The 55,669-nt window shown below is 63.8% G+C and carries 53 protein-coding genes (1 of these 53 cut by a window edge); 35 read left to right on the top strand and 18 right to left on the bottom strand.

Annotated elements, in window-relative coordinates; all coding sequences use genetic code 11:
• Positions 1–42, top strand: the final stretch of a protein-coding gene (locus tag E5162_RS10265) for a BolA family protein (RefSeq protein ID WP_135945174.1). It extends 243 nt beyond the left edge of the window; the window shows 42 of its 285 coding nt (coding positions 244–285); its start codon lies beyond the left edge, outside the window; it ends in the stop codon at positions 40–42.
• Here E5162_RS10265 and E5162_RS10260 read toward each other — a convergent pair.
• From E5162_RS10260 to E5162_RS10250, 3 genes are read right to left on the bottom strand one after another with little or no spacing between them, the layout of a single operon-like run.
• A complete protein-coding gene (locus E5162_RS10260) occupies positions 39–1,322 on the bottom strand; it encodes an HlyC/CorC family transporter (protein ID WP_135945173.1) in 1,284 nt (427 codons plus the stop codon). The two genes, E5162_RS10265 and E5162_RS10260, sit on opposite strands and share 4 nt — an antisense overlap.
• A complete protein-coding gene (gene aroB / locus E5162_RS10255; protein ID WP_135945172.1) occupies positions 1,312–2,421 on the bottom strand; it encodes a 3-dehydroquinate synthase in 1,110 nt (369 codons plus the stop codon). The genes E5162_RS10260 and aroB overlap by 11 nt, the downstream gene beginning before the upstream one ends.
• Positions 2,418–2,987: a shikimate kinase gene (locus E5162_RS10250; RefSeq protein WP_135945171.1), complete on the bottom strand. Its 570-nt coding sequence runs from the start codon at positions 2,985–2,987 to the stop codon at positions 2,418–2,420. Before E5162_RS10250 ends, aroB begins: the two co-directional genes overlap by 4 nt.
• Before the next feature lie 138 nt (positions 2,988–3,125).
• On the opposite strand from E5162_RS10250, the gene E5162_RS14760 reads away from it, so the two are divergent.
• From E5162_RS14760 to E5162_RS10245, 3 genes are read left to right on the top strand one after another with little or no spacing between them, the layout of a single operon-like run.
• Complete coding sequence (locus tag E5162_RS14760; protein ID WP_158291275.1) at positions 3,126–3,266, top strand: hypothetical protein; 141 nt, start codon at positions 3,126–3,128, stop codon at positions 3,264–3,266.
• A complete protein-coding gene (locus tag E5162_RS14950; RefSeq protein WP_206751098.1) occupies positions 3,259–4,926 on the top strand; it encodes a hypothetical protein in 1,668 nt (555 codons plus the stop codon). The genes E5162_RS14760 and E5162_RS14950 overlap by 8 nt, the downstream gene beginning before the upstream one ends.
• Entirely contained in the window at positions 4,923–5,846 is a 924-nt protein-coding gene (locus E5162_RS10245; RefSeq protein WP_206751097.1) for a site-specific tyrosine recombinase XerD, read from the top strand. Before E5162_RS14950 ends, E5162_RS10245 begins: the two co-directional genes overlap by 4 nt.
• Positions 5,847–5,911: 65 nt before the next feature.
• Here E5162_RS10245 and E5162_RS10240 read toward each other — a convergent pair whose 3' ends face one another.
• The 3 genes from E5162_RS10240 to E5162_RS10230 are packed head-to-tail and all read right to left on the bottom strand — an operon-like array spanning position 5,912 to position 9,396.
• Positions 5,912–6,112, bottom strand: a complete 201-nt coding sequence (locus E5162_RS10240; protein WP_135945169.1) for a hypothetical protein — start codon at positions 6,110–6,112, stop codon at positions 5,912–5,914.
• Positions 6,109–7,257, bottom strand: a complete 1,149-nt coding sequence (locus E5162_RS10235; RefSeq protein ID WP_135945168.1) for a PepSY-associated TM helix domain-containing protein — start codon at positions 7,255–7,257, stop codon at positions 6,109–6,111. The genes E5162_RS10240 and E5162_RS10235 overlap by 4 nt, the downstream gene beginning before the upstream one ends.
• Positions 7,258–7,299: 42 nt before the next feature.
• On the bottom strand, positions 7,300–9,396 hold the full coding sequence (locus E5162_RS10230) for a TonB-dependent receptor (protein WP_135945167.1): 2,097 nt from the start codon (positions 9,394–9,396) through the stop codon (positions 7,300–7,302).
• Positions 9,397–9,704: 308 nt separating this feature from the next.
• Between E5162_RS10230 and E5162_RS10225 the strand changes: the two genes are divergently transcribed.
• Positions 9,705–10,688 carry an acetyl-CoA carboxylase carboxyltransferase subunit alpha gene (locus tag E5162_RS10225; protein WP_135945166.1) on the top strand — a complete coding sequence of 328 codons (984 nt, stop codon included), beginning with the start codon at positions 9,705–9,707 and terminating at the stop codon, positions 10,686–10,688.
• Here the strand turns inward: E5162_RS10225 and E5162_RS10220 are convergent.
• Positions 10,685–11,851 carry a hypothetical protein gene (locus tag E5162_RS10220; protein ID WP_135945165.1) on the bottom strand — a complete coding sequence of 389 codons (1,167 nt, stop codon included), beginning with the start codon at positions 11,849–11,851 and terminating at the stop codon, positions 10,685–10,687. The two genes, E5162_RS10225 and E5162_RS10220, sit on opposite strands and share 4 nt — an antisense overlap.
• Positions 11,852–11,968: 117 nt before the next feature.
• A complete protein-coding gene (gene secA, locus E5162_RS10215) occupies positions 11,969–14,752 on the bottom strand; it encodes a preprotein translocase subunit SecA (protein WP_135945164.1) in 2,784 nt (927 codons plus the stop codon).
• A gap of 200 nt (positions 14,753–14,952) precedes the next feature.
• Here secA and E5162_RS10210 point away from each other — a divergent pair, with 200 nt between their 5' ends.
• Genes E5162_RS10210 through E5162_RS10200 form a run of 3 tightly spaced genes read left to right on the top strand, consistent with a single transcriptional unit; the run spans position 14,953 to position 16,580 of the window.
• Positions 14,953–15,942, top strand: coding sequence for a peptidylprolyl isomerase (locus E5162_RS10210; RefSeq protein WP_135945163.1), 990 nt, complete (start codon positions 14,953–14,955; stop codon positions 15,940–15,942).
• A gap of 51 nt (positions 15,943–15,993) precedes the next feature.
• Positions 15,994–16,431, top strand: coding sequence for a (deoxy)nucleoside triphosphate pyrophosphohydrolase (locus E5162_RS10205; RefSeq protein ID WP_135945162.1), 438 nt, complete (start codon positions 15,994–15,996; stop codon positions 16,429–16,431).
• On the top strand, positions 16,431–16,580 hold the full coding sequence (locus E5162_RS10200) for a Flp family type IVb pilin (RefSeq protein ID WP_135945161.1): 150 nt from the start codon (positions 16,431–16,433) through the stop codon (positions 16,578–16,580). Before E5162_RS10205 ends, E5162_RS10200 begins: the two co-directional genes overlap by 1 nt.
• Here the strand turns inward: E5162_RS10200 and E5162_RS10195 are convergent.
• Positions 16,577–17,545, bottom strand: a complete 969-nt coding sequence (locus E5162_RS10195; RefSeq protein ID WP_135945160.1) for a methyltransferase domain-containing protein — start codon at positions 17,543–17,545, stop codon at positions 16,577–16,579. The two genes, E5162_RS10200 and E5162_RS10195, sit on opposite strands and share 4 nt — an antisense overlap.
• A gap of 302 nt (positions 17,546–17,847) precedes the next feature.
• Here E5162_RS10195 and E5162_RS10190 point away from each other — a divergent pair, with 302 nt between their 5' ends.
• From E5162_RS10190 to E5162_RS10175, 4 genes are all read left to right on the top strand, one after another.
• The gene (locus tag E5162_RS10190; protein ID WP_233342203.1) at positions 17,848–18,318 is read left to right on the top strand and encodes a ComF family protein; all 471 of its coding nucleotides are present in this window, start codon (positions 17,848–17,850) and stop codon (positions 18,316–18,318) included.
• Positions 18,319–18,392: 74 nt separating this feature from the next.
• Entirely contained in the window at positions 18,393–18,659 is a 267-nt protein-coding gene (grxC, locus tag E5162_RS10185) for a glutaredoxin 3 (RefSeq protein WP_135945159.1), read from the top strand.
• Entirely contained in the window at positions 18,659–19,495 is an 837-nt protein-coding gene (locus tag E5162_RS10180; protein WP_135945158.1) for a carbon-nitrogen hydrolase family protein, read from the top strand. Before grxC ends, E5162_RS10180 begins: the two co-directional genes overlap by 1 nt.
• Positions 19,492–19,938, top strand: a complete 447-nt coding sequence (locus E5162_RS10175) for a DUF1178 family protein (protein WP_135945157.1) — start codon at positions 19,492–19,494, stop codon at positions 19,936–19,938. Before E5162_RS10180 ends, E5162_RS10175 begins: the two co-directional genes overlap by 4 nt.
• Here E5162_RS10175 and ubiG read toward each other — a convergent pair.
• Positions 19,935–20,705, bottom strand: coding sequence for a bifunctional 2-polyprenyl-6-hydroxyphenol methylase/3-demethylubiquinol 3-O-methyltransferase UbiG (ubiG, locus tag E5162_RS10170; RefSeq protein ID WP_135945156.1), 771 nt, complete (start codon positions 20,703–20,705; stop codon positions 19,935–19,937). The genes E5162_RS10175 and ubiG overlap by 4 nt on opposite strands.
• A gap of 161 nt (positions 20,706–20,866) precedes the next feature.
• On the opposite strand from ubiG, the gene E5162_RS10165 reads away from it, so the two are divergent.
• From E5162_RS10165 to clpB, 12 genes are all read left to right on the top strand, one after another.
• On the top strand, positions 20,867–22,105 hold the full coding sequence (locus E5162_RS10165; RefSeq protein ID WP_135945155.1) for an aspartate kinase: 1,239 nt from the start codon (positions 20,867–20,869) through the stop codon (positions 22,103–22,105).
• Positions 22,106–22,237: 132 nt separating this feature from the next.
• Entirely contained in the window at positions 22,238–24,490 is a 2,253-nt protein-coding gene (ptsP, locus tag E5162_RS10160; protein ID WP_135945154.1) for a phosphoenolpyruvate--protein phosphotransferase, read from the top strand.
• 101 nt (positions 24,491–24,591) lie between these two features.
• Positions 24,592–25,449, top strand: coding sequence for a helix-turn-helix domain-containing protein (locus tag E5162_RS10155; protein ID WP_233342204.1), 858 nt, complete (start codon positions 24,592–24,594; stop codon positions 25,447–25,449).
• Between the two features lie 81 nt (positions 25,450–25,530).
• Positions 25,531–26,676: a flavodoxin-dependent (E)-4-hydroxy-3-methylbut-2-enyl-diphosphate synthase gene (ispG, locus tag E5162_RS10150; RefSeq protein WP_135945152.1), complete on the top strand. Its 1,146-nt coding sequence runs from the start codon at positions 25,531–25,533 to the stop codon at positions 26,674–26,676.
• Between the two features lie 101 nt (positions 26,677–26,777).
• On the top strand, positions 26,778–27,197 hold the full coding sequence (locus tag E5162_RS10145; protein WP_135945151.1) for a hypothetical protein: 420 nt from the start codon (positions 26,778–26,780) through the stop codon (positions 27,195–27,197).
• 142 nt (positions 27,198–27,339) lie between these two features.
• Positions 27,340–27,759, top strand: a complete 420-nt coding sequence (locus E5162_RS10140; RefSeq protein WP_135945150.1) for an MAPEG family protein — start codon at positions 27,340–27,342, stop codon at positions 27,757–27,759.
• 19 nt (positions 27,760–27,778) lie between these two features.
• Entirely contained in the window at positions 27,779–28,132 is a 354-nt protein-coding gene (locus E5162_RS10135; protein ID WP_206751096.1) for an ArsC/Spx/MgsR family protein, read from the top strand.
• A 226-nt stretch (positions 28,133–28,358) separates the two neighbouring features.
• Entirely contained in the window at positions 28,359–28,940 is a 582-nt protein-coding gene (locus E5162_RS10130) for an LOG family protein (protein WP_135945688.1), read from the top strand.
• A gap of 67 nt (positions 28,941–29,007) precedes the next feature.
• A complete protein-coding gene (gene prfA / locus E5162_RS10125; protein ID WP_135945149.1) occupies positions 29,008–30,081 on the top strand; it encodes a peptide chain release factor 1 in 1,074 nt (357 codons plus the stop codon).
• Positions 30,082–30,084: 3 nt separating this feature from the next.
• A complete protein-coding gene (gene prmC / locus E5162_RS10120; protein WP_135945148.1) occupies positions 30,085–30,930 on the top strand; it encodes a peptide chain release factor N(5)-glutamine methyltransferase in 846 nt (281 codons plus the stop codon).
• 281 nt (positions 30,931–31,211) lie between these two features.
• Positions 31,212–31,955, top strand: a complete 744-nt coding sequence (locus E5162_RS10115) for a DUF4167 domain-containing protein (protein WP_135945147.1) — start codon at positions 31,212–31,214, stop codon at positions 31,953–31,955.
• A 230-nt stretch (positions 31,956–32,185) separates the two neighbouring features.
• Entirely contained in the window at positions 32,186–34,810 is a 2,625-nt protein-coding gene (gene clpB / locus E5162_RS10110; RefSeq protein ID WP_135945146.1) for an ATP-dependent chaperone ClpB, read from the top strand.
• Positions 34,811–34,863: 53 nt separating this feature from the next.
• Here the strand turns inward: clpB and E5162_RS10105 are convergent, their stop codons facing one another.
• From E5162_RS10105 to E5162_RS10095, 3 genes are all read right to left on the bottom strand, one after another.
• Positions 34,864–35,301 (bottom strand): glyoxalase superfamily protein, encoded by a 438-nt coding sequence (locus E5162_RS10105; RefSeq protein WP_135945145.1) that lies wholly within the window; start codon positions 35,299–35,301, stop codon positions 34,864–34,866.
• A 204-nt stretch (positions 35,302–35,505) separates the two neighbouring features.
• Positions 35,506–36,498, bottom strand: a complete 993-nt coding sequence (locus E5162_RS10100) for an aldo/keto reductase (RefSeq protein ID WP_135945144.1) — start codon at positions 36,496–36,498, stop codon at positions 35,506–35,508.
• A gap of 120 nt (positions 36,499–36,618) precedes the next feature.
• Positions 36,619–38,070 (bottom strand): M23 family metallopeptidase, encoded by a 1,452-nt coding sequence (locus tag E5162_RS10095; RefSeq protein WP_135945143.1) that lies wholly within the window; start codon positions 38,068–38,070, stop codon positions 36,619–36,621.
• Positions 38,071–38,327: 257 nt separating this feature from the next.
• Between E5162_RS10095 and E5162_RS10090 the strand changes: the two genes are divergently transcribed.
• The 7 genes from E5162_RS10090 (at position 38,328) to E5162_RS10060 (ending at position 44,911) form a co-directional block, all read left to right on the top strand.
• Positions 38,328–38,552: a hypothetical protein gene (locus tag E5162_RS10090; RefSeq protein WP_135945142.1), complete on the top strand. Its 225-nt coding sequence runs from the start codon at positions 38,328–38,330 to the stop codon at positions 38,550–38,552.
• Between the two features lie 56 nt (positions 38,553–38,608).
• On the top strand, positions 38,609–39,274 hold the full coding sequence (gene chpT, locus E5162_RS10085; RefSeq protein ID WP_135945141.1) for a histidine phosphotransferase ChpT: 666 nt from the start codon (positions 38,609–38,611) through the stop codon (positions 39,272–39,274).
• Between the two features lie 103 nt (positions 39,275–39,377).
• The gene (locus E5162_RS10080) at positions 39,378–42,143 is read left to right on the top strand and encodes a chemotaxis protein CheA (protein WP_135945140.1); all 2,766 of its coding nucleotides are present in this window, start codon (positions 39,378–39,380) and stop codon (positions 42,141–42,143) included.
• Between the two features lie 11 nt (positions 42,144–42,154).
• Positions 42,155–42,607: a chemotaxis protein CheW gene (locus E5162_RS10075; protein WP_135945139.1), complete on the top strand. Its 453-nt coding sequence runs from the start codon at positions 42,155–42,157 to the stop codon at positions 42,605–42,607.
• A gap of 13 nt (positions 42,608–42,620) precedes the next feature.
• A complete protein-coding gene (locus E5162_RS10070) occupies positions 42,621–42,986 on the top strand; it encodes a response regulator (RefSeq protein WP_135945138.1) in 366 nt (121 codons plus the stop codon).
• Between the two features lie 39 nt (positions 42,987–43,025).
• Positions 43,026–44,090, top strand: a complete 1,065-nt coding sequence (locus E5162_RS10065; RefSeq protein ID WP_135945687.1) for a protein-glutamate methylesterase/protein-glutamine glutaminase — start codon at positions 43,026–43,028, stop codon at positions 44,088–44,090.
• Positions 44,090–44,911: a CheR family methyltransferase gene (locus E5162_RS10060; protein ID WP_135945137.1), complete on the top strand. Its 822-nt coding sequence runs from the start codon at positions 44,090–44,092 to the stop codon at positions 44,909–44,911. The genes E5162_RS10065 and E5162_RS10060 overlap by 1 nt, the downstream gene beginning before the upstream one ends.
• 261 nt (positions 44,912–45,172) lie before the next feature.
• Here the strand turns inward: E5162_RS10060 and ctrA are convergent, their stop codons facing one another.
• Both ctrA and E5162_RS10050 read right to left on the bottom strand, forming a co-directional pair.
• Positions 45,173–45,874: a response regulator transcription factor CtrA gene (ctrA, locus tag E5162_RS10055; protein ID WP_135945136.1), complete on the bottom strand. Its 702-nt coding sequence runs from the start codon at positions 45,872–45,874 to the stop codon at positions 45,173–45,175.
• 426 nt (positions 45,875–46,300) lie between these two features.
• Positions 46,301–47,746, bottom strand: coding sequence for a KamA family radical SAM protein (locus tag E5162_RS10050; protein ID WP_135945135.1), 1,446 nt, complete (start codon positions 47,744–47,746; stop codon positions 46,301–46,303).
• A 325-nt stretch (positions 47,747–48,071) separates the two neighbouring features.
• Here E5162_RS10050 and fliI point away from each other — a divergent pair, with 325 nt between their 5' ends.
• The 3 genes from fliI to E5162_RS10035 all read left to right on the top strand — a co-directional run bounded on the left by fliI (position 48,072) and on the right by E5162_RS10035 (position 50,562).
• Positions 48,072–49,391, top strand: a complete 1,320-nt coding sequence (gene fliI / locus E5162_RS10045) for a flagellar protein export ATPase FliI (protein ID WP_135945134.1) — start codon at positions 48,072–48,074, stop codon at positions 49,389–49,391.
• A gap of 3 nt (positions 49,392–49,394) precedes the next feature.
• The gene (locus tag E5162_RS10040; protein ID WP_135945133.1) at positions 49,395–49,814 is read left to right on the top strand and encodes a flagellar FliJ family protein; all 420 of its coding nucleotides are present in this window, start codon (positions 49,395–49,397) and stop codon (positions 49,812–49,814) included.
• A gap of 109 nt (positions 49,815–49,923) precedes the next feature.
• Entirely contained in the window at positions 49,924–50,562 is a 639-nt protein-coding gene (locus E5162_RS10035) for a hypothetical protein (RefSeq protein ID WP_135945132.1), read from the top strand.
• Positions 50,563–50,602: 40 nt separating this feature from the next.
• Here the strand turns inward: E5162_RS10035 and E5162_RS10030 are convergent, their stop codons facing one another.
• Complete coding sequence (locus tag E5162_RS10030; RefSeq protein WP_233342207.1) at positions 50,603–52,720, bottom strand: TonB-dependent receptor domain-containing protein; 2,118 nt, start codon at positions 52,718–52,720, stop codon at positions 50,603–50,605.
• A 172-nt stretch (positions 52,721–52,892) separates the two neighbouring features.
• Here E5162_RS10030 and E5162_RS10025 point away from each other — a divergent pair, with 172 nt between their 5' ends.
• Positions 52,893–53,906: a DUF6607 family protein gene (locus tag E5162_RS10025; protein WP_135945131.1), complete on the top strand. Its 1,014-nt coding sequence runs from the start codon at positions 52,893–52,895 to the stop codon at positions 53,904–53,906.
• A gap of 70 nt (positions 53,907–53,976) precedes the next feature.
• Here the strand turns inward: E5162_RS10025 and E5162_RS10020 are convergent, their stop codons facing one another.
• Both E5162_RS10020 and E5162_RS10015 read right to left on the bottom strand, forming a co-directional pair.
• The gene (locus E5162_RS10020; protein WP_135945130.1) at positions 53,977–54,303 is read right to left on the bottom strand and encodes a hypothetical protein; all 327 of its coding nucleotides are present in this window, start codon (positions 54,301–54,303) and stop codon (positions 53,977–53,979) included.
• 568 nt (positions 54,304–54,871) lie between these two features.
• Positions 54,872–55,246, bottom strand: a complete 375-nt coding sequence (locus E5162_RS10015; RefSeq protein WP_135945129.1) for a GFA family protein — start codon at positions 55,244–55,246, stop codon at positions 54,872–54,874.
• Between the last annotated feature and the right edge of the window lie 423 nt (positions 55,247–55,669).

Raw genomic sequence — 55,669 nt, 5'->3', positions numbered from 1 at the left:
GCCATCAAGGCGAGCGCACCGGACGAACCGGCCTCCCCCTAGACCTCGATCTCCGGCTCCTCGCGAATGCGCATTTTCTGGATCTGGTTGCGGCGGCGCTCCAGGATTTCAAACTGCACGCCGTGAAACCGGAAGACCTGACCGGCCTCGGGAATGGTCTGCGCCTCGTGGATCACCAGGCCGGCCACCGTCACCGCCTCCTCGTCGGGCAGATCCCAGTCGAGCGCCCGGTTGATGTCGCGAATCGGCACCGTGCCGTCCACGATCACCGATCCGTCCGGCTGGGTGGTCACGCCCTCGATGGTGATATCGTGCTCGTCCTCGATCTCGCCGACAATCTCCTCGATGATGTCTTCCAGCGTGATGATGCCGCGCAGCGCGCCATACTCGTCCACCACCAGGGCGAAGTGCTCGCGTTTTTCGCGGAAGGCCGAGAGCTGGTCGAGCAGCTCGGTCGTTTCCGGGATGAACCACGGCTCGCGCTTGATCGCCCCGATATCGACCTTGCTGGCGTCGCCATCGGCTTCGTACAGGGCCCGCGCCAGATCGCGTGCGTGCAGGATGCCGACGATATTCTCGCTGTCGCCGCGATAGAGGGGCAGGCGCGTATGCGGACTGTTGAGCGCGTCACGCATCAGGACTTCCGGGCTGTCCTCGATATCCAGCATGATCAGTGATTTGCGGTGAACCATGACGTCGTCGACCGTCAGCTCGCGCAGGTCCAGCACCCCGCCCAGCATGTCGCGGTCTTCCTTCACCACGCCGCCTTCTTCGTGGTGCAGGTCGATCTGGCCGCGGATTTCCTCGTGCGCAGACAGCACCGGGCCTTCCACATTCGCACCCAGCAGGCGCAGCACGCCGCGCACGATGGTCTGCACGCCGGCGACGACCGGTGAGAACACGATCACGACGATGCGGATCGGCAGGCTCACGGCGAGCGCCATCCGGTCGGGATTGGAAATCGCATAGGTCTTTGGCATGACCTCGGAGAAGATCAGCACGAGCGCTGTCATCACCAGCGTGGCGATGGGCACCCCGGCCTCCCCGAACATGGCCAGAAAGACCGCCGCGGCGATGGACGAGGCCAGGATATTGACCAGGTTATTGCCCAGCAGGATCGCCCCGATCAGGCTTTCCTTGTCCTCGATCAGGTAGAGCACGCGGCCCGCACGCCGGTTCTTGTCGCGGTCGAGCGTGAGCATGCGCGCCTTCGATGTCGCCGTCAGGGCCGTTTCCGACCCGGAAAAGAAGGCGGACAGGGCGAGCAATATCAGGACGCCGAGCGCAGCCCAGCCCATCCACATCTCGAACTCAACGGTCATGAAGCTCCTCTCGAAGGAAGGCGGTCAGGTCGTCCCGGTCCGCGCCGGGGCGTATATACGCTTCGCCCAGCCCGCGCGATAGGATCAGCGTGATGGCGCCGCCGCTATTCTTCTTGTCGCCGTCCATGCGCTCGACCAGGCGTTCGGCCGAATAGGGCCCGCCGGGCAGGGCGCGGGGCCCCGTGGGCAGGCCGGCCTCGCGAAGATGACGGGCCACGCGCGCCGCGCTCCCCTCCGGTGCGGTTCCGATACGTTCCGAATAGCGCAGCGCCAGCACCATGCCGGCCGCCACCGCCTCGCCATGGACCAGCGTGCCCGGCACTGCCTCGGCCTCGAAGGCATGGCCGAAGGTATGACCCAGATTGAGCAGCGCGCGCCGTCCCGCCTCGCGCTCGTCCTCGGCCACGATATCGGCCTTGAACTGCACCGAGGCGGCAATGAAACCGGTCAGGTAGGGCAGCGACAGCGCCTGGCTTCCGGCCTCTTCCAGGCGTTCGTACAGGGCGTGGTCCCCGATCAGGCCTGCCTTGACGATTTCCGCATAGCCGGCCGCCAGCTCCCGGCGCGGCAGGCTCAACAGGAAGCCGGTATCGGCGATGACCAGGGCCGGCTGATGGAAGGCGCCGGCGAGATTCTTGCCCTGCGCCGTGTTGATGCCGGTCTTGCCCCCGACGCTGGAATCGACCTGGGCCAGCAGTGTGGTCGGGATCTGGATGAAGCGCGTCCCGCGCTTGACGATGGCCGCGGCAAATCCGGCCAGATCCCCGATCGTGCCGCCGCCGAAGGCGATGACCGGTTCGTTGCGCTCGATATTGTGCTCCAGCAGGGCCTCGGTGACCTGCTGCAGCCGGGTCCAGTTCTTCGCGCCTTCTCCGCCTTCGATTTCGATGATTTCGGGCCGGACCTGCGCGGCCTCCAGCGTCGCCATCAGCCGGTCGCGGTGATGGGCGAGCGCGATCCGGTCCGCGATCAGGAAGGCGCGCCCGTTCGGGCACAGCCCGGCCAGGTGCAGCGCGGCCGATTCCAGCGCGCCTTCCCCGACCATGACGTCATAGCTGCGCGCGCCGAGTTCGACGCGGACCGTCTGTCTCGCGCTCAAGAGGACGTCTCCTGTGTCAGATGATGCGCCAGGGCGTCGATGATAGCGATAACCGTGCGTCCATGCGATCCGTCGCCGGTATCCACCGCCAGATCGGCTTCGCTGTAGAAGGCGGCGCGTTCCTGCATCAGCCGCTCCATCACCGCACGCGGGTTCTCGGTCTTCAGGAGCGGGCGCGTATTGCGCCGCGAGACCCGCTCCATCAGCGTGTCGAGGTCGGCGCGCAGCCAGACCGACAGGGCATTCGCCTTGACCACCTCGCGGGTCTCTTCGGACACGAAGGCCCCGCCGCCAAGCGCCAGCACCATCGGCTCTCCGGTTTCCAGCAGACGCGCAATGACCTTGCGTTCGCCGTCGCGAAAGGCGGTCTCGCCGAAGTCTGCAAAGATCTCGGAGACGCTGCGTCCTGCCGAGGCCTCGATCTCGTGGTCGGCGTCGCGGAAGGGCCAGCCGAGACGGCGGGCCAGACGGCGCCCCACGGTGGTCTTGCCCACGCCCATCAGGCCGACCAGAACGATCGGGCGGTCAAAGCGTTGAACGGGTACGGGAAGATCGATCGAGGACATGTCATCTCATGGTATAGGCAAGCCTGGCAGGTGCGGCAATCGCCGCGCGGGTTTCCGGCAGTGGCGCACGTCTGGAAATCGCCTTATTCAAACGGTTAGACTGGCCCCATATTTCTCCTGACTCTCAAGGACTCTCGCATGCGCGGATTTGTTATCGGTTTTGGTGTCCTGGCCCTGCTCGTGCTGGGCGGTTTCGGCATTCTCCTGCTGATGGCCGACGGGATGGCCCCGGAAACCGGAGAGGTCCGGATCGAGGTGACCGATGCGCTCGATGATTAGACCGGCTCTTGCCGCGGTCCTGCTGGCCGGTGCGCCCGCAGCCCTGGCCCAGGAAGGTGCGTCGCGCGGCCCCGGTATCGAGGTGCGCGAGCTGGGCATGGTCGACCCGTTCCAGGTCGGGACCAGCCAGGCCCTGTCCGACCAGGCATGGGTCTCCGGCGATGCTGGGACGACGCGCGCGCTTCTGAACGCGCTTCCGGCTGCCGACAGTCAGGGCTGGCAATCTGGACTGGCCAGCCGGCTTGCCGCGCGCGCCCTGCTTTCCGCAGGCCCGCCGCCGCGCGGTGCCGATAATTCCTTTGCCCTGGCTGCGATCCGCGCCGACCGGGCCCTGGCCGCGGCCGGTGCGCGGGAAGCGTTCGCCCTGCTCGAACGCACGCCGCGCCTGAGCCAGTCGGCGGCGCTGTCGCGCATTCACGCCGAGGCTGCCTTTGCGCTGGGCGAAACTACCGCTGCCTGCCGGACCGCCGACCAGCTCCTGCAGGGCCGCGACCAGGCCTACTGGCTGCGCGCCCGCGCCGTCTGCTCGGCGCTGGGCGGCAATACGGCTGCGGCCGAGCTGACGGCGGAGCTCGCCCGTTCTGTCGAAGACGCTCCGGCATTCGATGCGCTGCTCGATGCCTATACGTTGAACCGCGACCTGCCGGGCGATGCGCGCCCGACCACAGGAATCGAGCTTGCCCTCGCGCACGAAGTGGCGCCGCAGGCCAGCCTTCAGGTCGCCGAGGGCGCGCCGCTCTGGCTGGCCGAAGCCGCGCAGAGCTACGGCCCGCCCATCGATCTGCCCCAGCTTCCTGCCGATGCGCTGGACGTGGCGCGCGGCCTTGAAGGAACCGAGCGCAATGCGGCTCTCGGCGCGCTGGCCGGACAGGATGTGGATCGCGGCGTCGCGGCCGAGGCGTTGGCCCTGCGCCTCTCGGAAGCTGCGGCCAATGATCGTTTCGTGGAGGTCGCGCGCGCTTACGGCAACGAGGTCGAAACCCTGCCGATCACCGCCGAGACCCTGGCCTGGGGCAAGGGCTTCGTCCTCGCCGCCCTGCTCAATGGCGATCTGGAAACGGCGCGCATCTGGCGCGAAGCGCTGATGGACGGCCCGCCGCGCATGAGAATGGACGATCCGTTCGGCGGCGCGGCTGGCGGCCCGGGGACGGGAAGCGCGTCCGGCGCGGCCGGGCTGGTCCCGCCGCAAAATGCCGGGCTTCCCGCCTACGAACCTGAATGGACCCGTCCGCCCGCCGAAACCATGGTCGTGCTCGATTACGCGCTTGCCATTGCCGAAGACCGGCTCTCCGGTCCGGGCTTCGAGGCGATCCTGGCCGCCCGCGTCGAGGCTGGCACGCCCTCGCGCCTGGCCGAGGCGGCAGGCCTTGCCGCCTTGAACGTCCCGGTGCCTGCCAGCGTGCGCGCGGCCCTGCTTCCCCAGCCGCAAGAGACGGGCGAGCCGGGCGCCATGCCTGCGACCGGCTTCCTGCCGGCCGGGCTGATGGCCGCCCGCATGCAGGCCCTGGCCGAGACCCAGCTGACTGCGGCCCGGATGGTGGAGGCTGGCGGTATCACGCCGGCGGCCCTTTACGGCGCGGCGGCGATTCTCGAAGAGGCCGGTCTGCGCCGCGAGGCCCGCCGTCTGGTGCTGGAGGCGGTCGCCGAGGGGGCGATGTGAGCGCGCGCTCCATCGCGCTTTTCCTCGACATGATGGCCGCCGAGCGCGGCGCCGCCTACAATACGCTGGAGGCCTACCGGCGCGATCTCGACGACATCGAGACGCGCCTCGGCGCCACGGGACGGTCGCTGGACGAGGCGCGCACCGAGGACCTGGAATCGGCTTTTTCCGGCCTGGCCCGCGACGGCCTGTCGGCGAGCACCAGTGCGCGGCGCCTGTCGGCCGCCAAGCGCTTCTACCGCTTCCTCCTGAAGGAGGGCGTGCGCAGCGACGATCCCGCCGCAGGCATGACGGGGCCGAAAAAAGCCCGGCCCTTGCCGAAAACCCTCAGCGAAGCGGATGTGGAGCGCCTGTTCGAGGCGGCCGAGCGCATGGAGGGCCCGGCCGGCCTGCGCACGCTGGCCTTGCTCGAGCTTCTCTATGCCGGCGGGCTGCGGGTCAGCGAGCTGGTCTCCCTGCCGCTATCGGCCTTTGCCCGCGCGGAGCGCTGCATCCTCGTGACCGGCAAGGGCGGGCGCGACCGGCTGGTCCCGCTCACAGACAGCGCCATTCAGGCCGTCTCCGACTACAAGCAGGTGCGTGAGGCGCACCTGCCCCGGCGCGACCACACCGCCTTCCGCCGGGCCTCGGCCTTCCTGTTTCCGTCGTCCACGGCGAAGGCCGGTCACCTCACGCGCGAGCGCTTCGCCCAGATCCTCGCCGATCTCTCCGTGTCGGCCGGTCTCGATCCGAAGAAGATCAGCCCGCACGTGCTGCGCCACGCCTTCGCGACGCATTTGCTCTCCAATGGCGCGGATCTGCGTACCGTGCAGACCCTGCTCGGCCATGCCGACGTCTCCACGACCGAGATCTACACGCATGTCCTCGAAGAGCGGCTCAAATCGCTGGTCAACGACGTGCACCCGCTGGCACGGAAATAACCCGGAGCATTTTCAGCGAAAGTGGGCACCGGTTTCGCGGTTCGAAAATGCGACCAGGCAAGACCTTAGCGCCGGCGCGTCATCCACGCCCAGACCCCGGCGGCGACCGGGACGAGGAGGGCGAGCGCCCCCAGCACGTCATACCCGCCATGGCCGATCAGCGCGGCGATCAGCCCGAACAGCGACACCGCCGCGATGACCGTCGGCCAGGCGAAGACCTCTATCGCCGTTCTCTTGCGCGACTGGCGGGACTCGTATGCCCTCATTGCGCCGGCTCCTGCGCGGCCAGCGTGGTCTCGGACAAATGGCGCGGCTTGGGGCGTCTGACCCGCGCCGCCCAGAGATAGAGTCCGGTGGCCAGAACCCCGATGGCGGCGAGATCCAGGATCGCCCAGAGCAGCTTGAGCGCCAGCCCGCCATAGTCGCCGAAGTGCAGCGGCTTCGAGAGCGAGAGCGCCTGGGTGTACCAGGGCATTTCACGCATGCCCGCGAACGCGCCGGTTTCGGCATCGATGAGCGCCGGCGTGATCAGATGCTCGGTCAGCGCGGTGTCGCCATGCAGGAAGACGGCGTAATGGAAGTCAGTAGAGAAATCGCCTCCGGGAAAGGCAACGAACTGGAGAGTCATGTCGGGAGCGGCGTCAACGGCCTGCGCCACGGCTTGATCTAATGAGCTCATAGCAGCCGGTAGTGGCACGTTCCGGTGGGGATAAGGTGCGGTCAGATCGGCGAGTGCTTCGGCTTTCCAGAGGTCGAAAATCGGTGTCGCCAGCGTGTTGATGACGCCCGTGGCACCGACAACAATCACCCAGGCCAGCGTCACGATGCCGAGAAGGTTGTGATAATCCAGCCACTTGATGCGCCGGGTCCGGTTCACGCGCAACGTGCCGAACGCCTGCTTGCGCATGAAGGGCAGGTAGAGCACGACGCCGGACACGATCGCGGCCAGGAACATCATCCCCATCGCGCCCAGGAACAGCATTCCCGGTAGCCCCAGGAACATGTCGGTGTGCAATTGCAGGAGGAAATCCATCACCCCACCGGCATCGGCACGCGGCGGGACCAGCTCGCCGCTGGTCCGGTCGAAGGAGGCGAAATGCATTTGCGGACCAGGGGCATCCGGGGTCGGCCCGGTCGTCACATTGACCACGGGCCGGTCGGTATCGAAGCTCATGAAGAGGGGGACTTCCCCGGGCCGGTTCTCCAGCGCAACTCCCAGGATCGCATCCAGGCTCAACATGGGACCGTCCGGATTCGCCGCCTGCCAAGCATCCGGGTTCAGCGCGTCCTCGAATTCGTCGTGAAAGATCAGGGGAAGCCCTGTCACACACAGCATCAGCAGGAAAAGCGTGCACACCAGGCTCGTCCAGGTGTGCACAACCGACCAGGCTTTCAAACTGCGTGACGTCATGCGCGGCCGGGCCGGGTCATCGCCCGGCCCGCTCCTTCAGGGTCAGAAGTCCACCGAAGCGGAGAGCTTCACGGTACGCGGCTCGCCCTGGACCAGATAATTGGCGCCGGGATAGCCGCCGGTGGACGCCCAATACTTCTCATCGAAGAGGTTTTCCACCCGAGCCCTGAGCGCCACGTCGCGCTCCTGCACGGTCACGGTGTAGCGCAGACCGGCATCGAAGCGTGTCCAGTCTGTGAGCTCTACTGTATTGCTTTCATTGACATATTGGCTGCCGGTGTGGATCACGCGGGCGTCCAGCGTCAGGCCGGAAACGGCGCGCACGTCCCATTCCACGTTCGCATTGAACTGGACTTCCGGGATGCCGATGGGCGTGTTGCCCTCGTTCGTTCCGCCCTGCGTGCGCGACAGCTCCGCATCGAGCAAGGTCGCTCCGCCGATCAGGCGCAGGCCTTCGACCGGCTCGCCGAACACGGTCAGCTCCACCCCGCGCACCTGCTGTTCACCCCCGTCGGTGAAGCGCTGGTCGACCACGATGGCACTTGGCTTGTTGAGTTCGAAGACGGCAAACGTCGCGCCGAAATCGCCACCGTCATACTTCACACCGGCTTCGATCTGCTCTCCCCGGAACGGGTCCAGGATCTCGCCTGCATTCAGGATCGGCACGCCGCCCGATGTCGCGGGGGCAACCTGGCTGGGCTGCAGGCTCTCGGCGTAGTTGGCGTAGAGCGAAATCTGTTCGCTGGCGCGATAGACCAGGCCAACGGCCGGCGTGAATGCATCGTCGCTATAGGTGGATATCTGCGCGCCGGAATTATAGTCGAAGGAGCGTGTCTCGATGTCCTGGAAGCGCACGCCGAGCGTGGTCAGAAGGCGCCCATCAAAGAACGAAATCATGTCGGCCAGCGCGAAGCTGGAATTGCTGACTTCCTCGGTGACCAGCGGATCGTCGAGATCACCCCCGACGAAGAAGTCTGCCGCCGGAGGGGTGACGGCAAACGGCTCGTACAGGTTTCCGGAAAAGCCGGCGAAGCTGGAAAACGCGTAGGCATTGCGGCTTTCGCTCTCAATGGCCGAAGCCGATGCGATGAGCCGGTGCGCGATTGCCCCGGTGACGAAGTCGGCGCGAAGACCCGCATCGGCGGAGATCACATCGTCCTCGCGCGTATTGTCGAACCGGTAGGCGCTGGTGGTGCCGATCGCGGTGGCCGAGGGGTTGGCCAGGCGGTTTTCTTCCTCGCCATTGCGTGCCCCGGCGGCGGCCCATCCGCTCAACCAGTCGGTAAAGTCATACTCGGCGCGCACGACGCCGAAGAGCTGGCGCTCGTCGGTGAAGGTCCAGGGCTGAGCGTAATTGGTCTCGCTTCCAGGAACTGCCGGAACGTCGCCCAGCGGCGTGACCTGCGGGCGCGGCGCGTCGATGCGGTGGTCCTGATAGCTGATATCGGCCGACAGGCGCAGGCGCTCGCCGCGATAGTCCGTACCGAAGGAGAGGAGGGACAGGTCGCGGTCCTGGTCGTCGATCGCGGTCTCGCCGCTCCGCAAGGCAGCGTTCGCGCGAATGCCGAAGGCGTCGTCTTCACCGAAGCGGCGCGCGATGTCGGCCGCGCCGTAAAGATGGGCGTTGCTCTCATAGCCCAGGGTGATCCGGTTCAGGTCCTCGTCCGGCGCGCGCTTCGGTACGAGGTTGAATGCGCCACCGACCCCGCTGCCGCCCGGCGCGGCACCGTTCAGGAAGGAGTTGGCGCCGCGAAAGACTTCAACGCGTTCAATCAGTTCGGCCGCGACGTACTGGCGCGGCAGGATGCCGTAGACCCCGTTATAGGTCATGTCATCGGAATAGACCGGGAAGCCGCGCACGACATAGAGTTCCTGGAAGTTGCCGAAGCCCTTGGCCACGCGCACGACCGGATCGTTCGCCAGAACGTCGCCCACGCTGCGGGCCTGCTGGTCGCGAATGAGCAGCTCGGTATAGGCGGTCGCCTGGAAGGGCGAGTCCATCATGTCGATATTGCCGAACAGGCCGGCGCGTGCGCCCCGAGCGACCTGACCGCCGGCGTAAAGGTCTGCCAGGCGGACCTGGGAGCCGCCGGTCACCACGATCACGTCTTCGGTTCCGGTTTCCCCGGAGCTCGGCATATCCTGCGCAAAAGCGGGAGACAGTGCGGTGGATAGCGCCAGCGTTGCCGCCAGACCTGCGTCTTCATGATTTGCCTTCCTGCAGCCCGCACCTGAGAATGAATTTGCGAACCGTTTGCAGAAAAGGCGTGGCGGCGTCAAGCCAGGTCGTCACATGTCGGGCACTGGAGAGGGCGGGCTGGCCCACGGTTTGGTGTGATTGCGCTGACTGCTTCCCGCAGCTAGTTTGCGCAGGCCTGCCGCCACTGCTATGTGGGCTCACCTCATCAGCCGGCCGCATTTCGCGGCGCCAGTGTTTTCAAGGTCCTATGTCGAATCCTGCGCGTACTTATCTTGATTTCGAACGTCCGATCGCAGAGCTCGATGCCAAGATCGAGGAACTGGAGAGCGTCCTGGCCAAGTCCGGCGAGGACGCGCCGGACGCCGCGGAGGAGGTTTCCCGGCTGCGCCAGAAATCGGCCGAGCAGCTGCGTACCCTCTATGGAAAGCTGGACCCTTGGCGCAAGACGCTCGTCGCGCGCCATCCCGAGCGCCCGCATCTGCGTGATTATATCGGTCACCTGATTTCAGACTTCGAGGAATTGTCCGGCGACCGCCGCTTCGGCGAGGACTTTGCCATTATCGGCGGACTGGGTCGGCTTCGCGGTCGCCCGGTAGTGGTCATGGGCCACGAGAAAGGCCACGACACCCAATCACGTATCAAGCACAATTTCGGCATGGCGCGTCCTGAAGGTTACCGCAAGGCCATCCGGTTGATGGACCTGGCCGAACGCTTTGACCTGCCCGTCGTCACCCTGGTCGACACAGCCGGCGCCTACCCCGGTATCGGCGCCGAGGAGCGCGGCCAGTCCGAGGCGATTGCCCGCTCGACCGAACGCTGTCTCACTTTGGGTACGCCCCTGGTGTCGGTCATTACCGGGGAAGGCGGATCGGGCGGCGCGGTGGCCATTGCCTCGGCCAACAGCGTGCTGATGCTGGAACACTCGATCTACTCGGTGATCTCGCCCGAAGGTTGCGCGTCCATCCTGTGGCGGGACGGGGCGCGGGCCAAGGATGCGGCCGTGGCGATGAAGGTGACGGCGCAGGATCTTCTGGGCCTGAAGATCATCGACAAGATCATTGAGGAGCCGGTCGGGGGCGCCCATCGCAACCGGCCTAAGACCATGGATGCGGTCGGGGACGCCATCGAAACCGAGTTGCGCCATCTCGACGGGCTCGACCCGGCGACCCTGCGCCAGCGCCGCCGCGAGCGCTTCTTGCGCATCGGACGCAGCCTGCTCGACGAGGACTAGTGCTCGTTCAGTCGGGCGTTCGGTCCAAAGGGCAGGTACCGGGCGATCAGCCTGGCTTGCGAGAGGAAGGCGATCAGGATGATCATCGCGATGGCCAGGGCAAACCCGGCCGCCTGAAGCTCTACCGGCCCGTACTCACGATAGTTGACGATGTACCAGCCCGGCGCGGACAGACGGATATAGCCGATCTGACCGTTCCGGCCGGGATGTTCCACGACACCGCTTGGCCGGCCCTGGCCGTTGATGGTCCGGGCCATGATTTCGGGCTGTATGCGCCGGGCTACCTCGTCGGCTCTGGACCGGTCGATCGCTGCATCCTGCAGTAGATCGCGGTGGGCGATCAACTCGCCTGACCGCGTGATGATTGCCGCGCCAGGCTCGGTAACGGCCGTGTAGAGGTAGTCGGTCGTGTCCAGCGTCGTTCCTATGGAGCCCAGATGACGGCCGGCTGCACGCAGCGGCGTCAGGCATCCGATGGTAAGGGCCGTCCCGTCGGTCTGTGAAATGATACGATCGAGGCCCGTGCAGGCCGTGCTTCCCATGGGATTGTTGGCCGGTTTGACGACCTCCACGATCGGCAGGGACTGGAAGGAAAAATCGGCCGGTGCGCGTTCGCGATAGAAAAGCAGGCGGTCCTCGCGATCGGGACCGAACATGATCAGGTTGTCGTTCGCGTCGGTGAAATAGAGATTGTCCAGCTCCCCGGCCAGGGCCGGGCCGGCCTGTCGGACGGTGAGGAATGCGGCGGTCAGGATACGCTTCTGATCGGCGTCCAGACCTGCGCGTAACCCGGCAAATGCGCCGATGCCGTAGGTCAGCGTACCGTCTTCCGATACATGGCCGTCGAAATAGCTCGGGGGAGAGCGCCGGGTTCCGTCGCCGAATTCGGGGAAGGCGGCCGCGAAGACCTCGTTGACCGTCTCTTCGGGAAGCGTATCGAAATAGCGAAAGAAGAGTTCGACCGTGCGCAGTTCCACGTTGACGAGCTGGTCGAACGTGGTGAGTTCGGATGGGGCGCGCTGGGCGATCTCCAGCTCGAGTTCTTCACGCGCGTCCTGGGTGAGCGCGTCGAGAACGCGATCGTAGATCGCGATGGCAACAAGGCCTCCGACTAGGAGACCGCCGATCGCGGCGACGCAATATGCGAGCCTTAAACTCCCCATTCTGGCCTCCCAGCCCACGTGTCTTCACGCTTTGGGAGTAATTTGGTACGCGCCAGAGGTGAACGGGACCTTACTTAGGGGCGGTGACGGGCAAAAGTAATGGCGATCATTACCTCGTCAGACCGCGCTGACCGACCCATGGCAGTGCTTGAATTTCTTGCCCGAGCCGCAGGGGCAGGGTGCGTTACGCGAGACCTTGCCCCAGGTGTCCGGTTTCTGGGAATCGAAGGTGTCACCCGCCGCGGCCGAACGCGCGGCCCCGGCCAGAACGCCCTGGGTCGGCGGGGTGGGAGCGCTTCCCGGCTGTCGCATTTCGTTGTGCCCGGTCTGCGGGTCGCGGTGGACCGGAGTGATGTCCTCGGGCGGACGCGGCGGCGCCATGCCGGCTGGTTCGATACGGATATTGGACAGGATGCGGGTGGTCTCGAAGCGCAGCTCGTCGAGCAGATGCTCGAACAGGGCAAAAGCCTCGGTCTTGAACTCGTTGAGCGGATCCCGCTGGGCATAGCCGCGCAGACCGACGACAGAGCGCAGGGCGTCGAGCTGCTGCAGGTGTTCGCGCCAGTGCGTGTCGATGGTCTGGAGCAGGATCTGCTTCTCGATGCGGCGCATCAGTTCCGGCCCGGCATTGGTCGCCTTTTCCGCATAGTTTTCCTCTTGCGCCTTTGTCAGGCGCTCGAGAATCTCCTCGTCGGCAATGCCTTCTTCGGCTGCCCACTCGGTGACCGGCAGGTCGAGCCCGTAATATTTCTGCACATCCTCTTTGAGACCCGCCGCATCCCACTGGTCGGCATAGGCCTTTGGCGGGATATGACGGCGCACCAGATCCTCGGCGACCTGGCTGCGCATGTCCTTGATCACGTCGGTGACGTCAGGCGCGGTCATGAACTCGATGCGCTGCTCGAAGATCGCCTTGCGCTGGTCGTTCATCACATCGTCGTACTTGAGGATGTTCTTGCGGATGTCGAAATTGCGCGCTTCGACCTTCTTCTGGGAGGTCTCGACCGCCTTGCTCATCCACGGGTGCTGAATGGCCTCGCCTTCCTTCATGCCCATGGTGCGCATGATTCCGTCCAGCCGCTCCGGCGCGAAAATGCGTAGCAGGTCGTCTTCCACGCAGATGAAGAATTTCGAGCGTCCCGGGTCGCCCTGACGGCCGGACCGGCCACGCAGCTGATTGTCGATGCGGCGGCTTTCGTGGCGCTCGGTCCCGATCACGTAAAGACCGCCGGCTTCCAGCGCCTTGGCCTTCTTCTCCTGGATGTCGGCCTCGATCTTCTCGCGTTCGGCGGCGATTTCCGCGTCGCTCGGCTCCTTGCCCTGTGCGGTGGCCTGTTCCAGCCAGTCCGCCAGACGGTAGTCCAGATTGCCGCCAAGCTGAATGTCGGTGCCGCGACCGGCCATGTTGGTCGCGATGGTCACCGCGCCCGGAACACCGGCCTGCGCGATGATCGAGGCCTCCTGCTCGTGATAGCGCGCGTTGAGCACCTTGTGCTCGATCTTGCGCTGGTTCAGGAAATCGGAGAGCGATTCCGAACGTTCAATGGAGACCGTGCCGACCAGCACGGGCTGATCCTTCTTGTGCGCCTCCACGATCGATTCCAGGATCGCCTCGTTCTTTTCGGCCGTGGTGCGATAGAGTTCGTCTTCTTCGTCGATCCGCGCGATGGGGCGGTTGGTCGGCATCTCGACCACGCCCAGACCGTAGATCGATTCAAATTCTCCCGCTTCGGTCGCGGCCGTACCGGTCATACCGGCCAGCTTTTCGTACAGGCGGAAATAATTCTGGAAGGTGATTGAAGCCAGCGTCTGATTTTCCGGCTGGATGTCAGCGTCTTCCTTGGCCTCGATCGCCTGGTGCAGGCCATCGGACAGGCGCCGGCCCGGCATCATGCGACCGGTAAACTCGTCGATCAGGACGACCTTGCCCTCGCGGACGATGTAGTCCTTGTCGCGGTTGAAGATCTTGTGGGCTTTCAGGGCCTGGTTCAGGTGGTGAACCGTCGCGATATTCTCCACATCGTAAAGGTCGCCGCTTTCCAGCAGGCCCTGCTCGCGCAGAATCTGCTCGATGTGCTCGTTGCCGTCCTCGGTAAAGATGACAGACCGCGTCTTCTCGTCGACCTGGTAGTCCTCGTCATCCAGAAGCGGGATCAGCGTATTGATCGTCTTGTAAAATTCGGTGCGGTCTTCGGTACGCCCTGAGATGATCAGCGGTGTGCGCGCCTCGTCGATCAGGATGGAGTCCACCTCGTCGACGATGGCGAAGGCGTGAACCGCCTTGTCCGCCTCGCGCCCGCCGAACTGGACCATATCCTTGAGCGAGTATTTCATGTTGTCGCGCAGATAGTCGAAGCCCAGCTCGTTATTGGTGCCGTAGGTGATGTCGCAGGCATAGGCCTGGCGGCGCTCCTCGTCGGTCATGCCGTTGAGGATCACCCCTGTCTTCATGCCCAGCTTGGCGAAGATACCGCCCATCCATTCGGAGTCGCGCTTGGCGAGGTAATCGTTGACCGTCACCACATGAACGCCCTTGCCGGGCAGAGCATTGAGATAGGCGGCCAGGGTGGAGACCAGCGTCTTGCCCTCACCGGTCTTCATTTCGGCGATATCGCCGCCATGCAGCACCATGCCGCCGATCAGCTGCACGTCGTAATGACGTTGCCCCAGGGCTCGCTTCGCTGCCTCACGTACCGCCGCGAAGGCTTCATGTAGCAGGGAATCGAGCCCGGCGCCTTCGTCGAGCCGCTTCCTGAACTCTTCGGTCTTGGCGCGAAGCCCGGCATCGTCGAGGGCTTCAAATTCAGGCTCGAGCGCGTTGATCTTCGCGACATCCTTGGCCATTCGTTTGACGAGACGGTCATTGGACGAGCCGAAAATCTTGCGGGCAATGGAAAGCATGACGTAATGGGCCTCGAGGCGAAGGTCGAAACAAGTGGCAGGTGGCCGGAGCCGGAAAGGGGGGCGTGCAATTGCGCCGCCAGTCGACATAATCCGACCGATATTCAGGTCTTTGCTGACTTAAGGAGGCGGTGATGGGGTGTCAATCGAGCCGGGCTTCCCAGCTGTCGCAGCTTCATCGGGATCTAAGGATTGCTGAAATGACCGCAGTGTCTCTGCTTCGCATCGTCTGCGCGGGTCTGGGTTTGGCGGCGCTGGCGTCATGCGGACAAGCGGGGCCCGCCCCCTCCGAGACTCAGGCGGCGCCGGATCGGCGGGCGCCGGTGGACTATGCGTTCATCACTCTGGAGCCGCTGGGCGAGGACGATGCCGTCGCGGCAAGTGTCGGCGAAACGCAAATCTACATGTCTGATGTCCGGCGCGAGGCGGTGTCGCAGAATCTGGTCGAAGACGGCGCTGCGCTTCGCCCCGCAGACCCGGTATTCCAGCAGGTGCTCAGTGAGTTGATCGAGCAGAGGCTCCTTGCTCTTGAAGCGCGCCGGCAGGGTCTTGATGCCGATGCCGAAACGCGCCGCCGGCTGGCTGCCGCCGAGGAGCGCATCCTGGGGAACGTGCTGGTCGAGACTGCCGTGTCGCGGTCCGTCAGCGACGAAGCGGTTCAGCGTGTCTACGAGGAACAGGTTCGCCTCGTGCCGCCGACCGAGGAAGTGCGCGCACGCCATATCCTGGTGTCCACACGCGAGGAGGCCGACGAGGTCGCGCGCCTTCTGGCCGAAGGCGAGGATTTTGCCACGCTTGCCGCGCAGGTCAGCCAGGACCCGGCCACGCGATTTGAGGGCGGCGATCTGGGCTACTTTACCCGAGAAGGGATTTTGCCCGGCTTTGCAGGCGTCGCCTTCGAGACGCCGGTGGGCAGCATCTCAGCGCCGTTTCAGACCGAATTTGGATGGCATGTTCTGACTGTGGTCGACCGGCGTAATCAGGCCAGGCCCAGCTTGGACGAAATGCGTCCGCGCATCGTGCGTTTCCTGACGCTGGACGGGATTCAGACCCTGCTCGACACGATCCGGGAAACCTACCCGGTTACCCGCTCGGCCGCCCCGGCGCCGGCCGAGCTGCGTGCGCAGGAGACCGAAGAGACGGGGCGCGGTGCTGAAAACGACACTGACTCTTCGGGCGGGGAGCGTTAGGTCCCCGGCAACCAGATTTCTTTGCAGCGTTTTCACCAAACAGGTTTTACCATGCTCGCGCCCAGGACGGACATTCTGCTGGTTTCCGCTTGCGCGCTGCTCGATACCGATGGCCGCGTGCTGATCGCGAAACGTCCCCAGGGCAAGGCGCTGGCCGGGCTGTGGGAGTTCCCCGGCGGCAAGGTCGAGGCCGGTGAGACGCCCGAAGCGGCCCTGGTAAGGGAGCTGCGCGAGGAATTGGGGATTGAGCCATGCGAACGTTGCCTGCAGCCTTTCGCCTTCGCATCCCATCCGCTCGAGGATGGACGGCATCTTCTCATGCCGCTCTATGTGTGCCGCAAATGGGATGGTTTTCCCGATCCCCGGGAAGGCCAGGATATCGCGTGGGTCGCGGCGAACGAGCTATCGAATTATCCCATGCCCGAGGCCGACAAGCCGCTGGCGGCCGAGCTTCGCGACCGGTGGACGGGCACGCGCGTTATCGACTGATGGCGTTTTGCGGCGATGAGGACGGGGCGACAAGCATTGAGTACGCGCTGATCGCCGCGCTCATTGCGCTTGGCCTGGTGGCCGCGCTTATCGCGCTCGGCGGTTCGATCGAGGCGCTTTTCCAGACCGTCGCCGACTTGTTCCCCTAATCGCCGGCCTTCTGCCCGGCGTTGCGCTCGTCGACGCCGAGCGCGTCGGCCAGGCGGACGGTTGCACTTCCCGGTCGCTTGGGCTTCGGCTGATCGGGATGCGGGGCCCAGCCTGCCGCATGTAGTATCTCGAATGTGGCAGGGATCTTGCCGTCCTCATGTGCGAATTTTTCCGAGTAGATCTCGGCGGTTCGCACGAAGAAGCGTTTGGTAACCGGCTCGCGGGGCCGGGTCTTCAGAACGCTGGTCTCACCCATCTTTCGCAGATCGCGCATGAGCACGAATGAATTGCCGTAGCGTGCCGTGACCCGGTCAACGTCACTAACCGGCATGGCAAATCCTGCGCGGGCCATCAGCCCGGCCATATCGATGGTGTCGGCAAACGGCGATACGCGCGCGCTGACGCCGCCAGCCAGCTCGCTTTCGGCAGCCATCATCGACTGGCGCAATTCTGTGAGGGTCGAGCCGCCAAGAAGGGCGCCCGCGAAGAAGCCGTCGGGTCTCAGCGCGCGATTGAGCTGGATCAGCGCACCGACCAGATCGTTGGTCCAGTGAAGCGAAAGACACGATAGCACGATGTCGACGCTCTCCTCGGCGATGGGCAGACGCTCTTCGTCCAGCACAAGGCCCTTGAACGTGCTTGTCCTGGCCAGGCCCTGAGCCAGATCGGCCTCTATGACATGACCGAATTTTCCGGCGACGTCTGGGCGCTTCTTCAAGGCACGCCCTACCGCGCCACCTCCACCCAGTACCAGACAGGTGTCGAAATCGCGCGTCACTGCGCTGACACGGTCAATCAAATCTTCCGCAGCTCTTGCGTGAAGGAAGTTATAGTCGTCAAATTCTCCTGCAGCGCGATTTTTGCGCTGCTTCAACAATACGCGATCGAACAGCTGGGGCGGCCCCTCGCCGTGCGGGCCGGCAGCGGACGCGTTGGTGGGGATGTCGTGTGTCGCATCAGTCATGGACCCGATATGGGCTGAAGTGGTCGCAAAGAAAAGCGGGCCGGCTTGCCGGCCTCCTCGCCGATATCGTGTGGCCGCCGCTCTCGCCCATTTCCAACACGGATGTCGGTGCGCCTGGCGAGCTGTCTCCTGGTGACTGGACCAGGATCACCTTTCTGGAGCAGCCATGGTGTGACGCGTGTGGAACGCCTTTCCCGTATGCGATCGGCCGAGGCGGCGTGTGTGCTCCCTGTGCGGCGCGTGCGTTGCCGCTCAGCTGTGTCCGGTCGGCCTTCGTCTACGATGAGCAGAGTCGCGCGCTGGTGTTCCAGCTCAAGCATGGTGGGCGAACCGACGGGCTGAAAGCCTTCGCGCGCTGGATGGCGCGGGCAGGACATGACTGCCTGTGCCCCTCGGCCGTGCTGGTTCCGGTACCCCTTCATCCGAAGCGGCTGCGCCAGCGCCGTTTCAACCAATCCCTCCTGCTTGCGCGCGCACTCTCGCGCGAGACCGGGCTGGAGGTTGCAGCTCACTGGCTGGAGCGGGTACGGGCCACACCCAGCCAGGGCGGTCTGAGCGCGAAAGGCAGGGCCCGCAATGTCGCCGGAGCCTTCAAATTGCGGACAAAACTGCCGGCGGCGCTGAAAGATCTGAACCTTGTGCTCGTTGACGACGTCTACACGACCGGGGCTACACTCAGCGCCTGTGCCCGGGCGCTGAAGCGGGCCGGTGCCGCAAATGTTAGCGCGATTACGCTCGCGCGCGTTGTGAAACCGGTCGATCCTCTTAAATAATGGACGAGACGATATCCTGGCGGGGCGCTGTGAACGGCCGCCCTCCAACGCGAAACGGAGTGAGATGCCGCCTTATGGCTCAAGTGACGATCTACACACGCCCGATGTGCCCCTACTGTGTACGGGCAGTTCAGCTGCTCAAGAAGAAAGAGGCCAGCTTCGACGAGATCGACGCCGGCTTCGACAAGGCGAAGAAGGAGGAGATGATCCAGCGCGCGAACGGTGCACGAACCTTCCCGCAGATTTTCATCGGCGACGTTCATGTGGGCGGGTGCGACGAGATGTTCGCGCTCGACCGCCAGGGCAAGCTTGACGCCATGCTTCAGTCGGCGGCCCAGTAATGTCAGCGGTGAAGATCGCTCTCATCCAGATGCGGTCCGGCACCGACCCGGAATGCAATCTCGACGATGCCGAGGCGCTGGTCCGCGAAGCGGCCGCGAACGGCGCGAAGTTCGTGGCTACGCCTGAAACGACCAACCTGGTTCAGAAGGACCGGGAGACGCTGTTCTCGGTCTTGCGTCCGCAGGACGAGGACCCGGCAATGGTTCGGTTCGCCGATCTGGCTGCAACCCACCGCATCGATCTGCTGGGCGGCTCTTTCGCCCTGCTCGGACCGGACGGCCGCGCGGTCAACCGCTCCTGCCTCTTCGGTCCGCAAGGTGAGCTGAAGGCGAGCTACGACAAGATCCACATGTTCGATGTCGAGATCGGCAGCGGCGAGCGCTGGCAGGAGTCGGCGAACTACAAACCCGGCGACCGTGCCGTCATCGCCTCCGCCGCATCGACTGTCGTCGGGCTCTCGGTCTGCTACGACCTGCGCTTCGCCTATCTCTACCGCTTGCTCGCCAAGGCGGGGGCGCGTGTGTTGACGGTGCCCAGCGCCTTCACCCGTCCCACCGGGAAGGCTCATTGGGAGGTGTTGCTGCGCGCGCGTGCCATCGAGACAGGCTCTTGGGTGCTCGCCCCGGCCCAGGGCGGGCGCCACGAGGATGGCCGCAAGACCTGGGGCCACTCTATGGTCATCGACCCGTGGGGCGCAGTCGTCGCCCATCTCGATCACGACGAGCCCGGCATTCTCTATGCCGAGATCGACCCGGCCAAGGCGGACGAGGCCCGCACGCGCATTCCCGCGCTGCATAATGACCGGCCGGTAACCGGCCCGGACCCGCTGGCATGATCCGCTACGCGCTTGTGTGCGAGGACGATCACCGGTTCGAGGCCTGGTTTTCCTCCTCCGACGCCTACGACACCCAGGCCGGGCGCGGACTGGTGGAGTGTCCCCAATGCGGATCGGTACAGGTGAAGAAGCAGGTTATGGCCCCGGCCATCGCCAACTCGTCGCGCCGCGAAACGGTCACCGGCGGCGTGGCGGGCGGCCCCGAGTCCGTCTCGCCGGACGACCTCGTGCGCAAGGTCCAGGCGCATATCCGCGCCAATTACGATTATGTCGGCGAGCGCTTCGCGGACGAGGCTCGCGCCATTCATAACGGCGAGAAGGCTGAGCGTCTGATCTATGGCGAGACGACACATGACGAGCGCGCCCGCCTGAGCGAGGAGGGCGTCGCCTGCGCACCCCTGCCGGACGCCTTCGTCCCGTCTTCGGGCAAGAAGACCAACTAGGTCGAAGCCGGCTTCTCGGCTGCCAGAAGATAATTCACGCCCGCATCGCCGGAGATGAAGAAGCGGTCCTTGAGCGGATTGTAGCTCACGCCCACCGGGCTGCGCACTGAGAAGCCCTCCGCCTGCAGAGCTTCACGCACCTCCTGCGGACGGACCAGCTTGTTGAAGCGGTGAGTGCCGCGCGGCAGCCATCCCATCACGTATTCGGCGCCGAAGATCGCGGTCGCAAAAGCGCGCGCGGTCCGGTTGATCGTCCCCACGATCATCATCCCGCCCGGTTTGACCATGGCGGCGCAGTCGCGCAGGAAGTCCTGCGGGTTGGCGACATGCTCGACCACTTCCAGGTTGAGGACGACATCGAACTGGCCGGGGCCTCCGCTTTCCAGCAATTGCTCGGCCGTACCGTGGCGAAAATCGATATCGAGACCGGCCTCTCGCGAATGGACGAGGGCGGTCTTGATGTTGGCTTCGCCCGCATCGACCCCGGTCACCGATGCACCGAGCCGTGCCATGGGCTCTGACACCAGCCCGCCCCCGCATCCGATGTCGAGCAGGCTGAGCCCGGCAAGCGGATCGGGTCCGCTTCGCCCGAAATGATCGCACAGCGTTTCGCGGATATAGACTAGGCGGGCGGGATTGAATTTGTGCAGCGGTGCGAACTGGCTGTTCGGATCCCACCATTGCTCGGCCATCGCCGCGAACTTGGCCACCTCTTCCGGGTCGATGGACGGTGTGCTCAATGTCTGCGGTGCAGGTCCAGCTGCCATCTCCGTCTCCTCGTACGCGGCTTCGCATTTGCGCCCGGCCCGGCCGGGATGTAATCACGGAACCGCCTGATTATGGCCCCGTCCAGGATCAATATGGACCCATTCTGCGTCTTATCGAGCCCGGGACTGACCGTCCAGCTACAGCCAAGGCAAACCGCCTCATGTCCGACACCCTGCCTCGCCTGGTCCTGAAGTTCGGAGGCACCTCCATGGCCGATGCCGAGCGCATCGCCCATTCGGCCTCCATCGTCGCGGCCGAGGCGCGCACCGGGCGCGGCGTCGCGGTGGTCGTATCGGCCATGGCCGGCGAGACCGACCGCCTGCTTTCGCTGGCCACCTCGCTGGGAGGTGGGCTGGGAGAGGTTGAGACCGACACGGTGTTGAGCGCCGGCGAACAGGTTTCAGCCGCGTTGATGGCCCTGGCCCTCCAGCGTGTCGGGCTGAAGGCGCGCGCGGTCATGGGCTGGCAGCTGCCGATCGAGGTGGACGGGCCTCCAGGTTCGGCCCGGATCACCGGCATCGATCCGCATCTGCTCGATGCCCTGCTCGATCAGGACACGATCCCGGTCGTGGCCGGGTATCAGGGGGTGAGCGCGGACGGCCGGCTGGCGACGCTCGGGCGCGGCGGCACCGACCTGACCGCCGCCGCCGTGGCTGCTGCGCTGCAGGCCGAATGTGACATCTACACCGATGTCGACGGTGTTTTCACGACCGATCCGCGCATCGAACCGGCGGCGCGCCGGGTTGGGCGGATCAGCCATGACGAGATGCTGGAGCTGGCGGCCATGGGGGCAAAGGTGCTGCAGACCCGGTCAGTGGAATACGCCAAGGCCAAGGGCGTGGTCCTGCGGGTGAAGTCGAGCTTTCTGGATGCCGGGTCGAGTGCGGGTACCGAGGTTGTCTGCCCGGCCGATATCGCCGAGCGCCGCGTGGTGTCCGGCGTGGCCTATGCGCGCGATCAGGCGCGCTTGTCGCTTTACGGGCTCGATGCCGACGGGGCCCAGGCCGCCATCGTGTTCTCGGCGCTCGCCGAAGCCGGTGTGGGGATCGACATGATCGTTCAGGCGCGATCGCGGAGCGGCGACAGTGTCAATCTTGAGTTCTCGGTAGAGGGCAAGGATCTCGACCGCGCACTCGCCGCATTGCGCCGGCATCTCGACGAAATGCCCGGTTCGGCGTGCGCGCATCAGACCGGTCTCGCCAAGGTCTCCGTCGTGGGAACGGGTCTTCGCGGTCGCGCAGATGTCGCGCGCACCCTATATGAGGTCCTTCGCAGTCGGAATATCGCGGTCAGGATGGCCGCGACATCCGAAATCAAGATTTCTGTTCTCGTCGACTCCGACTGGCTTGAACACGCTGTACGTGCGCTGCATTCGGCCTACGGGCTTGATCAGTCTTGACGTGGATGCCGTGAACCGCCCCTCTTGGCCGGTCGCTTGAACCGGTCGCCTCCTGGATGGCCCATGAATACTGAGACCAAAATGACGGCATTGCGGGGCCCAAGACGCCTCTTGGCGCGGATTCGAGACTTGATGGCGGATCAGGACGACGCGCAGGCGCGCCTCGACCAGCTGACCGACATCATTGCCGAAGAGACCGCAGCGGACGTCTGCTCGATTTATCTGGTCCGGCCCTCCGGTGCGCTGGAGCTGTCGTCCACGCACGGGCTGAATCCCGAGGCGGTCCACAACGTGCGCCTGTCGCGCGATGAGGGCCTGGTCGGCCTGGTTTCGCGCCGAGCCCGACCGATCGCGGTCGAAGATGCGCCGCGCCATCCTGACTTCTCCTACAAGCCGGAAACCGGCGAAGAGCCGTTCAAGAGCTTTGTGGGCGTACCCATTCTTCGCGGCGGCCGCCTGGTCGGGGTTCTGACCCATCAGACCAAGGCCATCCGCCCGATGACGGAGGAGGAGATCGAGACCCTCCAGACCGTCGCCATGCTGTTGGCGGAAATTGTCGCTTCGGGAGATCTCATCCGGGCCGAGGCCTTCTCGGGGCTGGAGCTGCGTCCGTCCGCGCCGGAGCGCTTCCAGGGTGTTGCCTTGTCTCCGGGCCTCTCGCGAGGGGTCGCGGTCATGTACGAGCCCCACGTGATGAGCGCACGCATGGTCGCCGAGGACGTCGAGGTCGAGACCGCGCGCCTGGATTCCGCCATCTCCCGCTTGCGCGCCGGAGTGGATCAGCTTCTGGAGTCCGGCCGCGTCCCGATGGGCACGCCGTCCCGGGACGTGCTCGAGGCCTATCGCATGTTCGCCCACGATCGCGGCTGGCTCGACCGGTTGCGCGAGGCGATCCTGTCCGGTCTCACGGCAGAGGCGGCTGTTGAGCGTGTCCGTAACGAGCATCGCGCCCGGCTGATGACGGCCCGCGACCCTCATTTCCGGGAGCGCCTGCACGATCTGGAGGACCTGGCCAACCGTTTGTTGCGCCATCTGGCGTCCGAAAGCGGCAGGCCGACGATCGAACGCACGCTGCCGGAAAAGGCCATCCTTATCGCCCGTTCCATCGGCCCCGCCGAATTGCTGGAGCTTGACCGGGCGCGCCTGGCCGGCGTCGCTCTGGAAGAGGGATCGAGGACGAGCCATGCCGCTATCGTGGCGAAGGCGCTTGGAATTCCCATGGTCGGCCGGGTGGAAGGCGCACTCGACCGCGTCGAGGATGGCGACCCGATCATCCTGGATGGCGAATTCGGGCTGCTGCATGTCCGCCCGTCACAAGAGGTGAGCGAGGCGTATGACGAGCGTCTCAAGACGCTTGCCAAGCGCTACCGCACCTATGCGCGTCAGCGCGAAGAGCCGGCGGTGACCAAGGACGGTCAACGCGTCGAACTTCACCTCAACGCCGGGCTGCTGGTCGAATTGACGTCGCTGGCCGATACCGGCGCAGAGGGTATCGGCCTGTTCCGAACCGAGTTCCAGTTCATGGTTGCCGACACTCTGCCGCGCCTCAGCGCGCAGGAGGAGCTGTACCGCGCGGCCTACGAGGCTGCAGGTGACAAGCCGGTGGTTTTTCGAACGCTCGATCTGGGTGGCGACAAGGTGACGCCCTTCACCCCGGCGACACGCGAGCCCAACCCCGCTCTGGGCTGGCGCGCCTTGCGCATGGGGCTGGATCGTCCCGGGCTGACCCGGTATCAGTTGCGTGCCCTGGTAAGAGCCGCTGCCGGACGCGATTTGCGTGTGCTTTTCCCCATGGTGACCGATGTCAGCGAACTGGCAGCCGTGCGTGCAATCCTCAACCAGGAACTCGCGCATGCAGCCCGTCATGGCCACGAGCAACCGCGATCGGTCCAGGCCGGCATCATGCTGGAAACGCCCGCTATCGCCTTTTCGCCCGATGCGTGCCTGCGTATCGCGGACTTCGTGGCGGTGGGCGCCAACGATCTGATGCAATATTTCTTTGCGGCAGACCGTCAGAACCCGCGCGTGGCTGATCGTTACGACTTTATTTCGCCCTCTTCTCTGCGGCTGTTGCAGTCGGTGCGTCAGGCGTGCGCGCGGCACGACAAGCCGGTCTCGGTGTGCGGGGAAATCGCGGGCCGGCCCCTGGAGGCCTGCGTGCTCACGGCTCTGGGCTACAGGCGCTTGTCCATGGCGGCGTCCGCGCTGGGGCCGGTCAAGCGTGCCATTCGCGGAATGGACTGCGAGCGGCTTGGCGCGTGGCTTGCAAGTGTACTCGACGAGGCCGAGACAGGCGAAGAGACCCCATTGCGTCAGCGCCTGATCGAAGCCGGTGAAAGCGCGGGTCTGCCCGTAGAAGCTGTTGATAAGCTGGGCCGTCCGTGATTTAATTGGTTTGCGGTGAGACAAAAACGTCACACTGCTGGGGGACTTCGGGGGCGCTTGCAAAAGCGGCAGAGCAAACAATGGCTCAGGCCACATCGGGTATGGCTAAATCTTCATACGTCCCTATGGACGCGATTTTTACAGACGCGCCGGAATCCCTTCCGACCAGCGTCGGAGACGCGTTGCGCAGGGCTCGTGCCCGTCAGGGGTGGTCGCTGGAATCGGCTGCCGCCCGAACGCGAATTCGTCACGATTATCTTGAAGCGCTGGAATCGATGGATTCGCGCGGGCTCCCTTCGCGTGCCTATGCGCTGGGCTATCTGAGGACCTATGCCGGGGTCCTGGGCCTGGACGTCAACGCGGTGGTTGAGCAGTTCAAGCGCGAGGTAGAAACCGAAACCGGACGGGCACAGCCCAGTGCGCCTCAGCGCCGGCGCGAGATCAAATTACCCAAAGGCGTGGTCGGCGCGGTGCTGATCCTCGGCGGTGTGCTTGCTGCCGCTGCCTGGTACGGGGCGCGCGTCACCGAAGCCGGCGCGTTTTCCGATGCGCCAAGCTCCACCGAAGGCGTCTTGTCCGCGCCGGCACCGTTGGTCGAAATGCGCGAGCGCCCGGTCAATGTCTCGGATGTGTGGAGCGGATTGCCGAGTTCGCGATCGAGCGAGTGGTTGGTTCTGACCACGATCGTCCCGACCTATCTTGAAGTGCGTGACGCCTCGGGACGCATCTTGTTCGCGCGTGACCTGGTGCCAGGCGAGATTTACCGGGCGCCGGACGAATCCGGTCTCAGCCTGACCACCGAAGATGCCGGCGCGATTCAGGTGCGCTCAGGTCCGCGCGAGCTCGGCCCGCTGGGCGAGCCCGGGGAAATGGTCGAGAATCTGGCGGCCAGCGAGTTTCTGGTCTCCGCGATGGCCGAGAGCACGGCCAATTCGGGCGGAGCCGGGGCAGGACGTTAGGGCGCAGATCTCAGGGTCGCGCTTTGCGGCGTTTGCTCCTATATCGAACGCATACACCCTCGAGCGAGTGCGAGCATCCCCATGTCGGTTGAAGCCCACACCACGGTCCGCCCCTGGCGCATGATCGACCGGCGCAAGAGTCGGCAAATTCATGTCGGTCCTGTGGCGGTTGGCGGCGATGCGCCTATCAGCGTCCAGTCCATGACGAATACGCCGACCTCCGATGCGGCCGCGACGCTCGATCAGATCACGCAGCTCGAAGAGGTGGGCGCCGATATCGTCAGGGTTTCGTGCCCCGACACCGACTCCACTGCGGCCTTCCGGACGATCGCGCGCGAATCCCGTCTTCCGCTCGTTGCGGACATCCATTTCCATTACAAGCGCGGTATCGAGGCCGCCGAGGCCGGCGCGGCATGCCTGCGTATCAATCCGGGAAATATCGGATCGATGGACCGGGTTCGCGACGTGGTGTCGGCAGCCCGCAATAACGGTTGTTCGATCCGCATCGGCGTGAATGCCGGATCGCTGGAGCGCGAGCTCCTCGAAAAATACGGCGAGCCCTGCCCGGAGGCGATGGTGGAGAGCGCGCTGAGCCATGCGCGCATTCTCGAAGATCTCGATTTCCGCGAGTACAAGATTTCTGTCAAAGCCTCCGACGTCTTCCTGACGGTGGCGGCCTATCAGGCTCTTGCCGACGCCACTGACGCGCCCCTTCACCTTGGCGTGACCGAGGCTGGCGGCCTGCGCACCGGCGGTGTGAAATCCTCCATCGGCATGGGCAACCTTCTCTGGTCCGGGATCGGGGATACGATCCGGGTCTCGCTCAGCGCCGATCCGGTCGAGGAGATCAAGGTCGGCTACGACATTCTCAAATCCCTCGGCCTGCGCACGCGCGGTGTGAACATCATCGCCTGCCCGTCCTGCGCCCGTCAGGGCTTTAACGTCATCAAGACGGTCGAAGCGCTCGAAGAGCGCCTCGAACACATCTCCGAACCCATCAGCCTGTCAATTATCGGCTGTGTCGTGAACGGGCCCGGCGAGGCCGCCTATACCGATCTGGGCTTTACCGGCGGCGGGAAGGGCTCCGGCATGCTGTATTTTGCCGGCCAGGCCGAAGAGAAGGTCTCCAACGAGACGATGATCGAGCGCATCGTTGCCGCGGTTGAGGACAAGGCCGATCGGATGAAGGCGGAACGCGAAGCCGCCGAGAAGAGCGCCGCCGAATAGCGTGCGTGGTAAATCTCAACGGGTCTGCTCAACCGCTCTGATCGATTGGCTTCGACCAGGAAAGCTGATCTACGGAACGCCCCTGAAGGGTGAGGAATGTAATGACCGCTTCTAGACCGCGGCGTCCGCTGATTCCGCGGGCCCATGCCGCGGAATATCAGGGCGCCTATGTCGATATCGACCCGGATAACGGCTTCGTCCTGATGAGGCTGACGCAGTTCAGGTCCGACGTGCGCGCCCGCGACGCATTCGATTTCTGTATGGAAATGTACGAGGAGCAGGCGCTCCGCACCATCGTGCTGGATATGCGCGATGCGCGCTGGCCTCTGCAGACTGCCGGTCTCGCCGCTCGCTTTCGCGAACATGCCGCGCGTGTGCCCCGCTCACGCGTTGCCGTGTTGTGCGTCGAGCCCGGCAGCGAGATCATGACGGCCCATCGCGAGGCCAATATCGAAGCAGGCCATGAAGTTCTTTATACCGACGACGAAGATGCGGCTTGGGTCTTCATATTACGGCGCTAGCTGACCCGCCGGCGCCGGCAGCAGGCGTGATAGTAGTGGTAGTAGGAGCCGCTCCCGGCTTAAATCACCCGGTTTCTCACCTGATTCACCGTCAAAGCCGGGGATCAGGGTCAATGCAACAACAAAAATGGGGAGATTTAAGATGTTTCTGACAATCCTGACGCCAGCCTTGGTGCTGCTCTGCTGGACGCTGATCATGTGGGTGTGGATGTACGCCACTCGCATTCCGGCGATGCAAAAAGCGGGGATCAAGCCTGCAGAATTGAAGGAAAAATCCCAGCTGGAGGTGCTCCTGCGCAGCGTTCGTCAGATCGCTGACAACTATAATCACCTCCACGAACAGCCCGTCGTATTCTACGCGCTGGTGTTCTATTCCCACCTGGTCGGTGTGAAGACCTCGGTAGCGATTACATTGGCCTGGGCCTACGTGCTGCTCCGGATCGCGCACAGCCTTTGGCAGGCGCTGGTGAACTTCATTCCGGTGCGTTTCGTTCTGTTTTCATTGTCATCGCTTGCGCTGATCGCGCTCGCGGTGCTGAACGTTTTCGCATTGCTGGCATAGACTGGAGGAGCTTCCGCCCATGGCCGACCTGAAGATGTATGGTCTGAAAACCTGCGACACGTGCCGCAAGGCTCGTAAGGCGCTTGAGTCGGCCGGGAGGGAGGTCGATTTCACCGATCTGCGTGAAATGGACGATCTGCCAAAGCGGCTGCCCGTCTGGATCGAGAAGGTCGGCGCCGACCGCCTGCTCAACAAGGCTTCGACCACGTGGCGCAATTTGCCGGAAGGCGAGAAGGCGATGGCTCAGGACCGCACAGGCTATCGGGCCTTGCTGCAGGCCAATCCGGCGCTGATCAAGCGCCCGGTAATCGTGGACGGCGACGCGATCTATGCGGGGTGGAAGTCCGATGTCCAGAACGCGTTGGGTGTGTAGTCGAGCGCGCGTGTAGAGGGGCTCCCGCCGCTGGAAGAGTGCTCTGTGGAACCTCCTCCGGCAGCCGGACGACACCACAATCAGACCAATATGGAAACGCCAGACTTCGTTGAGCGTTTGCTATCCCCGCGATCGACAGGACTGCTGGCAAAAGGATGTGCGGCCTTTCCCCTCACCGCGCTGCGCAGTTGGCTCGTTCAGTTTTCCCGCTTAATCAAGGCTCATGATGACTTCGATCTGTGTGTATTGCGGCTCCAATGCCGGCAAGGACCCTATTTACGCTCAAGCGGCGCGCGACACCGGCCGCTTCCTCGGTGAATCCGGATGCCGGCTCGTCTATGGGGGCGGCCGCGTCGGGCTTATGGGTGTGGTTGCCGATGCCGCGATCGAGGCAGGTGGCCAGGTCACGGGCATCATTCCCGATTTTCTTCACGTGCGCGAGGTCGCTCATGGAGGTGTCCAGGACCTTCAGATCGTCTCCTCCATGCATGAGCGCAAACAGCTCATGGCTGACGCCTCGGACGCCTTCGTGGCATTGCCGGGCGGCATCGGAACGATGGAAGAGCTATTTGAAATCTGGACCTGGGCTCAGCTGGGCCGACACAAGAAGCCCGTCGGCCTGCTGAACATCAACGGCTATTTTGACGGCCTGCTGGAGTTCCTCGACAATATGACGGACGAGGGCTTCCTGATGGGAAAGCACCGCAAGATGCTCCTCGAGGCGTCGCGGATCGAAGACCTGATCGATGGGTTTGAGAGCTTCACCTATCCTGGCGTCATAGCCAGCTTGGAGCGCGACCAGACCTGAGGCCAGGCGCGCGCGCGTGCTACACGCTGCTCTTTGTATTTGTCGTTTACGAGCGTATCTCTCCTGCATGCAAGTTCAAGAATCCAAACTCAATCAGGTCATCGACCGTTTCGACCAGGTCGAAGCGCGTCTCGGATCTGCAAGCGATCCAAACGAGATCGTCAAGCTCTCGAAGGAGCATGCCGAACTGAAGAAGGTCGCCGACAAGGCGCGCGAACTCAAGGACGCGCGAACCAGCCTGGCTGAGGCCGAGGAGATCATTGAGGATTGGTCGGACCCTGACATGGTCGCACTGGCCCGTGAGGAACGCATGGAGCTGAAGGAGGCCATCCCTGATCTGGAATCGGAACTCCAGCTCTTGCTGCTCCCCAAAGACAAAGATGACGAGGCGTCGGTCATGCTGGAGATTCGTGCCGGCACGGGGGGAGATGAGGCCGCGTTGTTCGCCGGTGACCTTTTCCGCATGTACGAACGTTACGCGTCCGATAAAGGCTGGAAGGTTGATCTGATATCTGCGTCAGAGGCGGAGGTTGGCGGCTACAAGGAAGTCATCGCCAGCGTGTCGGGTTCCGGCGTATTCGGTAGATTGAAGTTTGAATCCGGTGTGCATCGGGTTCAACGCGTGCCGGTTACCGAGAGTGGGGGGCGTATCCACACGTCGGCAGCAACGGTGGCCGTGCTGCCCGCGCCTGAAGAGGTCGACATTGAACTGCGCGACGACGACATCCGGGTCGATACGATGCGGGCCTCCGGGGCCGGCGGGCAGCACGTTAACAAGACCGACTCCGCGGTGCGCATGACGCATATCCCAACCGGGATCGTGGTCATCAGCCAGGAGAAATCCCAGCATCAGAACCGAGCCATCGCGCTCGAGGTTCTCAAAGCCAAGCTCTACGAGAAGGAGCGATCGGAAAAAGACGCTGCCCGTGCCGCCGCGCGCAAGGGCCAGATTGGTTCTGGTGATCGCTCCGAACGCATCCGCACATATAACTTTCCCCAAGGGCGCCTTACCGACCACCGGATCAATCTGACGCTCTACAAGCTGGAAGATATCGTATCCGGTGCGGCGTTGGATGACGTGGTCGATGCGCTGATCGCCGAAGATCAGGCGGCCAAACTTGCTGCAATGCAGGACGAGTAGACCTTGGTTTCGTGGCGTGACTGGCTCCATGATGCCGCGCGCCAGCTTGGTGCGGCGGGAATAGAGGACGCGTCCGCTGAAGGCCGGTTTCTCTTCACCGGTGTGCTTGGTCTGTCGCGCAGCCAAGTGATAGCAGATCCGGACAGGAAGCTGGACGAGGCGTCGCTGGCCGCGGTCAACAAGGCGTTGGAGCGCCGCGTGTCTCGCGTGCCGTTGTCGCAGATTTTGGGCGCGACACCATTTTGGACGTTAGAACTCCTGGTCACACCAGATGTCCTGAGCCCCAGAGCTGATACCGAGACAATCGTTGAGGCTGCGTTGAATGACGTTGATACCGCGCGCCCGGTTCGCATCCTCGATATCGCGACGGGTTCAGGAGCAATCGCCCTTGCCCTGCTGACCGAGATGCAGAGCGCGACCGCAGTCGCTACCGATATATCGCGCGCTGCTCTGGACATTGCGGCGATCAACGCCGGCCGCACCGGACTCTCGGAGCGGATCGAGCTGGTTTGCACCTCCTGGGCCGATGGCATTGCAGGCAGGTTTGACCTCGTCGTCTCAAACCCGCCCTATATTGCCAGCTCGATCATAGAGACGCTCGAGCCTGAGGTTCGCGACCATGAACCCCGGCTCGCGCTGGACGGTGGCCCGGACGGACTCGCGCCCTATCGACACCTTTTCAGCGAAGCGCGGCGGTTGTTGGCGCCGGGCGGGACGGGAGTTTTCGAGATAGGCTACGATCAGCGTGAGGCGGTCTTGCGCCTGGCGCAGGAGGCGGGCGCACGAGATGCGGATTGCGTAAAAGACCTTGGTGGGCGCAGCCGAGCGATCGTCTTCGCCTTCAGCTGATGAAGATCTGCATCAGCCCAGAACGGGCCGGAATGAATATTTGCACACAAGGGGTGGAATCGCCCCAGTGTTACGGTTAGTTTGATTGGTGAACCCGATGGACTGGTGGGCTGCAGCGGGGTTGCAGCAATTTTAGTCAGCCAGCTGTCGGAGAGTCGGCCCTCAATCAGATCGGTAATTTTCAGCAGTGCGCTGCTGTGTTTGCCGGACGGGGCTCGATCATAGCGAGCTCCGAAGAGTGCAGCCGAAGGCTATACCGGCAAGAAGGTCAGGTTTCAAAAATGAAGCGACAACGCGGGCGCGGGCGCAAGCCCGGCGGTAATCAGCAGAATCGGTCGTTCGAAAGCAATGGGCCGGATGTGAAAATCCGGGGCAATGCCTCGACGATATATGAGAAATATCTTCAGATTGCGCGCGATGCGTCGTCGTCTGGCGACCGCGTGATGGCGGAAAACTACTACCAGCACGCGGAGCACTATTTCCGCATCGTTCAGGCCAACCAGCCCAAGCGTGATGACAACCGTCAGGACGGCGGTCAGCAGAACGATCAGAATCAAGGGGCTCAGAACCAGGGCGGACAAAGCCAGGGTGGGCAGAACCAGGGCAGCGACAACCAGGCCGACGCCCAGGAAGACCGGAATGACCGTTCGCGCGGTCGCGGTCGGGGCCGCCGTGATGACGGTAACCGCAGGGGCGAAGGCAGAGCTGAGCCCGCATCCGAGAAGTCCGGCGGCGAACCCGTCTCGAAGGATGCATCGGCCGAGACGGCTGAAAAGCGACCACGGCGGGAGCGCCGCAAGAAGGACGAGACTTCCGCCGACGCTTCCGACCCACTGGCCGTGGTTGATCCCGAAGGCGAGAGCGAGCAGAGCGGCGGGAGCGAACTGACTGCCGACGACGCCCCCAAGCGTAAGCCACGCGCACCGCGCAAACCTCGTGGTGATAAAGCCGCACAGGATGCTCTGGATAAGGTGGGCGACGGAAAGAGTGGTTCAGGCGGTGACAAGGACAGCGAAGCCGCTTAGCAATTTGATTGTAAAGTGTTTTGAAAAGCCCCGGCGCGCAATGGCACCGGGGCTTTTCGTTTTTTGATCCGCTCGATCACTCGGCGAAAATAATCTTGCCGCTCACTTGTGTGCCTTCAATGTCACACCTACCTGAAGTCCAGCTGCGGTCCCAAGCGTGCTTCTTGGAAGGCGCCATTTTAAGCGGGGACCGTTTGTCTCGCTGCCAATTCAGGAGACCCTAGAGGCACATGGATATCGAAAAATACACCGAGCGCGCCCGGCAGATTCTTCAGGCGAGCCAAGCGCTCGCCAACCGGCTCAGTCATCAGCAATTCACCCCCGAGCACCTTCTCAAAGGCTTGTTGGACGATGACGCCGGGCTGGCAACAAACCTGATCCGCGCAGCAGGTGCGCGTCCCGAACAGGTTATCGATCTGACCGACCGTGCGATTGAGTCGCTACCGAAGGTGGAAGGTGGTTCTGGTCAGCTTTATCTGGCGCCGAAAACCGGCGAGGTGATCAACTCCGCCGAGCAGGCTGCGAAAAAGGCTGGAGATACTTACGTCACCGCCGAGCGCCTACTGCAGGCACTGTCTATCGTGTCTGGCACGAAGGTCGCCGAAATCTTCAAGCAGACTGGGCTCAAGCCGCAGGCGCTGAACACGGCGATCAACGATTTGCGTCAGGGCCGCACAGCCGACAGCCAGTCGGCCGAAGAAAGCTATGACGCTCTCAAGAAGTACGCCCGCGACCTCACGGAAGTGGCTCGCGCGGGCAAGCTGGATCCTGTGATCGGCCGCGACGAGGAAATCCGCCGGGCAATCCAGGTCCTGTCCCGCCGCACGAAGAACAACCCGGTTCTGATTGGGGAACCGGGGGTGGGCAAGACGGCCATCGCAGAAGGCCTCGCTTTGCGCATTGTCGATGGCGACGTGCCGGAGAGCCTGAAGGACAAGAAGCTGATGGCGCTCGACATGGGTGCACTCATCGCCGGTGCGAAGTATCGCGGCGAGTTCGAGGAGCGTCTGAAATCCGTCCTTTCCGAGGTCGAAGCCGCTGGGGGCAACATCATCCTGTTCATCGACGAGATGCATACGCTCGTCGGCGCCGGCAAGGCTGACGGCGCAATGGATGCCTCCAACCTTCTCAAGCCGGCACTAGCTCGTGGGGAGCTTCACTGTGTCGGTGCGACAACGCTGAGTGAGTACAAAAAGCATGTCGAGAAGGACGCGGCGCTGGCTCGGCGCTTCCAGCCGGTCTTCGTCGACGAGCCGACGGTGGAGGACACGATCTCGATCCTGCGCGGCCTGAAAGAGAAATACGAAGTCCACCACGGCGTGCGCATCGCAGACGGTGCGATCGTCGCGGCGGCGACACTTTCGAACCGCTACATCACCGACCGCTTTCTGCCGGACAAGGCCATTGACCTAATGGACGAGGCGGCGGCGCGTTTGCGCATGCAGGTCGATTCCAAGCCCGAGGAGCTCGACGAGCTGGATCGCCGGATCATTCAGCTCAAAATCGAAGCCGAGGCACTCAAGAAAGAGGCCGACGATGCGTCGAAGAAGCGCCTGGAGTCGCTCTACAAGGAGTTGGCCGAGCTTGAGAGCCGGTCTGCCGAGCTGACGGCCGCCTGGAGGGCCGAAAAGGAGAAGCTGGCTTCATCGACAGAGATGAAGGAAGAACTCGACCGGTTGCGCGCAGAACTCGCCGATGCCGAACGGCGTGGCGATCTGGGCAGGGCCTCGGAGATCAAGTACGGGCGCATTCCCGAGCTGGAACGCCGCATCGCCGAAGCCGAAGAAGTTCAGCCAGCTTCCGCTGATGGCAAGGGTGCCCTCATGAAAGAGCTGGTCGACGAGGAACAGATTGCCTCCATCGTCTCGCGCTGGACGGGCGTGCCTGTGGAGAAAATGCTCGCAGGCGAGCGTGAGAAGCTCCTTCGAATGGAGGATCAGCTAAGAACGCGGGTCGTCGGACAGGATGAGGCGCTACGCGCGGTTTCGGATGCGGTGCGCCGTTCACGCGCTGGGCTGAAAGACCCGAGCCGCCCGATCGGCTCCTTCCTCTTCCTTGGCCCGACCGGGGTTGGGAAGACTGAACTTACCAAGACGCTCGCCGAATTCCTCTTTGATGATGAAACCGCGATCACGCGTCTCGACATGTCGGAGTACATGGAAAAGCACGCAGTGAGCCGGATGATCGGCGCGCCTCCAGGCTATGTCGGTTACGAAGAAGGCGGTGCGCTGACCGAGAGCGTCCGCCGGCGACCGTATCAGGTCATTCTGTTCGATGAGGTGGAGAAGGCGCACCCTGACGTCTTCAATATTCTGCTTCAAGTGCTTGATGACGGGCGTCTGACCGACGGGCAGGGCCGAACCGTCGATTTCAGAAATACCATTCTGATCATGACCTCGAACCTGGGTTCGGAGTTCCTTCTCTCCGGTGACGTCGAGGCTGCCCGCGACCAGGTGATGGACGCGGTGCGCGGGGCGTTCCGCCCGGAATTCCTTAACCGGATCGACGAGATCATTCTATTCCGTCGACTGGAACAGGCACACATGGGCTCGATCGTGGATATTCAGCTTCAGCGGCTGGAGCGTCTCTTGAAAGATCGCAACATGACAGTGGAGTTGGACGATGCTGCGCGCGAGTGGCTTGCCGAGAAGGGATATGACCCTGCCTACGGGGCCCGTCCTCTCAAGCGCGTGATCCAGAAGGAGCTGCAGGACCCGCTCGCCCGTCTTATCCTCGACGGCACGCTGCATGATGGCGAGGCAGTAAAGGTCTCTGCAGAAGCCGGGTCGTTGACAGTGAATGGTCAAGCGGTCGGGCGTGACGCGGGGCGGCCGAGAGACGCCGTCATCCAGTAAGCCCGATACAAGCATCAGGGCCCGGCGGTTACGCCGGGCCCTGACATTTTGCTCTATAGAGCCAGACGCAGATGCGGCTCGCCGTTCGACGTTCGGGCGTCGGATATGCCGTCCCGGCGCACGCTGGCTCTGACCCGCTTGCGAAATGCGGAGAAGCTGTCGAATGTGACGACATCGACGGCTTCGTCGAGATCAAGCGTCAAGGTGTAGCGGTCTCCCCCCGCAAGCGCGGTGACGGAGACGATCTCTGCGCTGAACGACTGACCGAGATAGTCGCCACGGATTTTCGAGCCGACCTGAAACGGCGTAGGCGGTTTGTTGCCGCATGCGGCGTGCAGAGTGTTCCAGTCGCGAAAGCCATGCTGGTGGGCGACCAGCTCCAGCGCTTCGCTGTGGGAGATGAAATTACCCTCTTCCTCAAGTGCCCGCCGCAAACGGCGCGCGAGGTTCTTCAGGGCTTCCAGTCCGGGTAGGGGAGAAGTTTCAGACATTGTTCGCCTCATCGCTGGTACGCGGCAAAGGTCGATGGAGCCCGCATTACCACCGCGCCGCAGGACAGCCTGGAGTGCGAAAGGTCTGGTCTGAAAGAAGATTTCACCAACGTGAACGATCACGTGCGAGCGGCAGGTATCTTCTGAACCTGGCGGTGCTTCTAGCTGCGCTTCGTCCGATGGTCAATCACCGCGCCACGCAGTCTAGCGATCGAGTGAGCTCATGGCCGCGTCGCCATAACGACCGCCTTCTGCCGCTCCTGGCGGGATCGCTGCGTCGAGAGCGCTCAGGTCGGCCGGTGTGAGCACGATGTTGTCTGCACCGGCGTTTTCTTCCAGGCGGGAGATGCTTCGAGTTCCTGGTATCGGTACCACGCCAGTGCGCGATAGAAGCCATGCTAGGGCAATCTGCGCCGGCGTTGCAGGCTTTCGCTGCGCGAGCTCGGCGACCCTGTCAGCGAGCGCCACGTTCTTTTTCAGGTTTTCACCCTGGAAGCGCGGGAAATAGCCGCTTCGCCGGACATCGTCTTCGGCAAGCTCGTCCTCTGACCGGAAAGTTCCGGCCAGCAGTCCCCGACCCAAGGGCGAATAGGCCACGAAGGCGGTTTCCTGTGCCTGACAGGTGTCCAGGACCTCGTTGCCTTCGGGCTCCCGGGCGGTCAGCGAGTATTCGCTTTGTACGGCGCTGACTGGAAACACGCTGTGCGCGCGTTTCAGTGTGTTGGCATTCACTTCGCTCAGTCCGGCTGCCTTGATCTTCCCGGATTTGGCAAGATCGGCGAGGGCGCCCATGGACTCCTCGATCGGCGTGATCCCGTCGAGGCGGTGCAGATAATAAAGATCGATCGTCTCGACGCCCAGACGCTTCAATGACGCCTCGCAGGCATACCGGATGTAATCCGGGGAGGTATCGATACGCCGGTCGCGCGGATCGTCGCCGCGGACGATGGCGCATTTGCTGGCGATGACGACCTTGTCGCGCCGGCCTTTCAGGAACCCGCCAATCAGGGTCTCGTTGTGGCCTTGCCCGTACATATCGGCGGTGTCGAAGAAGTTGACGCCCAGGTCCACGGCACGCGCCATGACCTCGCGCGACTGCCCGTCATCGCTGGGGCCGTAGAATTCGGACATGCCCATACAGCCGAGTCCGATCCGGGAAACCGGTGTCGGGATGCCGGTGAGTTTGAGCGTCTGCATGGCGCGGTCGTCCTTTCTGCACAGGCAGACAGGGTAGGCCGCGCCCGGCAGAGCGCGCAATGTCCGTTTCAAACCGGGAAGGTCAGAGCCGGAGAGCGCCTACTACTACGACTACTACCACTACTGCTGACCTGGGGTGCCGGCCGGGGTGGGGGCTTGCGCGGAGGCAACCAGCACCGGCTCGCGGCTGATCGGCTCACTGGCGAGCGGAGCCGCATCGCGCATGGCCAGAATCCGGTCCCGCTCGGCGCGGAAGAGCTCAAGCTCGGCGTTTTCGAGGCGGCGTCCGGTCGGAAGATCCAGGCTCATCGGGTTCATCGGCTGGCCGTTGAGGTGGACCTCGTAGTGAAGGTGCGGACCGGTAGACCGGCCGGTGGTGCCGACATAGGCCACGATCTGCCCCTGCGTGACCCGGCTGCCGGCGCGAATGCCGCTGGCGAAGCCGTTCAGGTGCGCGTAGGCGGTCTTGTACCCGTTCGCATGACGGATCCGCAGGTAATTGCCAAACGAGCCGAACCGGTTGGCGCGCTCCACGATGCCATTACCCGCGGCCATGATCGGCGTGCCCGTCGGCGCGGCGAAGTCTGTCCCGTTGTGCGGGCGGCTGGTCTGCAGGATCGGGTGGAAGCGCCGGCCAAAATGCGAGGACAGGCGCGCCCCGTTGATCGGCGTCATCATCAGCAGCCGCTGAGCGCTCTCGCCCTCAGCGGTGTAGTAGCCCACATCGCCCTCCGGCGTGGTGAAGCGGAAATATTCAAGCGGATCGCCGCGGCCATCGAAAGCGATATAGGCGATGTCGCCGGTCCGGGCCGTTTCGCCCTGTGAATCGACAAACCGCTCGAAGACGATATCGAACGTGTCGCCTTCCTGCACGGTCCGGAAATCGACTGCGAAGCCCAGCACGTTGGCAAGATCGTAGATGACCCGGTCGGTCGCACCCTGGTCGAGCGCTGCCTGATACAGGCTTGTCTCGATCGAGCCGCTGGCGCGGACCATCTGGCTGTCGAATTCGACGACTGCTTCGCGAGCACGAAACTCGTCGTCGGCAACCCGGCTGACGGTCAGCGTGCGCTCCAGGTCAGGGCGGAAAGACAGACCCGCGAACTCGCGGGTCTGACCGGCCGGCCCGGCCACGGAATCGAAGTAGAGCGTCATCTCTTGTCCGGCGCGCAGCTGCCGCGCCGGGAAATGATCTTCCAGCGCGTAGATGGCGCGGTTGGCCAGAGACCTGTCCGCACCGGCATTGCTGAGCACGCTGGCAAATGTGTCACCCGGGCGCACTTCCACACGGCGGCTTACGACCTCAGGGGCTGAAAACGCCTCGAAGGCTGCGTGTTCGGCGGCCACAAGGGCGGTGGAGTCCAGGAATGAGGCGTCCCGGGCCGCGACATTTGCGCCCGCTCGCGCCGCTTCAAGCGAAAATTCCGGGGCTGCGGCCTCGGCCTCTGTGCCGGTGTCGCCGCGTTGGACCACCAGGGCGGAAACCAGCGCTACGCCGATCGCCAGAGTGGAAAAAAACGTTAGGGCACGGGAGCGCTGGGCGTCTGCCAGGCGGACGTCGAAACCAGACATGGGTATGGCTATTCCCTCAATCGTTGCGCCGCACTACCGGCGATCGTGCTCATGCCCCCCACAGGCAAGAAACAGGCCGCTGCCATTCCCCCGTTACACAGCAAGCCTGAAGTTCCTATATCAGAACAAGCGCTTGCTTGCAGCCGTCCGTATCTCTTCACGCTGCAATCGGCCTTTTATGGCCGGGCCGCGTTAACGAGACATGAACCCTACCGCGACGGCCGGGCTCTTGAAAAGCGGTATTTGGACAGGAGGCTATGATGAAGATTGCTCTGCTGATCGTGGTGCTGATGAGCATCCTCATCGCGTCGGTCTGGTTTGCCATCCAGTCCTTTACACAGATCGACGCCACCATGTCGGTGCATGGCTGGATCGCGCTGATACTGGGCGTGATCCTGAGCCTTCTAATCGGCGGGGGGCTGATGGCGCTGGTCTTCTTTTCCAGCCGGCGCGGCTATGATGATATGGATAACGATGTGTAGCCAGGGGCGGCGCACGTTAACCTTCTCGCCATAAAGAATCAGATATCGCTCCTTTCATGAGCCAGACATCCCCCATCTCCGCCTCCGATCTCGCTGCCCTGCTTGCAGCGCGCCTTTGCCACGACCTGGTCTCGCCGATCAGTGCGCTGGGCGCGGCGCTGAGCGTCCTCGACGATGAACGCGCCGAAGACATGCGAGACGACGCAATCGAGTTGCTGAGGACCGGTGCCAATCAGGCCCGGGCCAAGCTGGAATTCTGCCGCCTGGCGTTCGGAGCCGGCGGATCGAAGCCGGCCGTGATCGACATGAGCGAAATCCGGCGCCTGGCCGACGAAATGTTCAAGGATTCCCGGCCCGATCTGGTCTGGAAGACCGAGGCGACAGGTCTTGAGAAGCCCGCTGCGCGCGTGCTCATGAACCTGATCTGGCTGGCGGTCGATGCGCTTCCGCGTGGCGGCACTGTCACGATCGAAGCCGTGGCGGGCGAGGGCGGAGCCCGACTCTCGCTGGTTTCCGAAGGCAAGAAGGTTCGTCTGGAAGATGCCTACATCAAGGCGATGGCAGGAGAGAGGCCGGAGGACGGTTTCGACGGTCGCTCGGTACAGCCCTATTATACCGGCCTGATCGCACGCGAGCACGGCGGACGGGCCGATGTGAGGGTGGAAGAGGAGCGCGCTGTCCTGTCTGCACTCATCGCGCCTATGTCTGACGCAGCTACCTGAAACCAAGCTGTATTTCGCTCAGTTCTTGTCGAACGATTGATTAACACTGGCGTGCCAATTTGTCCCGAGCGGGTGAAACTCTGTAACCGGGAACTGGGACGTCATGGACGAACTAATTGGCGAATTTCTGGGCGAGACTTCTGAAAGCCTCGATGTCATCGACAACGAGCTTGTGAAGTTCGAAGCCGATCCGACAGATCGCGCAACACTCGACAATATTTTCCGTCTGGTTCACACGATCAAAGGAACTTGCGGGTTTCTGGGGCTGGAGCGCCTTGAGGCGATCGCCCATGCCGGAGAAACGCTCCTCGGTAAATTCCGGGACGGGTCGCTGGTCGCCGACTCTACTGCCGTGACGCTTGTCCTGCAGTCGCTCGACCGTATCAAGGACATCCTCGGTACGCTGGGCGAGACGGGAAGCGAAGGCGAGGGTGACGACAGCGATCTGATCAGCCGCCTTGAAGCCATGGCGATGGGCCAGGCGCCTGCTGCTGTTGCACCGGTTGCCGAAACCGCTCCGGCTGAAGCCGAAGCGTCTCCCGTTTCCGAAACGCTCGACGAACTTGAAGCCGCCTTCCTGGCTGCTCCGGGTCCGGACGAGGACGCACCGGCCGCTGTCGGCGAGGACGAAGAAGACGTCGGCTTCGATGAGGCCCTCGGCCGCGCGCTGCGCCCCGGGGAAGTGTCTCTCGCAGATCTTGAAGCCGCATTCCAGTCCACCCCTGGTCCCGAGTTTGACGAGGGCGAGGATGAGGATGAAGACGAAGCTGCCATGGAGGCGGTGTCCGCACCGGCCGCCGTCGCCGCAGAGTCGGCAAAGCCGGCCGCAGCCACCAAGCCTGCGCCAGCTGCCGCGAAGGCCGAGAGCCATGCCGCGCGTCCTGTTTCGACAATCCGTGTCAATGTGGACGTCCTCGACAGCCTGATGACAACGGTCTCCGAGCTTGTTCTGGCTCGGAACCAGCTCAACCAGATCGTCCGCGAAAACGAAGATTCTGCGCTCAAGACCCCGCTCCAGCGCCTGACCTCGGTCACGGCCGAGCTGCAAGACGACGTCATGAAGACGCGCATGCAGCCGGTGGGCGATGCCTGGCGCAAACTTCCGCGCATCGTGCGCGACGTCCAGCAGGATCTGGGCAAGAAGATCGACCTCGTCATGGAGGGCGAGGAGACTGAACTCGACCGCCAGGTGCTCGAGCTTATCAAGGATCCGCTCACGCACATGGTTCGCAACTCGGCGGACCACGGCGTCGAGATGCCCGAAAAGCGTAAGGCCGCCGGAAAGCGCGAGACCGGTACAATTCGACTGTCCGCCTATCATGAAGGCGGCGCGATCATCATCAAGATTGCCGACGATGGCGCCGGTCTGGATCCAGAGAAGATCAAAGCCAAGGTCCTTGAAAAAGGACTGGCGAGCGAATCCGAGCTCGCCTCCATGAGCGAGCAGCAGGTCCAGCGCTTTATCTTTGCCGCCGGCTTCTCGACCGCGGCTCAGGTCACCAACCTGTCTGGCCGGGGTGTCGGCATGGACGTGGTGCGTACCAATATCGAGCAGATCGGCGGCACCGTCGATCTGAGCTCCGAGTTGGGCAAGGGCACGACTTTCTCGATCAAGATCCCTCTCACGCTGGCCATCGTTTCGGCGCTGATCGTGACCACCGGCGATGCGCGCTTTGCCGTGCCGCAACTGGCTGTACGCGAGCTGGTTCGCGTGGGCCCTGGCTCCGACCACAAAGTGGAGACGATGAACGGCGCGCGAATGATCCGTCTGCGCGATCGTCTTCTGCCCGTGGTCGGGCTTCAAGATGTCCTCGGCACGAGCGGGAAGATCGAAGGGGACGCCTCGATCGGCGGTTATGTTGTCATCATCGAAGCGGCAGGGCGCAAGATCGGCCTGGTTGTCGCCGATGTGCTCGATACCGAAGAGATCGTGGTCAAACCGTTGTCCGGACCGCTTCGCGGTATCTCCATCTATTCGGGTGCGACTCTGCTTGGAGACGGTTCGGTCATCATGATCCTCGACCCGAATGGCGTGGCGCAGGAAATCGCACACGGCGAGGCCGAGGCCGCCCAGGATATCGAACAGGCCGATCGCAGCAGCCACCCTGCTCATCAGCGCCTTCTGCTGGTGCGCGCGGTCGGCAAGGAAGCCAAGGCCGTGCCTGTGAGCTTGATTACGCGCCTCGAAGAATTTGCCGCGGACGACATCGAAGTCGCCGACGGGCGCCACGTGGTTCAATACCGCGGCCGCTTGCTGCCCATCGTTCATGTCGGCGGCGAGCACGCGATCAAGACCGAGGGCCGCCAACCTGTGCTGGTCTTCTCCGAAGACGGCAAGTCAGCCGGCGTCGCGGTGGATGAGATCCTGGACGTGATCGAGGAGACGCTGGATCTGCAGATGGGTTCGGAGCGTCCGGGCATCATCGGCTCCGCGATCCTCAAGGGCGAAGCGACCGAAGTGCTCGATATCGCCTGGCACATGGAGCAGGCATGGGCCGGCACACCGCAGCGGCGGCCCAATGACCGCCGCGCCGTGCTTCTGGTTGAGGCCGATGCCTTCAGCCGCCGCATGATGGCGCCGCTTCTGGCGGCAGCCGGTTATGACGTCACGGTTGCCAGCGGAATGCGCGAAGCTCGTGAAGCCGCTCAGATGGGCGCGGACTATGCCGCGCTGGTCGGCGATCCGGGCGCCCTCAAAACTCTTGCCGACGAAGGCTACTGGGCCGATGTGCCGCGCCTTGGCGTGAGTGACGATTACGGCATGGGGGGTGCCTTCGAGGGCCTGTCTGCCATGACTCGCCGCGGCGATCGCGGCGGCCTGATTGCAGCGCTTGACCGGACCGCGTCTCGTGAAGACGTGGCAGCCTGAGGGAGACGAAAATGAGCGTTGAATCCAGTTTCGAATACGTGACCGTCCGCATCGGTGAGCAACGCTTCGGCGTTCCGGTCACCGAGATTCGCGAAGTCTTCTCTCCCCATGGTGTCACTTCGGTCCCGCGGGCGCCGGAGGAAATCGCGGGGCTTCTCAACTTGCGCGGGCGCATTGTGACTGCGATCGATGCGCGCCGTCGCCTCGGCCTGCCGCCGCGCCCCGAAGGTGCAAACTGCATGGCGCTGGGCATGGAACATGGAACCGAGCTGTTCGGTATTCTGGTCGACGAGGTGGGCGAGGTTGTCCGTCTCGACGCCGACACGCTCGAAGTGGTTCCCGCGCACCTGGACTCGCGCTGGCGCGCCGTTCTGACCGGGGTGCACCGGCTGGACAACGAGCTTCTGGCCGCGCTCGACATGAAGAAGCTGATTGCCGCGGGCAACGCCGCGCTTGCCGCCTGATCGGAGCAGACACATGAAGACCTGTCTTGTCGTTGACGATAGCCGCGTGATCCGCAAGGTCGCCCGCAAGATCGTTGAGAGCCTCGGCTTTGCCTGCGAAGAGGCCGGCGATGGTCAGGAAGCACTGGACCAGTGCCGCAAACATATGCCCGACGCGATTCTGCTCGACTGGAACATGCCAGTGATGAACGGACTCGAGTTCCTTGTTGCGCTGCGCGCCGAGGAAAACGGCAAGAAACCCGTCGTGATCTTCTGTACGACCGAAAACGATATGTCCAACATCACCCAGGCGCTGCGCGCCGGTGCCGATGAATACGTCATGAAGCCGTTCGATGGCGAAATCATCGAATCCAAATTCGCCGAAGTCGGCCTCGTCTAGAGCAAGGAAGAGTCAGTGAGTCTGTCTCCCGCACCCACAATGACCGGGCGTGCCGGCCGGCGGCCGAGAGTGCTCGTCGTCGACGATTCCGCGGTTGTGCGCGGCCTCGTCGCGCGCTGGGTCGAGGCGGACGACCGCCTGGACCTTGCCGGGACCTGCGCCGATGGCGAACAGGGTGTGCGCAAGGCAGGTGAACTGCAGCCCGATCTCGTCGTTCTCGATGTCGAGATGCCGCGCATGGACGGTCTCACCGCTCTGCCGCTGATCCTGAAAGCCGCTCCGCGCGCACGGGTCATCATGGCTTCCACGCTGACCCTGAAGGGCGGCGAGGTGACGATGCGTGCGCTCTCTCTGGGTGCTGCCGACTATGCACCCAAACCCGAAGCGGGCCGCGTTGCCGGCGCGGAAGGCTATCGCGTCGAATTGCTCCAGAAGCTGGTGGCCCTCGCCGGTATCCAGGGTTCTGGTCCGGCGCGCGAAATTGCAGCGGCGGTTCGCCCTGCGCCGCGGCCTTTCACCGTTTCAAACAAGGTCGAATTGCTGCTGATCGGCTCCTCCACCGGTGGGCCTCAGGCCCTGCGCGAGGTCGCCAGCGCGCTGCCGCGAGATACCCGTCAGCCGGTCGTCATCGTCCAGCACATGCCGAAGCTCTTCACGGCCATCCTGGCCGAGCACCTGTCCAAGGTCGGACTGCCCGCCAGCGAGGCCATCGATGGCGAGGTGCTCAAGGCCGGGCACGTCTATATTGCTCCGGGTGATAATCATCTCACATTGCGCGGCGCGCCGGGCGCATTCACGGCGCATCTCGATCAGAGCGCGCCCGTCAATTTCTGCCGCCCTGCGGTCGATCCGATGTTTTCGAGTGCGGCGGCGATTGCCGGGCGCAACTGCCTTGCCGTCGTGCTGACCGGCATGGGCCACGACGGACGCGAGGGCGTCCGGAAAATCCGTGAGGCCGGAGGCCGGATCATCGCGCAGGACCAGGCGACTAGCGTCGTCTGGGGCATGCCGGGGGCGGTGGCCGAGGCCGGTCTCGCCGACCAGATTCTTCCCTTGTCGGACATTGGACCGACGATCGCGCGTCACCTTAAGGGGCAGATGTAATGCTGACCGAGTCCAAGTTTCGTTTCCTGTCTGAAGATGTAAAAAAGCGGTCCGGCCTCATGCTGGGACCGGAGAAGGGCTATCTGGTTGAAAGCCGTCTCTCACCGCTCGCGCGGACCGAAGGCTTTGCCTCGGTCGAGGCTCTGGTCGACCAGATGATGCGCGGCGATGCGGCGCTGTCGGCGCGCGCGGCCGAGGCCCTGGCGACGCACGAGACGTTCTTCTTCCGCGATCGCACCCCGTTTGACGTGTTCGCCGAAACCATCGCGCCCGTGCTCAAGACGGTGCTGCACGGACGCAAGGCGAAGATCTGGTGTGCGGCCTGCTCGAGCGGCCAGGAGCCTTACTCCCTCGCGATGTTGCTGGAAGAGATGCCGGGTCTGGACGCGGACATTGTCGCGACCGATCTGTGCAACTCGGTTCTGGAAAAGGCCCGCGCCGGACTCTATAGCCAGTTCGAGGTCCAGCGTGGCCTGGCCATCCAGCGGCTGGTCAAGCATTTCGAGCAAACCGGTGACACCTGGCGCATCAGCCCGCGCCTGCGTCAGATGGTGCGCTTCGAGGTCGGTAATTTGCTCGAAGACTTCGGCAAGTATGGCAAGCAGGACGTGATCTTCTGCCGCAACGTACTGATCTATTTCGACATCGAGGCCAAGGCCAAGATCCTGGACCGGCTGGCCAATCAGCTCCAGCCGCATGGCTACCTCATCCTCGGCGCCGCGGAGACGGTCGTGGGTCTGACCGAGGCGCTCAAGCCGGTGCCCGGCCAGCGCGGCCTCTATGCGCGTCCCGAGGCTCTGGAGAAGATCAAGGCCGCGTGAGAATTCACCCGGCCTGACGGCCTAGTCACCTCCTACTACCACGACTATCACGGCGCTTCTTCGGGGGCGTTGCAAGCGATCCATCCTGAGAAAGAGCGGCGGCGAGTATAGCCGCGCGTGAGGGTGGGGAGGATAAGGCGCAGGCCGGTTCACGACTTTCAAGGATGGGCGCGCGTCGACGGTGGATGATGCCCCAACACAAAGAAAAACCCCGGATGCCTTTGGCATCCGGGGTTTTTCTTGCGGGTTCTGGAGAGAGGTTCAGGCCGCGCCGGCGGCCTTTTCCTCGTGCGGGTTGCGCAGCACGTAGCCACGGCCCCAGACGGTTTCGATGTAGTGCTCGCCACCGGTGGCGGACGCGAGCTTCTTGCGGAGCTTGCAGATGAAGACGTCGATGATCTTCAGCTCCGGCTCGTCCATGCCGCCATAGAGGTGGTTGAGGAACATTTCCTTGGTGAGCGTCGTCCCCTTGCGCAGGGAGAGCAGCTCGAGCATCTGGTATTCCTTGCCGGTCAGGTGAACGCGGTGGCCGTTCACTTCAACGGTCTTGGCATCCAGATTCACGGCGATGTCGCCGGTCTTGATGATCGACTGGGAATGGCCCTTGGAGCGACGCACGATCGCATGGATGCGCGCAATCATCTCTTCCTTGTGGAAGGGCTTGGTCATGTAGTCGTCGGCGCCGCAGCCCAGGCCGCGCACCTTGTTGTCGATATCCGCATTGCCCGTGAGGATGAGGATCGGGGTATCGACCTTGGCCACGCGAAGCGTTTTCAGGACGTCGAACCCGGGCATATCGGGAAGATTGAGATCAAGGCAGATGATGTCGTAATCATAGAGCTTGCCCAGATCGACCCCTTCTTCGCCGAGATCGGTCGTGTAGACGTTAAAGCCCTCCGACTTGAGCATCAGTTCGATGCCTTGAGCCGTCGCGCGATCGTCTTCGATCAAGAGAACCCGCATTTGTTCAAATCTCCGACTTCGCCTGGCCCGAGCTTCCCGTTCGAACCGGCTCCATGGTTAACATGCCTGCCACTGTGTGGCGACAATCCCTTAAAGAAGGTTAACGGAATTGACGCGAGCACTAGAATCGAGTCTGCAGCTGCACGCAAGAATCAGGCGTGCGCGAAGGTGTGGAAGAGCGCCAAACGCAGAGTCGTTTCAGACTCTTGAATCCTTTGGATTTCTCCGGGCGGGCCGTTGGCGGAGTGAAGCGGGGATGCTTTTTCGCCTCTGGATAGGCGCACTGCAATCAACCCATTAGAATCGCCGCAGAATTAACCTTGGTGGACCAGAATTGCCCCATTGGATGAATATATTTATTCATTCTGGGCAGAAAAGAGGCCGCGCCGGCGTCCGGCGCGGCCTTATCCGATTTCACGGTTTTATCTATTCGGCGGCTTCCAGCAGGGCCGGGCCGAGCGCGGCCAGCAACTGGCCCCATTTTTCGCTGCGACCAGGCTTGCGACCGTCATAGAGGATGCGGTCCTCGTAGCCGGTGATCCACAGCGCTTCCGGATTGCGGCGGGCGATAATCAGATCGCTCTGGCGATCGCCGTGCGGGGTCCGATGGAGGCGGAAGATCACGAGACCGTCGGCGAGCGCTTCGCCGAGTTCCCCGCCGATCGCGCGCAGCCGCTCATCACCTTCGATGACGGAGACCAGCTCGGTCTTGCCTGCTTCGGTGGAGAGGGCAAAGCGCGAGCGCTCGATTCCCGAAAGGTTGTGCTGGCTGTCGGCGTGGATCTTCCAAGCCTTCTCCACCGGCACGGCAAAGGCGCGGTGCCCCTCGATCTCGCGGCACTGGAAGAAATAGTGATTATTGACCCCCAGACGCTTCAACTCCTGCTGCATGAGACGCAGCGCATCCGGATCGTCGTTCACGCTATCGATGATCGGTGTCTGGTTTTCCAGCGTGATGAACGGGCGGGAACGCATTCTGGAGATCGCGGATTCCACGACCGGGTTGCGCAGCGGGCGGGAATGTTCGTCGCGCACATATTCGCCGGCCTCGTTCAGCCGCAGAAATTCATCCGGGTGCGTGAAATGGACCATGAAGGCCAGCATCACTTCGGGATGCAGTTCATTGAAGAGGTCCAGCATCTCGAAGAAGTTATCATCGAACCGTTCTGGGAAGAACGCCATCTCCTTGGTGCCGATGCGGATGATGTCGAGCCCCGCGTCCGCCAGCCCGTTGAGATAGTCGAACAGGTTACGGTTGGAGAGCACCATCGGATCGCCGCCGGACAGGAGCGCTTCGCGAATGCGCGGCTTCTCGGTCACCTCACCGGACGCCACCCTTGCGTTGTGAGACCTGATGTACTCGGTGATCTCGTGGATCGACGCGGTATCCTTGCCCGTCTTGCCGGTCAGGAAGTCGGACCGGTAGCAATACCGGCACCAGCTGGAACAGGCGCGCACGACATAGAGCAGCACGAGCTCGTATTTGTGCAACAGGCCCGGCGTCGGAGAATATTTGAGCTGGTTGGACGGATCGGCCTCGCCGGACAGATCGTCCATTTCCTCAGGCCGCGCCTTGATGAGATTCTTCACCGCTTCGGAGCGTTTGGCGAGATTGAGGTAATAGCCGGTCGCCCGCGGCGGCAGGCGGTCGGACACACCGGCCGCTTCCAACTCATTTAGTTCCTGTTCGGAATAAATTTCGGCGCCACCTTCCGCGATATAGGTGCGGTAGCGCGCCAGATCGTGAACGATGTAGCGGTTGAACTTCGTCTCTTCGATGCGCGCGTACACATTGTCCTTGTGCTGGCGCGACGCGGCTTTTTTCTTCGGCCGGGATCCGGCAATGCGCACGGGTTGGGAATCGAGCGGCATGGATTCTCCTCGTCGTCGAACGGTTCGGCGGCGGCGGTTACGCCTGCAGTGATCTGGTCAGAAGGGCGCGAAGTGCGCTGTCGGTGCGCGGTGCCGAGCAAGGCCGGGCAAGAGTGGACGTGAATGCGTCCGGCCGGTCTCACCCCCCTTCCTGTGTGAGCGCGGAAAATAGACATTTTCTCCGCGAAGGAAACAGCCGGAATGTTTTTGCCGGAGCTGCGTCATACGCAGCTTCCGGTCGCCGCGTTTACGCGACTGAAACTGTAATCGGCGTATTCATGAGGTCTCCCGCGCAGAATCGCGCGCAGACTGACGGAAGAGCGCCGTGGACACGCTGATCGACCGCATCTCGGCTATCGAGACACGCACCTTCAAGGGGCGGGTTTCTGCCGTGAACGGCCTTCTGGTCGAGGCCAAGGGCCCCGAGGCTGCGCTGACGCTCGGCGCCCGGGCCACTATCCGTCATGGCGATTCAGAACAGACCTGCGAGGTGGTCGGCTTCCGTGGCGAAACCGCCCTCATGATGAGCTTCGGCAATCTGAACGGTATCCGGGCCGGGGCCGAAGCACGTCTCGACCCCGAACCGGCAACCGTGCGTCCTCATGCCAGCTGGCTCGGCCGCGTCATGGACGGCGCGGCGCGTCCGGTCGATGGCGGCGGCCCGCTTGCTGAGGGCGAAGCGCCTTACCCGCTGCGCGGCGAACCGCCCTGTGCCCATTCGCGCGCCCGGCTCGGCGACCGCCTGGATCTCGGCGTGCGCGCGCTGAACATTTTTGCACCGATGCGAAAGGGGCAGCGCCTTGGTATCTTCGCCGGCTCCGGGGTCGGCAAGTCGGTCCTGATGAGCATGCTGGCCAAAGGCTCGAGCGCAGACGTGATCGTGATCGGCCTGATCGGCGAACGCGGGCGGGAAGCGCGCGAGTTCGTCGAGGATACGCTCGGTCCCGATGGCCGTGCCAAGGCGGTCGTGGTTACCGAGACCTCCGACAGTCCGGCACTGGCCCGGCGCCAGGCTGCCTACCTGACGATGAGCGTCGCCGAGTATTTCCGCGATCAGGGTCTGAACGTTCTCTGCCTTATGGACTCCGTCACCCGCTTCGCCCTGGCGCAGCGCGAGATCGGTCTGGCCGCGGGCGAGCCGCCCACGACACGCGGTTACACGCCCTCGGTCTTTGCCGAATTGCCGCGCCTGCTTGAGCGCGCGGGGCCAGGGCCTGAAGGGTCCGGCACGATCACGGCGCTTTTTACCGTCCTGGTGGACGGGGACGACCATAACGAACCGATTGCCGACGCCGTTCGCGGTATTCTGGATGGTCACGTGGTGATGAGCCGCGCGATCGCGGAACGCGGACGCTTCCCGGCCATTGATGTTCTCAAATCGATTTCGCGGACTGCGCCGGAGGTTTATGCGCCCGAAGAGGTGCCTCTGGCCCGGCAGGCCCGAAAGGTCCTGGCTGCCTATGCCGACATGGAAGAACTCATCCGGCTGGGTGCCTACACGTCAGGATCAAACCCGGAGGTGGACCGGGCAATAGCGGTCAACGAACCGCTCGAGACCCTTCTGGCACAGGGAAAAGACGAGGCCGCCTCGATCGAGGAGAGCTTCGCGGCCCTGGCCAGCATATTGGTGGATGGAAAGGGATAAGTTATGGCGACCCGCTCACACGCACCTCTGATCCGGCTGGCCCGGTTCAAGGTGGAAGAGCTGCAAAAGCAGATGGCGGAGATCGATCGGGCGCGCGCCGCGCTCCAGGATCAGATTGACCGTCTGGAAGAAAGCGTGCCCGAAGAGCAGGCCATCGCGACGGAGAGCCGGGAAGGCTATGTCGCCTATGGCAGCTATGCCCGCTCGGTCATCAAGCGCAAGGAAAACCTGCGTGCCTCCCAGGAGGAGGTCGATGCCCAGGCCGGCGAGTTGCGGGGGCGGCTCGAAACCGCCTTCGCCGAGCTGAAGAAATACGAGTTGCTCGAAGAGCGGCGTCTCGCTCGAATTGAAGAATCGGTGCGTGCAGAGGAGCAGTCCGAAATGGACGAAATCGCCGCTCGCATCCGATCTGGCGCCCACTGAAAACGCCTGTCTGCGCAGGCTGAATTTAAAGCTTCACGCGCCCTGGCTTGATTTTACAACCTCCGCGCCGCATTCTTCTTCCGTGATGGGGGCTTAGGCGGGGTAGGGGATGACTCGCGCACGTACAGTTCAGCTGGGACTGGCAGCGACGATCGCGCTGGGCGCGGTCTATGCGTCGTTTGTTCCGGGCAGCGCGGCCGATATGACTCAATGGTCGGTCGCAGATTCGGTCCGGCGCGGGCTTGGCGGGGCCGAGAGCGTGCCTTTGGGACTGCGCACCCGGGCGGTGATCGACGAAGTGATGCCGTCCGGCCGCTCCCTGACGAGCGATCGTAACCGCTTTACCCAAACCACGCCGGAAAGCCGCGGTGTCCGGATCGAGACCTCTGCCGCCGAACTGACGGTGCGGCCGAGGCTCAAACCGCCAGCGGGCGACGGACGGCGGCTGGGTGTGCAGATCACGGCTGCGCCGCAAAACGGCACGGGGCAACGCTGGTGGATTGTCGCCGGCGCGGAAAGCGAGACCTATGTCGTTTCGCCCGATACCGGCTTTCGCGATCTGAATCTCTCTCAGGTTGGCGGTCAGGCTGCGATCGGCGATGCCCATATCGGCGTCGCTTTCGAGGTCGGCCACGATGCCTATGCCAGCCTGGGTTATGTCCAGCAGCGCCGCCGCTTCGACCTGGGCGCTCAAGGCTGGGAAGAGGAAGACCATTTCCTCGGCGCAGGCTTCCGCGCTCGCTGGTAACCCCCCGGCACGCTCCCGCGCGCCGGGGGTCTTCAACACATTACCAGGCGCCCGTCCAGGTGAGGTCGACGCGAAGGCTGCGGCCGGCTTCCGCGACGCCGGCAAAGACGCGCTCGTATTCCTCGTCGAACACGTTCTCCACCCCGACATCGAGCCGGACACGGCGATCGGCCAGCGGCTGCCAGCTGCCACGCACGTCCAGTACGGCATAGCCGTCGCGATGGGCCGCGGGATCGCTGGTCTTGTCGAACTCGTCGGCAAACACCACACGAGCTCCCAGATCGAGGCGTTGCGCATCGAAGCGCCACAGAGCGTCGAGATAACCGCCGGTCGGCTGCAGAGCACCGAGCGGCTCGCCAGTGGCATTGTCCTCGCCATCCACATCGTAGAGCGCGCCGGTCAGGCGCAGCGGGCCGTTATCGTAGCGGGCCATGATTTCAAAGCCCTTCAGCGTCGCATCGGCCACGTTGTCCGACACGGTCGTACCCGCCGAGCAGGGCGCGAAAGGCGGCGCGAAGCAGGTCGGGTTGAAGGCAAAGTTGACCGACAGATTGATCAGGTCCTGCGCCTCGGTCTGGTACCAGGCGCCCTTGACCTCGAAATGGTCGTTCGCGGTGAACAGTCCCGTGCGCTGCCACCCCGCGCCGATCTCGATCGTCTCTGTCTCCTCAGGCTGAAGGGATGGATTGGCGATGAAGCGGTTGGTGATGAAGTTGGGGGCGCCCAGGATCGGGTGCGGCAGGGAGAAATGGGTCCCGTTCAGGTAGAGCTCGTTGAGCGAGGGGGCCCGGAAAGCCTCGCTCCAGCTGGCAAACAGGTTGAACTCCTCGGTCAGACGCCAGGTGGCCGCCACGCGCGGAGAGAGCGCTTCATCCTGACTGGCGTCGCTGAGCGGGCTGCCGCTTTCGAACCGGTCCCAGCGCACGCCGGGCACCAGGATGAGTTCGCCGAGCGGACCGGTGTCGACGCGTGTCTCCAGCTGCGCATAGACGCCGTAGAATGTGGTCGAGCCATCGGGCGCGCCACCGCGCACGCCTGACGGATCGGCGGAGTCAAACCCGTCCTGCTCGTCCTCATACCACTCCGCCCCGGTTACCAGCGCGGTCTCCTGCGGGCCGAGATCGAACACGGCGCGGTTTTCCACGCGCAGGCCCGTAGTGGTCAGATCGCGTTGCAGGGAGCGGTCGATCAGCGGGTCGAACTCATCGACCGCGCCGATATTGTGATAGGCGGTCAGGTCCAGATCGACGAGGCGAGAGGCCGGGTCGATGCCCAGCGTGGCTTGCAGGCTGTCGCTCTCGACCGACTTATCGACGAGCGGGTTGAGGCTGTCGACGCCGGCATCGCCCTGGCCGTTATTGGGCTCCAGCACGTCGTTGCGAAAGCCGATCCAGCTGGCGTCGAGGGAGACCGCCTGGCTCAACTCGATGCGGGTGCTGGCAAAGCCGGCGAAGATCTCGTCCTCGGCCGGCAGGGTGTCGCCCGAGCCCAGCTCGATGTCGCCGGACTGGCGAACCGAGAGGCCGGCTGCAGCGGAAATCCGGTCCGAGCGTCCGGCAAGGGCGGCGGCGCCGCGCGTCTCCTCGTTGGCGCTGCGATAGCCGGCTGACAGGCGCGCGGCGAGGCGCTCGTCATCGCTCATCAGATCGTCTGCGTTGAGTGTTTCGAACGACACCACGCCACCGGCCGCGCCCGATCCGTAGAGCGAGGAGGCGCCGCCGCGCACCGTCTCGACGCGGCCCAGCAGGGCGGGGTCGAGGAAGAGCGCGCCATCGTGAGCGGACGAGAAGTTCTGGCGCGCGCCGTTGACGAGCAGGGCGATATTCTCCCGGCTGAGGCCGCGCAGGGTAAGGGTCTGGCCGGTGCGGCGCGGGCCGCCAGAGACTTCGAGGCCCGGCACATCTTCAAGCAGATCGGCGAGATCGTACGGGCGCTCAGCCTCCAGATCGTCGAGGGTGATGACGCTGACCACGCCGGGATAGTCGAAGCTGGACAGGGTGGTGCGTGTCGCCTTGACGACGATGACGTCCTCGGACGCGCCCTCTTGGGGCGACGCGGCAGGCGCGGACTGGGCCAGGGCCGGCGAGGCGGCCAGGGCGATCAGGCTGGCACCGGCGAGCAGAGCCCCCAGGCGGGCAGGTGCAGACAAATGGGACATGAGCTTTGCGACTCCTATTGCAAATCGTTCTTAATTGCGGCACTGATGCCTGTATCGAAATGCGATTGCAAGTAGGAATCGTTTGCAAGATGGTCGCGATGCGCGGTCGGCCCGCAGACGCCGGGCCGGCGCCATCGCCTTGGGGTAGCAGAGACAGGACAGGACACGAGAGATGACACGAGGGTTTGTACGAGCAGGCTTGAGCGCCCTGGCGCTGGCCGCGTTGAGCGCGTGCGCGAGCACGTCGGGCACGGCGGAGCAAGGCTCATCTCAGGCGCAGCAGGCGCGACCGGAGCAGCATTTCGAGGCCGACCGGGAGGCCATCCTGGCCATGGCCGGAGAATACGAGGTGACGTTCGATTTCACCGAGTTCTTGCCGATCGCGCCGGGTTACGAGCTGGCCGACCCGAAGATCACGCCGGCAAGCGAAGTGGTCTATGTGATTGAGGACACAGGCGAGTTCATCTCGCTCCAGCACCTCCTTCTGGCCCGCACCGAAGACGCGTCCTTCGTGATCAAGCACTGGCGCCAGGACTGGCAGTACGAGCCGGACCGCATGCTGGCCTATCAGGGCTTTAACCGTTGGAATGTCGAGGACATCGCCACCGGCGAGGCGCGCGGCGCGTGGTCGCAGACCGTCTACCAGGTCGATGACAGCCCGCGCTATGCCGGCCTCGGCCAGTGGGAGCATGCCCGCCACGCCTCCACCTGGGAGCCGCCGGTCAGCTGGCGCCCGCTGCCGCGCCGGGATGCGACGACTCGCGACGATTACGACGTCATTGCGGCGGTCAACCGCCATACCGTGACCGAATGGGGCTGGAGCCACGGTCAGGACAATTCCAAGCTGGTGCTGCGCGAGGACGAACCCTTTGAACTCGTTCGCGAACACGGCATCAACACCTATCGCCGCGCCGACCTGGAGGGCGACGAGGATGCCGCCGCCTATTGGGACAACACGCGGGACTACTGGACGCGGGTTCGCGACGCCTGGGACACGATCATCGCAAATTCTGAGACTATCTCCGTGCAGGACGACGCGGAAGGCACGCTACTTTACGGCCCGCTGCTGTCAGCGGCGCAAAACGTCCATTTCGACCTGACCTCCACCGAGGAGGCGTGGGCCGAAGCGGTCTCTCTCATGGAGGCGCGCATCACCGCCGACGGCGATGCGGTCGACATCGACTGAGGGGGGGCACGCTGGCGGGACCGGTTCACTCACCCGGTCCCGCCGGCGTGGTGTCTTCTTGCGGCGGGGATTATTTCTTTGCGTAGCGCCGGCGCAGACCGAACAGGAAGGCGATGAGCGCAAAGAAGAGGAAGGGCCGCAGCGCCGCGGCCAGGCCGTGATCGTCGAGCCGCGCCATGGCCAGCCCGGCCGCGAAATTCATCGGCACGTCACCGGCCGAGAGGAACAGCCCGGCGAAGCGGAAGGCGAGATCGGCGCCGTAGGCGATCAGGGCAATGGCGGTCAGCTGGCTCCAGCGCGTCATCACGAGCGCGCCGACAATGGATGCCATCAGCAACACCATCCAGTCCATGAAGGTGAAGCCGGCAAGAAACCGGTCGGCCAGTTCGACAAGCATTGCGTCCCCCCAAATCCCCGTAGCGCGCAAATTTCAGGAGTTGGGCGGACCGGTCAAGCAAAAGCGGACCCGGGGGGCGGGGAGGCGAGGTGGCTGAACCGGACGAAACCGGCGTGTGTCCCCGATTTTCCTGTGCGGGCCTTCGCTTCGCTCGCCCGCAATGACGAAGGGTTGGTTCTTAGAAAAACTCCAGCGTTCGTCATCCCCGGCTTGACCGGGGACCCAGGGGGCGTGAACGCCGCCATCCGATGACGATACCCTGTCCTCTCTGGGTTCCGGCTCTCGCTGCGCTCGGCCGGAATGACCAATGTTTGAGGTATTTCAAAACCGATAAGAAATTCTCTTTCCCAGCGGAAGCTGGGATCCAGGGAGCGTCGCGCGCCGTCATTTGGTGAGGACACTCTGGTTTCTCCTGGGTCCTGACTTTCGTCAGGAAAGAGAAGCAGTCCAGTTCGCGCGAGGCCCCGGCGCTTCCTTCGGTCGGCCGGGGGTGCACTCCATTATGGTCTCTGGAATCCCGGGGCGCCGCAGTCTGCCGCTGGCCACCACCCGGTGCAGCGAGGAGCGACTATCTTGCCGCGTCCGAAGGATGGTTGATCCCGTCCACCCAGGCGACGGGCTCAAGCGCGGCGGGCTCCGCCCCCTCGATTGCGTAGAGGTTCACGCCGTATTCGTTCGGGTTCGAGCGGCGGCGGTGGAACATGTAGATCCCGCACACCGAGCAGAAATGGTGCCGGGCGGTGTGCGTGCCGAACTGGTAGAGCGTCAGCGCGTCCTCGCCCCGCACGATCTCGACCCCGTCCAGCGGTGCCGAGACGGCCGGCGCCCCGCGCCGGCGGCAGAAGGAGCAATCGCAGCGGCGCGCGGTGGCGAACCCGTCGCTGAGCGTCACGCGCAGCTCGACGGCGCCGCAATGGCAGGTGGCTTTCACGGGATCGGTCATTTTTGGCGACGCTCTCGGGCTGGAATGGGGGCGGACAGCTGTTGCTTCTGACTCTTCGCGCGCCTGCGAGTGGCCAGCCGCGCCGGGCAGGGCTCAGACTAGGCTCGCGTCTGTCGACAGGGAAGCGCGCTCAAGGCTAGCGTGCTACAGCCAGATCTTTGCAGGCGAGTGCGACCGGTTCAATCTCCTGGTGGAGAACCGGGGCAGGACTGCCCCAACCGGATTCCCATACCACCCTCGCGCGTCATCCCCGGCTTGACCGGGGACCCAGGGGGCGTGAAGCGCCGCCATCCGATGACGATACCCTGTCCTCTCTGGGTTCCTGTGTGTTGGAGCTGTGCCAGATTAGGGGCGCGAAGGAGACCGTTGGGTTCCTGACCCCCTTTGGGGAGGTCGCGATCCGGCCCGGTCCCTTCGCGCTGA

The organism is Marinicauda pacifica, from assembly GCF_004793635.1.
Taxonomy (GTDB): Bacteria; Pseudomonadota; Alphaproteobacteria; order Caulobacterales; family Maricaulaceae; genus Marinicauda; species Marinicauda pacifica.
This window is presented reverse-complemented; position numbering and strand designations above follow the sequence as displayed.

Excerpts from the sequence above, each read along its gene's own strand:
- chpT (WP_135945141.1), top strand. The coding sequence starts at position 38,609 with ATGAGCCAGACATCCCCCATCTCCGCCTCCGATCTCGCTGCCCTGCTT.
- E5162_RS10180 (WP_135945158.1), top strand. The coding sequence starts at position 18,659 with ATGTCAGCGGTGAAGATCGCTCTCATCCAGATGCGGTCCGGCACCGAC.
- ctrA (WP_135945136.1), bottom strand. The coding sequence starts at position 45,874 with ATGCGGGTTCTCTTGATCGAAGACGATCGCGCGACGGCTCAAGGCATC.
- E5162_RS10030 (WP_233342207.1), bottom strand. The coding sequence starts at position 52,720 with ATGTCCCATTTGTCTGCACCTGCCCGCCTGGGGGCTCTGCTCGCCGGT.
- E5162_RS10060 (WP_135945137.1), top strand. The coding sequence starts at position 44,090 with ATGCTGACCGAGTCCAAGTTTCGTTTCCTGTCTGAAGATGTAAAAAAG.
- E5162_RS10095 (WP_135945143.1), bottom strand. The coding sequence starts at position 38,070 with ATGTCTGGTTTCGACGTCCGCCTGGCAGACGCCCAGCGCTCCCGTGCC.
- E5162_RS10080 (WP_135945140.1), top strand. The coding sequence starts at position 39,378 with ATGGACGAACTAATTGGCGAATTTCTGGGCGAGACTTCTGAAAGCCTC.
- E5162_RS10130 (WP_135945688.1), top strand. The coding sequence starts at position 28,359 with ATGACTTCGATCTGTGTGTATTGCGGCTCCAATGCCGGCAAGGACCCT.
- E5162_RS10065 (WP_135945687.1), top strand. The coding sequence starts at position 43,026 with ATGACCGGGCGTGCCGGCCGGCGGCCGAGAGTGCTCGTCGTCGACGAT.
- E5162_RS10075 (WP_135945139.1), top strand. The coding sequence starts at position 42,155 with ATGAGCGTTGAATCCAGTTTCGAATACGTGACCGTCCGCATCGGTGAG.
- E5162_RS10175 (WP_135945157.1), top strand. The coding sequence starts at position 19,492 with ATGATCCGCTACGCGCTTGTGTGCGAGGACGATCACCGGTTCGAGGCC.
- E5162_RS10240 (WP_135945169.1), bottom strand. The coding sequence starts at position 6,112 with ATGAGGGCATACGAGTCCCGCCAGTCGCGCAAGAGAACGGCGATAGAG.
- E5162_RS10145 (WP_135945151.1), top strand. The coding sequence starts at position 26,778 with ATGACCGCTTCTAGACCGCGGCGTCCGCTGATTCCGCGGGCCCATGCC.
- prfA (WP_135945149.1), top strand. The coding sequence starts at position 29,008 with ATGCAAGTTCAAGAATCCAAACTCAATCAGGTCATCGACCGTTTCGAC.
- E5162_RS10040 (WP_135945133.1), top strand. The coding sequence starts at position 49,395 with ATGGCGACCCGCTCACACGCACCTCTGATCCGGCTGGCCCGGTTCAAG.
- E5162_RS10230 (WP_135945167.1), bottom strand. The coding sequence starts at position 9,396 with ATGCCGAGCTCCGGGGAAACCGGAACCGAAGACGTGATCGTGGTGACC.
- E5162_RS10035 (WP_135945132.1), top strand. The coding sequence starts at position 49,924 with ATGACTCGCGCACGTACAGTTCAGCTGGGACTGGCAGCGACGATCGCG.
- E5162_RS10250 (WP_135945171.1), bottom strand. The coding sequence starts at position 2,987 with ATGTCCTCGATCGATCTTCCCGTACCCGTTCAACGCTTTGACCGCCCG.
- E5162_RS10015 (WP_135945129.1), bottom strand. The coding sequence starts at position 55,246 with ATGACCGATCCCGTGAAAGCCACCTGCCATTGCGGCGCCGTCGAGCTG.
- E5162_RS10020 (WP_135945130.1), bottom strand. The coding sequence starts at position 54,303 with ATGCTTGTCGAACTGGCCGACCGGTTTCTTGCCGGCTTCACCTTCATG.
- secA (WP_135945164.1), bottom strand. The coding sequence starts at position 14,752 with ATGCTTTCCATTGCCCGCAAGATTTTCGGCTCGTCCAATGACCGTCTC.
- E5162_RS10100 (WP_135945144.1), bottom strand. The coding sequence starts at position 36,498 with ATGCAGACGCTCAAACTCACCGGCATCCCGACACCGGTTTCCCGGATC.
- E5162_RS10195 (WP_135945160.1), bottom strand. The coding sequence starts at position 17,545 with ATGACTGATGCGACACACGACATCCCCACCAACGCGTCCGCTGCCGGC.
- E5162_RS10135 (WP_206751096.1), top strand. The coding sequence starts at position 27,779 with ATGGCCGACCTGAAGATGTATGGTCTGAAAACCTGCGACACGTGCCGC.
- E5162_RS14950 (WP_206751098.1), top strand. The coding sequence starts at position 3,259 with ATGATTAGACCGGCTCTTGCCGCGGTCCTGCTGGCCGGTGCGCCCGCA.
- E5162_RS10070 (WP_135945138.1), top strand. The coding sequence starts at position 42,621 with ATGAAGACCTGTCTTGTCGTTGACGATAGCCGCGTGATCCGCAAGGTC.
- E5162_RS10225 (WP_135945166.1), top strand. The coding sequence starts at position 9,705 with ATGTCGAATCCTGCGCGTACTTATCTTGATTTCGAACGTCCGATCGCA.
- E5162_RS10220 (WP_135945165.1), bottom strand. The coding sequence starts at position 11,851 with ATGGGGAGTTTAAGGCTCGCATATTGCGTCGCCGCGATCGGCGGTCTC.
- grxC (WP_135945159.1), top strand. The coding sequence starts at position 18,393 with ATGGCTCAAGTGACGATCTACACACGCCCGATGTGCCCCTACTGTGTA.
- ispG (WP_135945152.1), top strand. The coding sequence starts at position 25,531 with ATGTCGGTTGAAGCCCACACCACGGTCCGCCCCTGGCGCATGATCGAC.
- E5162_RS10105 (WP_135945145.1), bottom strand. The coding sequence starts at position 35,301 with ATGTCTGAAACTTCTCCCCTACCCGGACTGGAAGCCCTGAAGAACCTC.
- E5162_RS10155 (WP_233342204.1), top strand. The coding sequence starts at position 24,592 with ATGGCTAAATCTTCATACGTCCCTATGGACGCGATTTTTACAGACGCG.
- E5162_RS10260 (WP_135945173.1), bottom strand. The coding sequence starts at position 1,322 with ATGACCGTTGAGTTCGAGATGTGGATGGGCTGGGCTGCGCTCGGCGTC.
- E5162_RS10050 (WP_135945135.1), bottom strand. The coding sequence starts at position 47,746 with ATGCCGCTCGATTCCCAACCCGTGCGCATTGCCGGATCCCGGCCGAAG.
- ubiG (WP_135945156.1), bottom strand. The coding sequence starts at position 20,705 with ATGGCAGCTGGACCTGCACCGCAGACATTGAGCACACCGTCCATCGAC.
- E5162_RS10140 (WP_135945150.1), top strand. The coding sequence starts at position 27,340 with ATGTTTCTGACAATCCTGACGCCAGCCTTGGTGCTGCTCTGCTGGACG.
- ptsP (WP_135945154.1), top strand. The coding sequence starts at position 22,238 with ATGGCGGATCAGGACGACGCGCAGGCGCGCCTCGACCAGCTGACCGAC.
- E5162_RS10200 (WP_135945161.1), top strand. The coding sequence starts at position 16,431 with ATGGCGTTTTGCGGCGATGAGGACGGGGCGACAAGCATTGAGTACGCG.
- clpB (WP_135945146.1), top strand. The coding sequence starts at position 32,186 with ATGGATATCGAAAAATACACCGAGCGCGCCCGGCAGATTCTTCAGGCG.
- E5162_RS10210 (WP_135945163.1), top strand. The coding sequence starts at position 14,953 with ATGACCGCAGTGTCTCTGCTTCGCATCGTCTGCGCGGGTCTGGGTTTG.
- E5162_RS10205 (WP_135945162.1), top strand. The coding sequence starts at position 15,994 with ATGCTCGCGCCCAGGACGGACATTCTGCTGGTTTCCGCTTGCGCGCTG.
- E5162_RS10090 (WP_135945142.1), top strand. The coding sequence starts at position 38,328 with ATGATGAAGATTGCTCTGCTGATCGTGGTGCTGATGAGCATCCTCATC.
- E5162_RS10115 (WP_135945147.1), top strand. The coding sequence starts at position 31,212 with ATGAAGCGACAACGCGGGCGCGGGCGCAAGCCCGGCGGTAATCAGCAG.
- E5162_RS10165 (WP_135945155.1), top strand. The coding sequence starts at position 20,867 with ATGTCCGACACCCTGCCTCGCCTGGTCCTGAAGTTCGGAGGCACCTCC.
- E5162_RS10025 (WP_135945131.1), top strand. The coding sequence starts at position 52,893 with ATGACACGAGGGTTTGTACGAGCAGGCTTGAGCGCCCTGGCGCTGGCC.
- E5162_RS10235 (WP_135945168.1), bottom strand. The coding sequence starts at position 7,257 with ATGACGTCACGCAGTTTGAAAGCCTGGTCGGTTGTGCACACCTGGACG.
- E5162_RS14760 (WP_158291275.1), top strand. The coding sequence starts at position 3,126 with ATGCGCGGATTTGTTATCGGTTTTGGTGTCCTGGCCCTGCTCGTGCTG.